Genomic DNA, 56,441 nt, shown 5'->3' on the forward strand with positions numbered 1-56,441 from the left:
CCGCGCCCCTGAAGGGGCGCGGGGAACTGCGCGAGCAACCCACCACCGGCCCGCAGACGAACACCGGCCCAGGGGTGCAGCCCCCGGCCGCCCGCCAGAGGGCTTGAGGGAACGGGCGGGGTGGGGAAATCAGCCGCCCTCAGAACCCAGCGCCCGCTCCACCCCCCGCGCCACCCCCACCGCCACTTCCGCCCCCAGCGGCTCCCCCTCCCCGTCCGTCACATAGAACGCGTCCACCGCGTTCCCGCCCAGCGTCGAGACGTGCGCGCTGCGCACCCGTACCCCCGCGCGGTCCAGTTCGCGGCCGATGCGGTGCAGGAGGCCGGGGGCGTCCTGGGCGCGGACTTCGATCACCGTGGCCAGGCGGGACGCCGCCGGGGCGACCGTGACGCGCGGCGGCGGCGCGGCCGGACCGCGGCGGCGGGCCGCCTCGCGTTCGGCCAAGCGGGAGGGGAGGTCCAGGGAGCCGTCCAGGGCCCGGACCAGGTCGGCGCGGAGCCGGGCCGCCTGCGGGAGCGAGCCGTACTCCGCCGCCACCCGCCAGTCCAGCAGGAGGATCTCGTCGGCGAGGGGCGCGGGCAGCCCGATCGCCCGCAGCTCCGCCGTGCGTACCGTCAGGCGGTGCATCGCCAGCACCCCCGCCACCGCCGGCAGCACCCCCGGCTGGTCCGGGACCGCGATGAGGAGTTCGACGCCGAGCGGCTCACGGGCGCTCTCGTCGGCCGCCGTGTCCGTCTGGGCGCGCAGCGCGAGGACCGGGCCGCCCGTGCGGTGCGCCTCCATCGCGAGGCGCTCCTGCTCGGCCGTGGGAAGCGGCGGCTCGGGGTCCACCGGCTCCCCCGCCAGCACCGCCCCCACCCGCTTCACCAGGTCCGACACGAGCGAGCCGCGCCAGGACGACCAGGCCGCCGGGCCGGTGGCGAGGGCGTCGGCCTCGGTCAGGGCGTGCAGCAGTTCCAGCGTGGACGCGCTCCCGACAGCCTCCGCCACCGCCCGTACCGTCGCCGGGTCGTCCAGGTCGCGCCGGGTCGCCGTCTCGACGAGCAGCAGGTGGTGGCGTACGAGCGCGGCGACCACGGCCACGTCGTCCTTGTCGAAGCCGATCCGGGCGGCCACGTCGCGCGCGATGACCTCGCCCGCCACGCTGTGGTCGCCGGGCCAGCCCTTGCCGATGTCGTGCAGCAGCGCGGCGACCAGCAGCAGGTCGGGGCGGCCGACGCTGCGGGTGAGCGAGGAGGCCTGTACGGCCGTCTCCACCAGGTGGCGGTCGACGGTCCAGGTGTGCACGGCGTTGCGCTGCGGGCGGCAGCGCACCCGCTCCCAGTCCGGCAGCAGCCGGGTGATCAGCCCCTCGGCCTCCAGCGCCTCCCAGACGGGCACGGTCGACTCGCCCGCGCCCAGCAGCGTCACCAGCTCCTCGCGGGCCTCGGCGGGCCAGGGCACCGGCAGCGGCCGGACCGCGGCCGCCAGGCGGCGCACCGCGTGCAGCGAGATGGGCAGCCCGGAGCGGGCGGCGGCCGCGGCGGCCCGCAGCGGCAGCACCGGGTCGCGCTCGGGTTTCGCGGCGAGCGCGAGCACCACCTCGCCGTCCTGCTCGACCACCCCTTCGGCGAGCGGGGTCCGCTCGGCGGCCGCCGTCCGGCCGCCGAGCAGACTCCGCAGCCGGGGCCGCGCCGAGCGGGCCCGCAGGACCCGCCCGACCTCGCGCCAGGTGACGTCACTGGCGTACGCGATGGTCCGCGCGGCCTCGTACACCTGGCGCAGCAGCACGTCCGCGTCCAGCACACCCAGCGCTTCGGCGACGGCGTCCTGCTCCTGGAGGGCGAGGCGGTCGGTGGCCCGGCCGGTGACCAGGTGCAGCGCGTCCCGGACGTCCAGGAGCCGCCGCCGGGCCTCGCCCAGGCCCTCGCGGGGCGCGTCGGCGAGCCAGGACGCGGCGACCGCGCGCAGGGCGGTGGCGTCCCGCAGCCCGCCGCGCGCCTCCTTGAGGTCGGGTTCGAGCAGGAACTGCAACTCGCCCTGGCGCTCGGCCCGTTCGCGGCAGAGCGCGTCGAGTTCGGGCAGCCGCTTGGGGGCGAGGTTGCGCCAGTCCGCGAGGACGGCGGTGCGCAGAGAGGCCGTCAGGCTCTGCTCGCCCGCCAGATGGCGGGCGTCCAGCAGGCCGAGGTGCACCTTGAGGTCGGCGGCCGCGGTCCTGCGGGCCTCGGCGGGGGTGCGGACCGAGTGGTCGAGGGCGAGGCCCAGGTCCCACACGGGGTACCAGAGGCCGTCGGCGAGCGCGGAGACGGCGCGCGCGCTCGCGCTGCCGTCGTGCACGAGCACCAGGTCGAGGTCGCTGCGGGGCGAGAGTTCGCCGCGCCCGTAGCCGCCGACGGCCATCAGGGCGGCCCCGCGCACCCCGGCCGCCCGGGCGGCTCCGGTGAAGAGCTGGGCCAGCCAGTCGTCGGTGAGCTCGGCCAGGGCGGCACGGCGCGGCGGCCCGGACCGCGCCTCCTCCTGGAGGAGGCGCAGCCGGGCCGCCGCATAGCCGCCGGATCCGGAGTCCTCTGTCTCTGTGCTGACTTCCACACGCGTCACCGGCAGCTCCTGTCCGTACCGAATCGGGGGACCAACTCAGAGGGCGTCGGGTCCGCGTTCGCCGGTGCGGACCCGGACCGCCGTCTCCACGGGCACGCTCCACACCTTGCCGTCCCCGATCTTGCCGGTGCGGGCCGCCTTGACCACGACGTCGATCAGCTGCTCGGCGTCGTCGTCCTCGACCAGGACCTCGATGCGGATCTTGGGGACGAGGTCGACGGTGTACTCGGCGCCGCGGTAGACCTCGGTGTGGCCGCGCTGGCGCCCGTATCCGCTGGCCTCGGTGACCGTGAGGCCGTGGACCCCGAAGGCCTGGAGGGCCTCCTTGATCTCGTCGAGGCGGTGCGGCTTGACGACCGCGGTGATCAGCTTCATGCGTCCACCTTCTTGTTCTGCGCTGCCTTCTCGCTCGGGGCCGGGGCGGGCGTGCGGGTGGCGGTGCCGCCGCCCGCGCCGCTGAAGTCGTACGCCGTCTCGGCGTGCTCGACCTGGTCGATGCCCGAGACCTCGTCGTCCTCGGGGACCCGCATCCCGATCGTCTTGTCGAGCAGGAAGGCGAGGACCGCGGAGACCACCAGCGAGTAGCCGAGGACCGCGCCGACACCGATGGCCTGCTTGCCGAGCTGGTCGAGGCCGCCGCCGTAGAAGAGGCCCTTGGCGTCGGACTGTACGCCGCCGGTGGCGAAGAGGCCGACGAGCAGGGAGCCGGCGATGCCGCCGACCATGTGGACGCCGACGACGTCGAGGGAGTCGTCGAAGCCGAAGCGGTACTTGAGGCCGACGGCCATGGCGCACAGCACACCGGCGATGACGCCGACGGCGATCGCGCCGAGCGGGCTGACGCAGCCGCCGGACGGGGTGATGGCGACGAGGCCCGCGACCGCGCCGGAGGCGGCGCCGAGGGTGGTGAAGGAGCCGTGGCGCAGCTTCTCGTAGCCGAGCCAGGCGAGCATGGCGGCGGCGGTGGCGACCTGGGTGTTGACGAACATCACCGCGCCGACGCCGTCGTCGTTGCCGAGCCAGGAGCCGGCGTTGAAGCCGAACCAGCCGAACCACAGCAGCCCGGCGCCGAGCATGACCAGCGGCAGGCTGTGCGGCCGCATCGGGTCCTTCTTGAAGCCGACGCGCTTGCCGATGACGAGGATGACGCCGAGGGCCGCCGCGCCCGCGTTGATGTGGACGGCGGTGCCGCCCGCGAAGTCGATGACGCCCTTCTTGAAGAGCCAGCCGTCGGAGGCCCACACCCAGTGCGCGACCGGGAAGTAGACGACCGACACCCACAGGGTGATGAACAGGGCCCAGGCGCTGAACTTGACGCGGTCCGCGAGGGCGCCGCTTATCAGCGCCGGTGTGATCACCGCGAACATCAGCTGGAAGACCGCGAAGACGTAGATGGGGACGGTGTAGCCGGGCCAGAGCTGGACGATGCCGATGCCGCTGAGCCCGAAGTAGTCCTTGCTCCAGCCGATGAACCCGTTGGACTCACCGAAGCTGAGGCTGAAGCCGTAGAGCACCCACAGGATCGTGACGATCCCGAGGCTGATGAAGCTCATCATCAGCATGTTGAGCGTGCTCTTGACGCGGACCATGCCTCCGTAGAAGAAGGCCAGGCCGGGTGTCATGATCATCACCAGCGCTGAGCAGATCAGCATGAACCCGGTGTTGGCGCTGGACAGCTGCGGCGTGTCAGCTGCGAGCGTGATGCCTGGGGGCATCGGCGTCTCCTCGTCGTCGGTACGGCGGCCCGTGCGGGGGCGAACGAGTGGCTGCGAAAGGGTGGGCCGTTATGCGCCATGAGGTTGGCGCAGCGCCGTTTCCGTCGATGCCGCACGATGTTTCGCCGCCGTGACGAAGAGGTCGGGCGTGTTACACGGACATGAACTGCCGGATCACCGTCCGGGCGACCGCTACCATCCGCGTACACGCGGACGGGTGACCGGCCGCGACGTCCCCCGGTTGACCTGGCGGGGGAGCCGAGTCGGGGTGTACGGGGTGGGCGTCGCGGCCGGCGTCCTGTATGCCGCCGTGGCGGCTCCCCAGGCGTCAGACGGCCTCGGCGGTCTCGGGAAGTTCCCGGCCGAGGAGATCGGTGAAGTGGACGACCTCGGCCACGTCTCCGAAGTCCCGCACGGCGGTGTCGACGGTCTTGCGCAGCCGGGTGTTGACCCGCTCGGAGCGGACGGTCTTGGCGACCTTCAGGGCCTGTCCGGCCAGCGCGGTGGACTGCTCGGGCTCGCGCTTGAGGAGGTGGACGGTGGCCATGCCGATCAGGTTCAGCGCGTACGACCGCTGGTGGACCTCGTCCTTGGCGAAGAGCTCGACCGCGCGCTCCATCACGGGCTCGGCGAGCGTCGCGTACGTGGGGCTGCGGCCTGCCACGTAGGCCAGGTCGCGGAACGAGTGCGCGTTCTCCCCGTTGAGCTCGGCCTCGGAGAAGAACCGGATCCAGTCGGGCTCCGGCTCGCCGTCGAGACCGGCGTCACCGAAGGTGTCCTCGGACATCCTGACGGCCCGCTTGCACTTGCTGGGCTGGCCCATGTTCGCGTACGCGCGCGCCTCCATCGCATACAGCATCGCCTGGGTGCGGGGGGTGGCGCAGTCGCGGCTTCCGTACTGGGCGAGGTGGATGAGTTCCAGGGCGTCGTCCGGGCGGCCGAGGTGGATCATCTGGCGGCTCATCGAGGACAGGATGTACGACCCGAGGGGCTTGTCGCCGCACTCCTTGGCGGCGTGCAGGGCGAGGACGAAGTACTTCTGGGCGGTGGGCTGCAGGCCCACGTCGTAGCTCATCCACCCGGCCAGTTCCGCGAGTTCGGCCGCGACCCGGAACAGGCGGCGGGCGGTGGCCTGGGGCTGCGGCTCCTGGAGGAGGTCGGTGACCTCGTGGAGCTGGCCGACGACGGCCTTGCGCCGCAGTCCGCCGCCGCACTGGGCGTCCCACTGGCGGAACATCTCGGTGGTGGTCTCCAGGAGGTCGAGCTCCGGAGGGGAGAGCCGGGAGGGGCGCCGGGCGTTGGCGGGCGTCTCCACGTTGATGGACTCGCCGGGCGGCGCGGGCACCAGCCAGCGCTGCATGGGCTCGATCAGGGCGGGCCCGGCCGACAGCATCAGGGAGGTGCCGAGGAAGCCGCGCCGGGCCAGCATCAGGTCGCTGCGCGAGTACTCGCTGAGCAGGGAGACCGTCTGGGGAGCCGCCCAGGGCAGGTCGACGCCGGAGACCGACGGGGACTGGTGTGCGGTGCGCAGCCCGAGGTCCTCCACGGCCACAACGCTGCCGAACCGCTCGGAGAACAGCTCGGAGAGGATGCGCGGGATCGGCTCGCGCGGCATCTCGCCGTCGAGCCAGCGGCGCACCCGGGAGGTGTCCGTGCTGATGTGGTGAGCGCCGAGCTGGCGTGCCCGCCGGTTGACCTGCCGCGCGAGCTCGCCCTTCGACCAGCCGCTCCGTACGAACCACGAACTCAGCTGTTCGTTGGGGCGCTTGCCGGCGCTCGTACCGCTAGCCCCACTGCCGCCCACTGGAACGCCCCCATTCAGCTCATGCCCTGTGCGTCTTCCGTGCCACTTCCACGTCACGCGAACCCCTCTCAGAATGCCGTGAGTCGGGGCTTCCTGTCCGCAGGGCGCGACCCTCCGGACGGTACAGCTCCTTGCCGTTGGCATACCCACGAGTGCGTGCGCTTCCAGGGTCCGTGTACTGAAAGTAATCCTACGATCACGTGTCCCGCGAGGCCGATTCCAGAAACGCCACCATTCGCCACCCCTTCGAATGAACTCCCTTGGCGCTGTGCACGATTCACTTGACACAGGTCAATCAGGAGTCGATGGAACGGTGCACGCCGGGGCGCGCGGACTGGTTCGCACCACCCCTCCTTCCACCGTGAGCCGTCGGGTGAGCAGTGCGCAATCAGGGAACTCCGGATCGTAACCACCGTCGAGTCAGATCCGTTGGAGGGGGCATGGGCTTCACGATCGGCGGCAGCCGGGGGATCCGCGAAATCCGCCCCGGCTCGCGACGGCGCGGCCGCGCGACGGAGGTCACCGCGGTGGCCGAGTACACGGGCCTGTGGGGCTGGGACGTCGCCCCGGGGGCCCGGGAGCTCTCCGGCCAGTGCTCCTGCGGCGACCCGGGCTGCCCGGCGCCGGGCGCGCACCCGCTGGACTTCGCGCCCGAGGTGCCGGCCGGCGCGACCCTGGACGAGGTGGGCAAGGCGTGGGCGGAGTGCCCGGGGGCGGCGGTGCTGCTGCCGGTGGGCCGCACCTTCGACATCCTGGACGTGGCGGCGTCCGCGGGGCGGCGGGCGCTGGTGCGCCTGGAGCGGATGGGGCTGCCGATCGGCCCGGTCTCGACCACCCCGGCGGGCCGCACGCACTTCTTCGTCGCGCCGGGGGCCGCGGCCGAACTGCCGCGCCTGCTCTACCGGATGGGCTGGGACGACGCGGACCTGGACCTGGTCTGCCCCGGGCCCGGCGCGCATGTGCCCGCTCCTCCGTCGGCGGACGTCCGCTGGCTGCGCGCCCCGTCGCTGGACACCGCGACCCGCCCCCCGGAGGCCCGCTTGCTGCTGGGCACGCTGGCGTACATCTGCCATAGGGCGCCGTCGTAAGAGCAAGACGAAAGGGCCCCGCCACAGTGGCGGGGCCCTTCATGGGATGCGCATACGTCACGGGGCGCCCCAACCCCCTAAGGGGCGCGGGGAACTGCGCGACCAGCCACAAACAACCCGCAGCCGCCAAGCAACAGAGGCACCCCGGACAGTGGGCGCCCTAGGGCCTGTCGTCAAATTCCCGTCTGTCCTGCGACGCCTGGCACGCACTCTCGCCGCACCGGGCGAAAGCCCACGTACGTCCAGTACGAGGGCTCTTGCCCGGCGCGCCGAGAGCACGCACCAGACGCCGCCGGACCGCCCTTCGGGCGACGACGCGAATGTGACGACAGGCCCTAGTCCCCAATAAGCGCGTCCACGAACGCGCCCGGCTCGAACGGCGCCAGATCGTCCGCGCCCTCACCGAGCCCGATCAGCTTGACCGGGACACCGAGCTCGCGCTGGACGGCGATGACGATGCCGCCCTTGGCCGTGCCGTCGAGCTTGGTCAGGACGATGCCCGTGATCTCGACGACCTCGGCGAAGACCCGGGCCTGGACCAGGCCGTTCTGCCCCGTCGTGGCGTCGAGGACGAGCAGCACCTCGTCCAGCGGGCCGTGCTTCTCCACGACGCGCTTGACCTTGCCGAGCTCGTCCATGAGCCCGGTCTTGGTGTGCAGCCGGCCCGCCGTGTCGATGAGGACGACGTCCGCGCCCTCCGCGATGCCCTCCTTGACCGCGTCGAAGGCGATCGAGGCCGGGTCGCCGCCCTCGGGGCCGCGCACGGTGCGGGCGCCGACGCGCTCGCCCCAGGTCTGCAGCTGGTCGGCGGCGGCCGCGCGGAACGTGTCCGCCGCGCCCAGGACGACCGACTTGCCGTCGGCGACGAGGACGCGCGCGAGCTTGCCGGTGGTGGTGGTCTTGCCGGTGCCGTTGACGCCGACGACCATCACGACGCCGGGGCTCTCCAGGCCGCCCTCGGTCTTGACCGTGCGGTCGAAGTCGGGGCCGAGCAGCGCCACGAGCTCCTCGCGCAGCAGGGTGCGCAGCTCGGCGGGGGTGCGGGTGCCCAGGACGCGGACGCGCTCGCGCAGCCGCTCGACGAGCTCCTGGGTCGGGGCGACGCCCACGTCCGCGGTGAGCAGGGTGTCCTCGATCTCCTCCCAGGTGTCGTCGTCGAGGTTGTCCCGGGACAGCAGCGTGAGCAGCCCCTTGCCCAGTGAGTTCTGGGAGCGGGCGAGCCGGGCGCGCAGCCGCACGAGGCGGCCGGCCGTCGGCTCGGGCACCTCGATCTCGGGCGCGGCGGGCGCCTCGGGAAGCGCCTCCTCGACCACGGCGGGGCCCGCCGGGGCCTCGGGGAGGGCGACCTCCTCGATGGCGCGGCGTTGCTCCTCGGCGGTCTCCGCGGCGTCTTCCCCGACGTGGGGCTCGGCGGGCGGGGCAGTGATGGTCGGCGTGGACGGCGGCGCCGTGGGCGGCAGCTGCTTCTTCTTGCGGCTGCTGACCACGAGCCCGCTGATCGCGCCGACCGCGACCAGGGCGATGACTACAGCAAGGATGACGAATTCCATAACGTCCCCAGTATCAGTCATGGGCCGCCGCGGGGCCCCGGTCGTGTCTTCGCATGAAGATCAAAGGGAATTATGGGGCAATCGTCGTATTAAGTTACGATGGAGGGGGAGGGATCAACGCGCGTAGAGTCCCCTGAGATGACCCCCACCGGCTCCCCAGAGCCGAGCGAGAGGCAACCCCCACCTCATGAGCACCACTCCCCAGTCCGAAGGCGCACTGGAAACCCGTGGCCTGGAGCCCGTCCCCGACAGCGAGCGCACCGCCAGAACGCGGGAGCTCTTCCCGACCTGGGTCGCCGCCAACATCAGCGTGCTGCTGCTCACGATGGGCGCGAGCCTCGTCGTGACGTACAAGCTGAACTTCTGGCAGGCGATGGTCGTCGCGGTCGCCGCGCCGCTCGTCAGCTACGGCCTCGTGGGGCTCATATCGATCGCGGGCAAGCGCGGTGGCGCACCCGGCATGGCGCTCTCGCGCGCCGTCTTCGGCCAGCGCGGCAATCTGCTGCCCGGCGCGCTGATCTGGGTGGCGCGCTGGGGCTGGGAGACCATCAACGCGGTCACCGGCGCCTACGCGATGCTGACCGTCCTGGACATCGTCCTCGGCGTGAAGAGCAACACCTTCCTGATCATCGTGACGCTGCTACTCTTCGTGGTGACGACCTTCGCGATCTCCGGGCTCGGCATCAACGTCGTGCAGAAGTGCAACAAGTACGCGACCTATCTCTTCGGCGCGTTCTCCGTGCTCGTGCTCGTCTACCTGGCCATGAACACCGACTGGAGCGCGGTCTTCGACCGCCCGGCGGGCAAGGTCTCGCTGATGGTGGCGGGCACCGGCCTGATCGCCGCGGGCGGCGTCAGCTGGATCCCGTCCGCCCCGGACTTCACCCGTTACCTGCCGCGTACCGCCTCCTCCAAGGCCATGGTCGCGAGCTCGGTCGGCGGCGCCGGGATCGTCGTCCTGCCGATGGTCCTGATGGGCGCGGTCATGGCGGTCTCCACCCCGGACCTTGCCTCGGCCGCCGACCCGGTCTCCTTCCTCGGCGAGATCCTGCCGCTGTGGATCGCGGTGCCGTACCTGCTGATCGCCCTGGTCGGCATGGTGCTCATCAACTCGATGTCGATGTACTCGGCGGGCTTCACCGCGCAGACCCTCGGCTTCAAGATCCCGCGCCACTGGGCGGTCTCGGTCAACGCCGTCATCTCGCTGGCCTTCGGCGGCGTGCTGATGCTGGTCGCCAAGAGCTTCATGGGCTCCTTCATCGCCTTCCTCTCGCTGCTCGCCGTCGCCTTCTCGGCCTGGGTCGGCGTCTTCGGCGCGGACATGCTGCGTCGTACGGAGTACGACGCGAAGGCGCTGCTCGACACCACCCCCACCAGCGCGTACTGGTACCGGGGCGGCTTCTCCCCCGCCGCCGTCGCCGCCTGGGCGGTCGGCCTCGGCTCGGGCCTGCTGTTCACCACCTCGGACTGGTTCACCGGCCCGCTCGCCTCGAACAACCCGGTCGGCGAGTACGGCCTGGGCTGGGTGGCCACCATCGTGGTCTCCGGGCTGCTGTACGTGGTCCTGCCGAAGCCCGCCGTCGTGGTCCCGGCCGAGGCGGACGAAAAGGCCGGGGAGCGCACACCCCTGGCTGTCTGACGCATCGTCAGCTACCGTCCCCCTCCACCGGATCCAGCCCGGCGGAGGGGGATTTCCCATGCCGTTCACGGTCGTACGCATGAACCTGGTGGCCCCGCACGAGCCGCCCGAGGCCCTGTCGGCCCGCTACCGCGCCGCGGTGGAGATGGCCGCGTACGCCGACGCGCACGGCGTCGACACCGTGCAGACCGAGGAGCACCACGGCACCGGCAACGGCTGGCTGCCCTCCCCGTTCGCCTTCGCGGGCGCGGTCTTCGGCGCCACCAGCCGTATAGCGGTCACGGTCTCGGCGATCATCGGCCCGCTCTACGACCCGCTGCGCCTCGCCGAGGACATCGCCGTCCTGGACCTGCTCAGCGGCGGGCGGCTGGTGACGGTCGCGGGGATCGGCTACCGGCCCGAGGAGTACGAGCAGGCGGGCGTCGAGTGGGGCCGGCGCGGCAAGCTCCAGGACCTGCTCCTGGAGACACTGCTCAAGGCCTGGACGGGCGAGCCGTTCACCCACGAGGGCCGTACGGTACGGGTCACCCCGCGCCCCTTCACCCAGCCGCACCCGATGCTGCTCGTCGGCGGCTCCTCGAAGGCGGCGGCCCGGCGGGCGGCCCGGCTGGGGCTGCCGTTCTTCCCGAGCGCGCATCTGCCGGAGCTCGAGGCGTACTACCGCGAGCAGCTGGCCGCGCACGGCACCGAGGGCTGGACGATGATGCCCGCCGAGAAGACGCCCCTGCTGCACCTGAGTGAGGACCCGGACCGGGCCTGGGCGCTGTACGGGGAGCACTTCCTGCACGAGGCGCGGATGTACGCGTCCTGGCAGTCCAAGGACATCCGCTCGGCGGTGCGGTCGGCCGCCGCCACGGTGGAGGAGCTGCGCGCGGAGGGCGTCTACCGGATCGTGACGCCCGGGGAGTGCGCGGCGCTGGGCGCCGAGAGCCTCGTCCTGCACCCGCTGTGCGGCGGGATGCCGCTGGAGGAGGGGTGGCGCAGCCTGCGCCTGTTCACGGACGACGTACTGCCCCGGCTCCATGGGTGAGCCGGGGCAGTACGCGTTCGAGGAGAGAGGGGCAGCGGGGATTAGCCCATCTCCTCCAACGCCTTGCCCTTGGTCTCCTTCACGTACTTCAGTACGAAGGGGATCGAGAGGGCGGCGAAGATCGTGTAGATCACATAGGTCGCGGACAGGTTCCAGTCGGCCAGCGACGGGAAGCTCGCGGTGATGGCCCAGTTGGCGATCCACTGCGCGGAGGCGGCGACGCCGAGGGCGGCGGCGCGGATCCGGTTCGGGAACATCTCGCCGAGGAAGACCCAGACCACCACGCCCCAGGACAGGGCGAAGAAGAGCACGAAGACGTGGGCGGCGACCAGGGCGATCCAGCCCTGGGTGGCGGGCAGCTTGCCGTCGACGAGGTCGTAACTGAAGGCCCAGGCCTCCAGCGCGAGGCCGGCGGCCATGCCGACCGAGCCGATGAGCGCCAGCGGCCTGCGGCCGATCCGGTCGACGAAGATCATCGCGATCACGGTGCCGACGATGTTGATGATCGACGTGGTGAACGAGTAGAAGAACGACTGCGAGGGGTCGACGCCGACCGACTGCCACAGCGTCGAGGAGTAGTAGAACGCGACGTTGATGCCGACGAACTGCTGGAAGACCGACAGGCCGATACCGACCCAGACGATCGGCTTGAAGAAGAACGTGCCGCCGAGCAGGTCCTTGAAGCTCGACTTGTGCTCGCTCTTCATGGCGTGCTCGATCTCGGCTACCCGGGCGTCCAGGTCGATCCCGTCGCCCTCGACCTCCTTGAGGACCTCACGGGCGCGCTCGTCGCGGCCGGCGGAGATCAGGAAGCGCGGGGACTCGGGGATCGCGAAGGAGAGCAGGCCGTACAGGACGGCGGGGATGACCATCACGCCGAGCATGACCTGCCAGGCCTCCAGGCCCATCAGCTGCCCGCGCTGCTCGCCGCCCGCGGCGTTGAGGATGCCCCAGTTGACCAGCTGCGAGATCGCGATGCCGATGACGATGGCGGCCTGCTGGAAGGAGCCGAGCCGGCCGCGGTACGCGGCGGGGGCGACCTCGGCGATGTAGGCCGGGCCGATGACCGACGCCATGCCGATGGCGAAGCCGCCGATGATGCGCCAGAAGGCCAGGTCCCACAGGGCGAAGGGGAGCGCGGAGCCGACGGCGCTGATGGTGAAGAGCACGGACGCGATCTGCATACAGCGGATGCGGCCGATGCGGTCCGCGATGCGGCCCGCGGTGGCGGCGCCGATGGCGCAGCCGATCAGTGCGACCGCGATGACCTGGGCGAGCGCCGCCGAGCCGATGTCGTAGCGGTCCCTGATGGCTTCGACGGCGCCGTTGATCACGGCGCTGTCGTAGCCGAAGAGGAAGCCGCCCATCGCGGCCGCCGCCGCGATGAAGATGACATGGCCGAGGTGCTCGGGGTGCGCCGTGCGGGCTCCCGAGGCCTTTGGCTGCGTGGTGCTGGACACGTGAACTCCTGGGGCCGCCCGGCAGCGTCGCCGGGCGTTGGGGGCACTTCAAGTGGCGCACAACTACGGGTCACCCACCACTTGAAGGTAAAAGCAACGTTGCAGAGACTATGCCTTCAAGTTTCGAAGTCAATAGGGGCAGACCTGTGAGTTGGGCGACCCTGGCGTGTTGCGCTTGTTCAAGTATTGAAGGTGAGCTAGCCGAGGACTAGCGAAGCCGCTGGCTGATGACCTTGGAGACGCCGTCACCCTGCATGGACACGCCGTACAGCGCGTCCGCGACCTCCATCGTCCGCTTCTGGTGCGTGATCACGATCAGCTGCGAGGACTCCTGGAGCTCCTGCATGATCCGGATCAGCCGCTGCAGATTGGTGTCGTCGAGCGCCGCCTCGACCTCGTCCATCACATAGAACGGACTCGGCCGCGCCTTGAAGATCGACACCAGCAGCGCCACGGCCGTCAGCGACCGCTCGCCGCCCGAGAGCAGCGAAAGCCGCTTCACCTTCTTGCCCGGCGGCCGCGCCTCCACGTCCACACCGGTGGCGAGCATGTTGGAGGGATCGGTCAGGATCAGCCGCCCCTCGCCGCCCGGGAAGAGCCGCGAGAAGACGCCTTCGAACTCCCTGGCCGTGTCCCGGTACGCCTCCGTGAAGACCTGCTCGACGCGCTCGTCCACCTCCTTCACCACCTGAAGAAGGTCGGCCCGGGTCTTCTTCAGGTCCTCCAGCTGCTCCGAGAGGAACTTGTGCCGCTCCTCCAGCGCCGCGAACTCCTCCAGCGCGAGCGGGTTGACCTTTCCCAACTGCTGGTACGCCCGCTCGGCTGACCTCAGTCGCTTTTCCTGATCCGCGCGGTCGAAACGGGTGGGCCGGTTGCGCGGGTGGTCCGGGTCCTCGGGCAGCTCCTCCCCCTCGGCGGCCGGGGACGGGGGAACCGGCTGGTCGGGGCCGTACTCGGCGACCAGCCCGGCCGGCTCCACCCCCAGCTCCTCCAGCGCCTTCGTCTCCAGTTGCTCGATCCGCATCCGCTTCTCGGCACCGAGTACCTCGCCCCGGTGCACCGAATCCGTCAACTTGTCGAGCTCGCCCTTGAGGTCGCGGCCGGTGGCCCGGGCACCCGCCAGGTCCTGCTCGCGCGCGGCCTTGGCGGCGTCGAGAGCGGCCCGCTCCCGCTCGGCCCGCACCACGGAGACCTCGACGTGGGCGAGCAGGGTCCGCGCGCCCGCCGCCACGGCCGCCGCCACCCGCGCCTCGTGGCGCAGCCGGGCGCGCCGCTCCTCGGCCCGGGCGCGGGCCTCGCGCTCCGCGCGGGCGCCCCGGTCGAGCGCGTCGGCCCGCCCGGCCAGGCCCTTCACCCGCTCCTCGTGGGTACGCAGCTGGAGGCGGGCCTCCATCTCGGTCTGACGGGCGTTGGCCCCGTCGGCGGCGAGCCGGTCCCGTACGGAGGTGTCCGGCTCCTCCGCCTCTTGCCCGGAGGGGCGGTTCTCCTCGGCCACGAGCAGCCGCTCGGTGAGCTCCTCTGCCTCCTCCAGCGCCTTCTCCAGGGCCTCCTGGGCGCGGGCCGCGGCCGCCGCCGTGCGCTCGGCCTCCCCGGCGGCGCCGCGCGCCTGCCCGGCGAGCCGCCCGAGCTGCTGGGCGACGGACGACTTCTCGCGGTCGGCGGCCCGGCGCCGCTCCGCCAGCTCCTCGACGCGCTCGGCGCACTCCGCCCGCCGCTCCCCCGCCGTCCGCTGAGCCTCGGCGAGCTCCTCGCAGCTCACGGCGAGCTCCGCGAGCTCGGCGGCGGCCTCGTCGACCGACGCCTGCACCTCCAGCAGGCTGGGCGCCCCGGCGGAGCCCCCCTGCGCGAAGTAGGCCCCGAGCAGATCGCCCTCGGCGGTGACCGCGGTCAGCCCCGGCTGCGCGTAGACGAGATCCTCGGCGTCCTCCAGGGTGCCCACGACCACGACCCCGCGCAGCAACTTCCGTACCGCGGGCAGCAGTTCCTCAGGCCCCCGCACCAGATCCGCCGCGGACGGCGGCCCGCCCGGCCGTACGGGATCGGGCTCCCGCGGGCCCGGCAGCCCGCCCACCAGGAGCGCGGCCCGCCCGGCGTCCTGCTTGCGCAGCAGCCGGATCGCCTCGGCGGCGGTGGCCGGGCCCGACACCGCGAGCGCGTCGGCGGCGGCGCCCAGGGCCGCGGCCACCGGGACCTCGTATCCGGGCGCGACCGTGAGCAGGGCGGCGGCGGGGCCGAGCAGGCCCTGAAGCGAGTCCTGGGCGGCGAGCAGCGCGCCCGTGCCGTCCTTGCGGCGCAGGCCGAGCGCCAGCGCGTCGTGGCGGGCGGCCACGGCGGCACGTTTCCGCTCGGCGGCCGTGACCGCCTCGCGGGCGGCGGCCAGGGCCGTCTCGGCCCCGGCGAGCTCGCGCTTGGCGCGCTCGTGCGCCTCGCCCAGCTCGTGGTCGTCCGCGTCCAGGCCGTCGACCTCGGCCTTCAGCTGTTCGTACTCCTCCTGGGCCAGCGCCGCCCGCTCGCCCGCCTCGTCGCGCGCCGCCGCCAGCCGGTCGATCTCCGCCTGCGCCGAGCCCGCCCTGCTCCGCGCCGCGTTGACCTGTCCGTGCAGCCGTGCCAGGCCCTCGCGCCGGTCCGCGATGGCCCGGGCCACATCCCTCAAACGACGCTCTTCCAGCGCGAGTTCCCGCTCCAGGTCGGCGCGGTGGGACGCGGTGTCCTCCAGGGCACGCTCGGCCGCCTCGCGGGCCGCCTCCAGCTCCGCCTCCTGTTCCCGGATCCGGGCGGCCTCGCGCTCCATGTCCTCCGGGTCGCGGCCCCGGCGCTCCTCGGACGGCTGGGTGGTGGCGCTGTTCACGCGCGCGTCCGCGAGCGAGACGGTGCCCCGCACCCGCTCGGCCAGCCGCGACAGCTCGTACCAGGTCTGCTGGGCGTTCTGGAGCCGGGGCGCGAGCCTGCGGACCTCCTCCTCCAGCTCCGCCTCGCGCGCGAGGGCGGCCTTCAGCTCGGCCTCGGCGCTGTCCTTGCGCTGCTTGAGCGCCGCCTCGTCCTCGATCTCGGCTCGCAGCGCCTCGCGCATCCGCACCAGGTCGTCGGCGAGCAGGCGCAGCCGGGCGTCGCGCAGGTCGGCCTGGATGACGGCGGCCCGGCGGGCGACGGCGGCCTGCCGGCCCAGCGGCTTGAGCTGGCGGCGCAGCTCGTCGGTGAGGTCCTGCACGCGCGCGAGGTTGGCCTGCATCGCGTCCAGCTTGCGCAGCGCCTTCTCCTTGCGCTTGCGGTGCTTGAGGACGCCGGCCGCCTCCTCGATGAAGGCCCGGCGGCCCATCGGGTCGGCGTGCAGCACCGAGTCGAGCTGGCCCTGCCCGACGATCACGTGCATCTCGCGCCCGATGCCGGAGTCGGAGAGCAGCTCCTGGATGTCGAGCAGCCGGCAGGTGTCGCCGTTGATCTGGTACTCGCTGCTGCCGCCCCGGAACATGATCCGGGTGATCGTGACCTCGGCGTACTCGATGGGCAGGGCGCCGTCGGAGTTGTCGATGGTGAGGGAGACCTCGGCGCGGCCCAGCGGCGGGCGGCCGGTCGTCCCGGCGAAGATGACGTCCTCCATCTTGCCGCCGCGCAGCGACTTGGCGCCCTGCTCGCCCATGACCCAGGACAGCGCGTCCACCACGTTGGACTTGCCGGAGCCGTTGGGGCCCACCACACAGGTGATGCCGGGCTCGAACTTCAGTGTCGTCGCGGAAGCAAAGGATTTGAACCCGCGCAGGGTGAGGGCCTTGAGGTGCACGCCGTCGGACTTTACTCTCCGCGCCGGGCCCGGCCCCGGGAAGGCGCAGCCCCGGCGGTTTCACCTCTGGCCACGCAGGGCACACCGGATGAGAAAGAACGCGCGGGGCGGAGGGGCCGTGCGAGCCGGGCAAGAAAGAAGGGACGCCAAGGCGTCCCTTGCATATCTATCTCGGGAGAGTGGATCTCACCTACGGGCCTTCGCAGTGCTCCCGATCAGGTGAGCGCAGGCTCCGCCTGGGGTACGTCGATGTCGATGCCTTCGAGCAGCGAGTCTCCGCGGTGCGAAGCAACGGCAGCGGACAGCGCGTCCTTCTCGGACTGGATCCGTACGAGCTCGGACTCGAGGTCCTGGACACGCTGCTGGAGCCGTCGCATCTCGGCGAGGAGTCGCGGGTCGGAACCGCCGACGTAACCGAGAAGCGCCTTTGCCATGATGGATGGTCCTCCACAATGAGTGACCGACCGAAGCGGTGTGGGTCGTGAGGGAATCGCACCCGCGGTGTTTGGATTCGACTGCGGTTCTTCATGCCAAACAGCTAAGGTGCGCGGGGCTTCCAGCGTCTCACCAAAAAGTTTGACGGTCAACACGATCACGCCCCGTATCGGCGGGCAATCCGGGGGCCGTCCGGCCGGGACGCACCCGGCGAGGCCTCTCCTCGGAGCCCTGGGGGCGTGGAGATCATCCTTCTAACGGCAGCCTTGCACGCCGGAGAGCGATTGGCAACAACGAAGTCGTACGAGGTCAGGGGCCCCGGACCCGGACCGACCGACTGGTACGCGACGTCCGGGCTCCCGCACGGGCGGGCGGGCCGTCCTAGCGGATCGCGAAGCCGTCGTAGCCGCCGCGCGGCACGTCCCAGATCTCGGTGACCCCGGCGACCCTGCCGGGTGTGTCGCCGTCCCTCAGCCACTCCAGCAGACGGTGGCATTTATCACGCGGCCCCTCGGCCACCACCTGCACCCTGCCGTCGTCGAGGTTGAGCGCGAACCCGACGAGGTCGCCGATCTCCAAAGCGTTTGCCCTGGTGAACCAGCGGAAGCCCACTCCCTGTACTCGGCCGCGTACCCAGGCGGTGAGCCGTGCATCTTCGTTCATGGGTGCACGCTAACCGGCCAATAGCTCACGGAGCACTTCGCCCTCACGCGTCATGGCGTACAGTCCCGACGCAATGAGCCTCACCCGTTCGGAGCAGTCTCCGTCGCCCCGCGACGGGGCCCGGGGCTCAGGGACCACAGCACTGAAGCAATGAGGGAGGCCCGCAGATGGGACGCCATCGTCGCTCCGCCGCGCCCGCCAAGAAGCGGTCCGCCGTGCCCGTGCGCACCGGACTGCTCGGCGCATCCGCCGCCGTGGCGGTGGGCGCCGTAGCCATAGCCTCCGGCCTGCTGCCGGGCGGCTCCTCCTTCGAGCTCAACGGGGGACCCACGGGCGAGCACGTCCAGGCCGGCGGCACCTCCGACCTGCGCCAGCAGGGCGGCGAGGCCGTGAAGCCGACGAGCGCGGCCCCCTCGGCGCCGATCACCTCGCCGAGCACCCACGCGCCCCTCACCTCTCCCTCGGCCACGCCTTCACAGAAGCCGTCCTCTCCCGCGCCGACGCCGACGCCGACGCGGGAGAAGCCGTCCGCCCCGGCGGCCCCGGCGGCCCCGCCGAAGACGGCCACACCGTCCGCGCACCCGTCCAAGGCGACGGTCGTGCCGCAGCAGCGGCAGATCAAGGCGCCCACCGCCGAGCAGGCGGCCGCGGCCACCGTGGTCTCGCTGGTGAACCAGCAGCGCGCGCAGGCCGGGTGCAGCCCGGTGAAGGCCGACGCCTCGCTGGCGGCGCTGGCCACCGCGTTCAGCGACGACATGGCGGCGCGCGGCTTCTTCGACCACACCGACCCGGACGGCAAGAGCCCCTGGGACCGGGCCGCGAAGGCGGGCATCGGCAACCTGGGCGGCGAGAACATCGCCCGCGGCCAGGCGGACGCCAAGGCGGTCATGGAAGCCTGGATGAACAGCCCGGGCCACCGGGCGAACATCCTGAACTGCGACTACAAGACGCTCGGCGTCGGGGTGCACCTCGGCGAGGGCGGCCCGTGGTGGACGCAGGACTTCGGCTTCTGACCCCGTACGGCACCCGTACGGCACCCCATACAGCACCCAAGACACAGCGCTAACTTCCGGTTAGCGCTGTGTCTTCGTATGGCGGTCGTCGTAGGGTGAGAGGCATGGAAGAGACCGTCACCGCCAACCCCGCCGACCCCGCCGACCTGCCGTTCGACGTCTTCTCCAAGGCGTGCCCCTCGCGCGGCACCCTGGAGCACGTCACCGGCCGCTGGGGCAGCCTCACCCTGGGCGCGCTCCACGAGGGGAGCTTCCGCTTCAACGAGCTGCGGCGGCGGGTCGACGGCGTCAGCGAGAAGATGCTCTCCCAGACGCTCCAGGCGCTGGAGCGCGACGGGCTCGTCCACCGCGAGGCCCAGCCGACCAACCCGCCGCGCGTCGACTACACCCTGACCCCGCTGGGGTACGAGGTCGCCGAGCGCCTGCTCGGTCTGATCCACCTGATGGAGGACCGGATGCCGTCGGTACTCGAAGCGCGCGAGCGCTACGACACGGGGCGCGGCGGGCGCTGACAGCGCGGGGTGCCGTCGGTACTCGAAGCACGCGAGCGCTACGACACGGGGCGCGGCGGGCGCTGACAGCGCGGGCAGAAGTAGCTGGACCTGTTCATCCAGGGGCGCCGGCGCATCGCGGTGCCGCACCGGCGGCAGGGCTCGCCCTCGCGCCCGTACGCGTCGAGCGACCGGTCGAAGTACCCCGACTCCCCGTTCACGTTGACGTAGAGGCTGTCGAAGCTGGTGCCGCCGACGGCGAGCGCCGCGTTCATCACGTCCCTTACGTGGCCGAGGAGTTCGGCGGACTTGGGGCGCGTGAGGGTCCAAGTGGGGCGCTCGTAATGCAACTTGGCGCGCCACAGCGCCTCGTCCGCGTAGATGTTGCCGACGCCGCTGATGAGCGACTGGTCGAGCAGCGCGCGCTTGACGGTCGTACGCCGCAGCCGCAGAGCGGTGAAGAAGGCGTCGTCGTCGAAGAGTTCGTCCAGCGGGTCGCGCGCGATGTGCGCGATGACGTCGGGCAGCCCGTCGGGGGTGTTGTCGTGGAGCGAGAGCCCGCCGAAGGTCCGCTGGTCGACGAAGCGCAGCTCGGTGCCCGCCTCGTCCTGGAAGCGCAGCCGGATCCGCAGGTGCTTCTCGTCGGGCGCCGCCTCCGGCTGGACCAGCAGCTGCCCGCTCATCCCGAGGTGCCCGAGCACGGACTGGTCGGTGTCCTCCAGCGGCAGCCACAGATACTTTCCGCGCCGCCGGGCCACTCCGATGCGGTGGCCCTTGAGGCGGGCCGCGAAGTCCACCGCGCCGGCCGGGTGGCGGCGCACGGCCCTGGGGTGCAGCACCTCCACGACGTCCACGGTCCGCCCGGCCACCCAGCGCTCCAGACCCCGCCGCACGACTTCGACCTCGGGCAGTTCGGGCACAGGTTCCTCCGGAGGGGCGGGTGGTTGCGGGGATGACCGCAGCGTATCCCCGGCGGTGGGGCGGCCCCGGCCCGGGCACGGAAAAACCCCTGCCCGTACGGAATCCGTACGGGCAGGGGCTCAGGAAACGGTCACGCTGCCGGGTCGGCGGCGGGGGTCGGCGTCCCGCCCTCCGGCTCGGCGGCGGGGGCCTCGGCCTCCGCCTTCGCGCGTGCGATCCGCTCGTCCGCCGACGCGCGGATCGCGCGCCATGCGGACTCTGCGGCCTGCTGCTCCGCTTCCTTCTTGCTGCGGCCGGTGCCGGTGCCGTACGAGACACCACCGACGCGGGCGGCAGCAGTGAAGGTCTTCTCGTGGTCGGGACCCGTCTCGGAGACCAGGTACTCCGGAACGCCGAGGCCTTCGGCCGCGGTGAGCTCCTGGAGACTGGTCTTCCAGTCCAGGCCGGCCCCGAGGCTCGAGGACTTCTCGATCAGGGGGTCGAAGAGCCGGTGGACGAGCTCGGAAGCCGCCTCAAGACCCTGGTCCAGATAGACCGCGCCGATCACCGCTTCCAGGGTGTCGGCGAGGATGGAAGCCTTGTCCCGGCCGCCCGTGCCCTCTTCGCCCCGGCCGAGCCGGATGAAGGAGCCGAGGTCGAGCCCGCGGCCCACCTCCGCCAGCGCACGAGAGTTGACCACCGCGGCCCGGAGCTTGGCCAGCTGGCCTTCCGGGAGATCGGGGTGGGTGCGGTACAGCGTGTCGGTGACGACAAGTCCGAGCACCGAGTCCCCGAGGAACTCGAGCCGTTCGTTGGTCGGCAGACCGCCGTTCTCGTACGCGAACGAACGATGGGTCAGCGCACGCACCAGAAGGGCGGACTCAAGGTGATACCCGAGCCGCCCTTCCAGAAGCGTGTGGGACGAGGCCGAGTTGTTGTCGCTACTGCCCGCCTTCTTGGCGCCGGCATTCGACAGATCAGACATCGGGCCTCTCACCAGCCGCTCAGACCTCGAGGACCTGGCGCTTGTTGTAGGTGCCGCAGCTCGGGCACGCGATGTGCTGCTGCTTCGGCTCCTGGCAACGCTCACACGAAACCAGGGTGGGGACCGCAGCCTTCCACTGCGACCGGCGGTGGCGCGTGTTGCTGCGCGACATCTTCCGCTTCGGAACAGCCACGGCTACTTCTCCTGCTTCTCGGCGGCGCGCTGCACGTCAGAGGCAGTGCCGCTCATGTTGTCCTTCTCGCCGTCCTGGATGGTCCCGGCGAGTCCTTGCAGTGCCGCCCAACGGATGTCGACGGCATCGTGGTGGTGGTCGGGGTCGTCCTCGAGCCTGAATCCACACGTGGAACACAGGCCGAGGCAGGTCTCCCGGCACACCGGCTGCATCGGCAGTGCGAGCACTACCGCGTCACGCAGCACCGGCTCGAGGTCGAACAGTCCGTCCTCGAGCGGGATGACGTCCTCGTCCTCGGCGTCGTCGGCCGGCTCCGCATGCTTGCTGCGGCCCCGGTCGTCGGCGTCAGGGTACGAGAACAACTCCTGGAAGTCCGCATCGAGCGCGAGCTCCAGCGGCTCCAGACACCTTACGCACTCCCCCTCGGCCGATGCACGGGCGGTGCCTGTGACAAGCACCCCTTCCATGACCGACTCCAGGCGGAGCTCGATCTCCACGGGCGCGCCCTGGGGCACTCCGATGACGCCGTCGATCCCTAGATCGGCGGGCGCCTCGACCGTGCGGGAGATCCGCTGGAGCGCACCGGGACGCCGACCCAGCTCGCGTGTGTCGAACACGAGAGGGTTGCGGTGGTCAAGGTGCGTGCTCAGGGTTCTTCCCGCTTTCGGATCGTGGAGGGTGGCCGCCAGGCGTCGCCGTGGGTGCGGCGATGCGCGGGCAGCGTTGATCGCGGACGTACGCGCGACCGAACAGCCAGGATACTGGACGGGCCGCGATTGACCCAATCCGGGCTCCGGCGGAGCCCCGGCTACCGGCCCTGCTCGTACTGCCGCAGCTGTTCCAGGTCGATCATGCTCGTGTCGAAGAGGCTGGTCTCGTCGAGCGCGGGCTGCTGCGGGTGCGCGGCCTGCTGACCGTAGTCCTGGGTGTGCTGGCCCTGGCCCTGCTGGACCTGCTGCTGGCCGTAGCCCTGCGCGTCGTAGCCGTACGGGTCCTGCTGCTGCTGGTCGTAGCCGTACTGGGCGTACTGCTGCTGGGGCTGCTGCTGGTACGCGTACGGGTCCTGCTGGGGCTGGGCCTGGGCCTGTCCGTAGCCGTACGGGTCGTAGACCTGCGCCGGGACCTGGGCCTGCTGGGGCTGGGCGGCCTGCGGCTGCGGCTGCGGTTCCGCCAGCTCGGCCAGGCCCGCGAGGTAGTCCGCGTCGCTGGTGTGGCCCCCGATGGCCCCCGCGGCGTCCTGGGCGGCCATGTGCGCGCCCAGCTCGTCGCTGGCGATCCGGCCGTGCAGGGTCTCGCGGCCCCGGCCGACCGCTTCGAGGGTCTTGGCGAGGACGGCCTCGAAGGCGCCGAGCTTGGTGTCGATGTACTCGTCCGCGCGCCGGATCAGGGTCTGCGGGTCCGAGCTGTACTCGGGGGCGTCCGCGTCGGCCTGCCCCTGCTCGTCCAGGCCGGGGCCGCGGCCGAGCAGCTTCTCGCGGCCGCGGTCGACCGAGCCGAGGGTCTTGGTGAGGACGACCTCGAAGTTGGCCAGCTTGGAGTCGACGTAGTCGTCGGCCTCCGCGCGGATCTCCTCGGCCTCGCGCTTGGCGTCGGCGAGGATGCGGTCGGCCTCGTCCTGCGACTGCCGGGCGACGGCCGTGTCGGAGATCAGCGTGCCCCGCTGGGCGTGCGCGGACTCGATGATCCGCTCGGCCTCCTGGCGAGCCTGCTCGACCAGCTGCTCGCGGCCGCCGATCAGCTCCTGGGCCTGGGCGAGGGAGCCGGGCAGGGCCTGGCGCACCTCCTCCAGGAGCGCGAGCAGCTCGGCGCGGTTGACCACGCACGAGGCCGACATGGGCATGGAGCGGGCACCGGCGACGACGTCGACGATCTCGTCCAGCTTCTTCTGCACGTCCACCGTGTGCTCGCCACTCTCTACGACTGGTTGGGAGACGGACGGGACGACTGTAAGGCCAGTCGGGGCCCGCCCGACACCAGCTGACGGGCTGTCAGCTCAGCGCTGCTCGGCGATCCGCGCGACCAGGGCGTCGTGGACGGCGGGAGGCAGCAGGTGGGAGACGTCTCCGCCCCACGCCGCGACCTCCTTGACCAGCGACGACGACAGGAAGCTGTAGGTCGGGTTGGTGGGCACGAACAGGGTCTCGACGCCAGAGAGCCCGTTGTTCATCTGGGCCATCTGAAGTTCGTAGTCGAAGTCGCTGACCGCGCGCAGGCCCTTCACGATGGCGGGGATGTCGCGCTGCTTGCAGAAGTCAACGAGGAGGCCGTGGAAGGACTCGACCTCCACGTTGCCGAAGTCGGCGGTCACCTCGCGGATCAGCTCGATCCGCTCCTCGATGGTGAACAGGCCCTTCTTCGACTGGTTGATCATCACCGCGACGTGGACCACGTCGTACAGCTTGGAGGCGCGGGCGATGATGTCGAGGTGTCCATTGGTGATGGGGTCGAACGACCCCGGACAGACGGCTCGGCGCAACTGAAGTCCCTCGCTCCCGGTCATGGTGCGTCTTCGCACGTAGAGGCGGCGCGACCGTACCAAAGCGTGCCCTCGCCGTAACGACGGGCCCGCAGTGGCTCGAACCCCTGCGGCCAGCCGAATTCCCCGCCCCTGGTGCTGCGCTCCACGGTGACCAGGCACGCGTCCGCGAGCCAGCCCTGAGTGCGGAGTGTGAGGAGGATCTCGCGAAGATCATCGTCGGTCACGGCGTACGGCGGGTCGAGAAACACCACGTCAAAGGGGGTTTCAGGGGCCGGGCCCGCAATGACCTGTTCCGCTTTTCCGTTACGTACCTCAGCGCCCGGAAGGCCCAGTACGCGCACGTTGTCGCGGACGGTCCGCACGGCTCGGGCATCCGCCTCCACGAGCAGCGCGTGCGAGGCGCCCCGGGAGAGCGCCTCCAGGCCGACCGCACCCGACCCGGCGTACAGATCCGCGACCCGGATCCCCTCCAGCGAGCCGAGCAGCGCCTCCCAGGTGGAGAAGAGGCCCTCGCGCGCGCGGTCGGAGGTGGGGCGGGTGCCGTTGCCCGGCGGTACGGCCAGGCGGCGTCCGCCGGCCCGGCCGGCGATCACGCGGGTCATCTGAGTCCTTGTCGGTGTCCGTACGTCACTGGTGTCCCCCAAGTTTCTCAGAAGCGGGCCCGGACGCCGCATCCGCGCCGGAGAGCGGCCCGTCAGCCCTTGTCCAGGTACTGCTCACGGTCCTTGTCGAGCAGCGCGTCCAGCGCCGTCCGCAGCGCGGGCAGCCGCTCCAGATCCGGGTCCTGGCTCACCACCGCCACCGCCTCCTCGCGGGCCGCCACGATCACCTCCTCGTCCTCGATGACCGCGAGCATCCGCAGCGAGGAGCGCACACCCGACTGGGCCTGGCCCAGCACATCGCCCTCGCGGCGCTGCTCCAGGTCGATCCGGGAGAGCTCGAAGCCGTCCAGGGTGGCGGCCACCGCGTTCAGCCGGGCCCTGGCCGCGCTCGCCTCCGGCATCTCGGTGACCAGCAGGCACAGGCCCGGGGCCGAGCCACGGCCGACGCGGCCGCGCAGCTGGTGCAGCTGCGAGACGCCGAACCGGTCCGCGTCCATGATCACCATCGCCGTGGCGTTCGGCACGTTCACCCCGACCTCGATGACCGTGGTCGCGACCAGTGCGTCCACCTCGCCGGCCGCGAACCGGCGCATCACGTCGTCCTTGTCGTCCGGCTGCATCCTGCCGTGCAGCACCTCGACGCGCAGGCCCTGGAGCGGGCCCGCGCGGAGCTGCTCCGCGATGTCCAGGACGGCGAGCGGCGGCCGCTTCTCCGCCTCGTCCTCCTTGGATTTCTTCTTGGCCGCCTTCTTCTCCTCCGCCTCGTCCGCGGAGTCACCGATGCGCGGACACACCACGTACGCCTGGTGGCCCTTGGTGGCCTCCTCGCGGACCCGCTCCCAGGCGCGGGCCAGGAAGTGCGGCTTGTCCTGGGCCGGGACGACATGGCTGGCGATGGGCGAGCGCCCGGCCGGGAGCTGGTCCAGGACCGAGGTCTCCAGGTCGCCGAAGACGGTCATCGCGACCGTGCGCGGAATCGGCGTGGCCGTCATCACCAGGAGATGGGGCGGCTGCTTCCCCTTGCCGCGCAGGGCGTCGCGCTGCTCCACGCCGAACCGGTGCTGCTCGTCGACCACGACCAGGCCCAGATCGTGGAATTGCACCTTGTCCTCGATCAGCGCGTGTGTGCCGATCACGATCCCCGCCTCGCCGGTCACCAGGTCCAGCAGCGCCTGGCGGCGGGCGGGCGCGCCCATCGACCCGGTGAGCAGCACGACCTTGGTACCGAGGTCGGAGCCGCCCAGCATGCCGCCCTCGGCGAGCTCGCCCATCATCTCGGTGATGGACCGGTGGTGCTGCTGGGCCAGGACCTCGGTGGGGGCGAGCATGGCGGCCTGGCCGCCGGAGTCGACCACGGCGAGCATGGCGCGCAGGGCGACCATGGTCTTGCCCGATCCCACCTCGCCCTGGAGCAGCCGGTGCATCGGGTGTTCGGTCGCCAGGTCGTCGAAGATCTCCTTGGAGACCGTGCGCTGGCCGTCGGTGAGGGTGAAGGGCAGCTTGGCGTCGAAGGCGTCGAGCAGGCCGCCGGGGGCGGGCCTGCGGGCCACGGCGGGCAGTTGCGCATCCGCGTGCCGGCGCCGGGCCAGGGCGACCTGGAGGACGAACGCCTCGTCCCACTTCAGCCGCTGGCGGGCCTGCTCCACGTCGTCCTTGGTGTGCGGGCGGTGCACCTTGAGCAGCGCCTCGGGCAGCGGGACGAAGCCCCGGCCCTCCCGCAGGGAGGGCGGCAGCGGGTCGACGGCCTCCTGGGCGCTGGGCAGCACCGCGTCGACGGCTTTGGCGATCTTCCAGGACTCCAGACCCTTGCAGGCGGGGTAGATCGGGATGAGCGCGCCCGCCCAGGAGTCCACCACCTCGGCGGAGTCGTCGCCGTCGGCGCTCAGCTTCGCGTACGTGGGGTGGGCGAGCTGGAGGCGGCGGTTGAACATCGACACCTTGCCCGCGAACATCGCGCGGCTGCCGGGCAGCAGCTCCTTGTGCGGCTTGTGGATGCCCCGGCCGAAGAAGACCAGCTGGAGGCGGCCGCTGCCGTCCGTGATGGTGATCTCCAGCCGCTGGCCGCGGCCGCCGTTGAACGTGTGCACGCGCGCGTCGGCGACCTGGGCGACGACCGTGACGTCCTCGTCCAGGGGCAGCTCGGCCAGCTTCGTCAGCTGGCCGCGCTCCTCGTACCGCCGCGGGTAGTGGTGGAGGAGGTCGCCGACCGTGTGCAGGTCGAGCTGCTCGGCCATGACCTTCGCGGTGGGGCCGCCGAGCAGCTTCTTGAGGGGTTCATCGAGCGCAGGCACGCGATCCATTGCACACCACACCACTGACATCCCGCAGGATCCCCCGGCCCCCTGTGGACAACTCACCGCGTACGGCGGCCACTCGGCGGGCCCGAACCACCCGCTACTCGACGCCGATCAGCAGCGGGGCGCTCTGGTTGCCGCCGTCGTAGACGACGGTGTCGACCGCCAGGTGGGCCTCGCGCACATGGGCCTCGATGCCGGGCGCCAGGTCCGCCGGGGTGCCGGCGGCCAGCACCAGGGTGACCAGCTCGCCGCCCGCCGCCAGCATCCGGTCCAGGACCGCCTTGGCGGTACGGGCCAGGTCCTGCCCGATCACGGCCACGTCGCCGTCGATGAGGCCCAGCACGTCCCCGGCCTGGCAGATGCCGGCCGTGGTCCACGACTGCCGCTCGGCGACGGCCAGTTCCGCGTACCGGGTGGCGCCGGCCGCCGCGGTCATCGCGACCACGTCCTCGTCGAAGCGGCGGTCGGCGGCGTGCACCGCCAGCGCGGCCAGGCCCTGGACGGCGGAGCGGGTCGGGATGAGCGCGACCCGTACGCCCTCGGCGCGCGCCTGCGCCACGGCCACGGCGGCGGTGTGGCGCAGCTCGGCGTTGTTGGGCAGCAGCACGACCTCGCGCGCGTGGGCGCGGCGGATCGCGTCGACGAGCTCGCCGCTGGCCGGGGGCTCCCCGGGCCGGGCGAGCACGGCGGTCGCCCCGGCCTCGGCGCACAGCCCGGCCAGGCCCTCGCCGGGCACGACCGCGACGACGGCCCGCTGGACCTGTTCGCGCGGCTCGGGCTGGGCCCCGAAGTGGGTGATGCGGATCCGGTACGGGCGCCCCGCCTCCACGCCCGCCTCCACGGCCGCGCCGGCGTCGTCCACGTGTACGTGGACGTTCCACAGCCCGTCGCCGCCGACGACCACCAGCGAGTCCCCGAGCGCGTCCAGACGGCCGCGCAGCCGGGCCACGGCCTCGTCGCCCGCCTCCAGGAGGTAGATCACCTCGAAGGCGGGCCCGGCGCTCTCGGCCGGGTCGGCGGGGCGCTCGGTGGGGCAGGTGTGCGGGTCGAGCGGGGGATGCGCCTCGTGCCGTACGGCCGGGGCCTCGCCGGAGAGCGCCTGCACCAGCGCCCCCAGGACCGTCACCAGTCCCCAGCCGCCCGCGTCCACGACCCCGGCGCGGCCGAGGACCGCGAGTTGGCCGGGCGTCTCCTCCAGGGCCCGCCGGGCGCCGCCGTAGGCCGCGGTGGCGATGGCCGCCGCGTCGCCGTCCGCGTCGCCGTCCGCCCCCCGGGCCGCCTCCGCCGCGGCCGTCGCCACCGTCAGGACCGTGCCCTCGACGGGGTGCGCGACCGCCTCGTACGCCGACTCGGCGGCCCGGCGCAGGGCCCCGGACAGGTCCGTGCCGCGCTCGGCGAGGACCTCGGCCATGCCGCGCAGCAGCTGGGAGAGGATCGTGCCGGAGTTGCCGCGGGCTCCGATGAGTGCGCCGTGGGCCATGGCACGTATGACGTCGGCCGTCCGCGGCACCTCGGTGTACGCGGCGAAGACCGCCTCGACCGCCTGGTGGGCGGACTCCACGGTCAGATAGAGGTTGGTGCCGGTGTCGCCGTCCGCGACGGGGTAGACGTTGACCGCGTCGATCTCCTCGCGGTCCCGCCCGAGCCCGTCCAGGGCCAGCGAGCACCAGGTGCGCACCGCGACGGCGTCGAGAGTCTGCGGCACCTGGTGTCCTCCTTGGGCGGCCGGTGAGCTGCGGGCCAGCAGCAGGGTAGACCCGGTGCCGGGCACCGGCCCGGGGTGGGGGGCGGCGGCGGTCATGGTAGTTTCGTATCTCGGGAGCAGCCGTTGTATGCTGCTTCGGTTGCCCGGCGAGAGTCGGGCCATTCCCCCGGCAAGCCACTTCAGATCTCTGATTCCGGTGCGCCGGATTTCACTGTAAGTGCATCTGAAGTCTTTGGAGTGACCCGTGGCTGCCAACTGCGACGTCTGCGGCAAGGGGCCGGGCTTCGGCAACAACATTTCGCACTCGCACCGCCGTACGTCTCGTCGCTGGAACCCGAACATCCAGCGTGTGCGTGCCGTGGTCGGTCGGACGCCGAAGCGGCTCAACGTCTGCACCTCGTGCATCAAGGCCGGCAAGGTCTCGCGCTAACGCCGACGTTTCGTCGTAGCGCAGCCTTTCCGGTTGCCCAAAAAGCCGGTCCACCTCGGTGGACCGGCTTTTTGACGTTCGCATGCGGCCGCGGGCCGGTGGTGGCTGGTCACGCCCCCCTAGTTCGTACGGAAGCGCCAGCCGTGGTCCACCGGGCCGATCCCCGCTCCCAGCGCGAAGCCCCGCGCGATCGCGCCCGTCACGTACTCCTTCGCCTGGCTCACCGCCTCCGGGACCGTGAGGCCCTTGGCCAGGCCCGACGCCACCGCCGACGCCAGTGTGCAGCCCGTGCCGTGGGTGTGGCGGTTGTCGTGGCGCGGGGCCCGGAGCCAGTGTTCCCGCGTGCCGTCGGTGAGCAGGTCGAGCGCGTCGCCCGGGAAGTGGCCGCCCTTGATCAGGGCCCAGCGGGGGCCGAAGGCGAGGATCGCCTCGGCAGCCCGCCGCATCCCGTCCTCGTCCTCGACCTGTACGCCCGTGAGCTGCGCCACTTCGTCCAGGTTGGGCGTGGCCACCGTCGCGGCCGGGAGCAGCCGGGTCCGTACCGACTCCAGCGCCTCGGCGGCCAGCAGCGCGTCGCCGTGCTTGGAGACGCCCACGGGGTCGACGACCACCGGCGCGTCCGTGCCGGACAGGAGGTCCGCCACCGTCTCCACCAGCGCGGCCGAGGAGAGCATTCCCGTCTTCACGGCCTGGACGCCGATGTCGTCGACGACCGAGCGGTACTGCGCCCGGACCGCCTCGGCGGGCAGCTCCCAGGCGCCCTGGACGCCCAGCGAGTTCTGCGCGGTCACCGCGGTGATCACGCTCATCCCGTGGACGCCCAGGGCCAGCATCGTCTTGAGGTCGGCCTGGATGCCCGCGCCGCCGCCGGAGTCGGATCCGGCGACGGTCAGCACCCGGGGCGGCGCGGTGTTCACTCGTCGTCCCCGAAGTGGTCCCAGCCGCCCTTGGCGGTCCAGGGGGCGCCGTCGACGGTGACCTGCGGCAGCGCCGAGGGGTTGAGCACCTCCCCGATGACCTTCCAGCGGGCGGGCAGCTTCACGTCCGGCGGGAAGGTCGCGACGATCGCGTGGTCCTCTCCCCCGGTCAGCACCCACTGGAGCGGGTCGACGCCGACCGCCTGGCCGATGTCGTTCATCTGCGTCGGGATGTCGATCAGACCCGAGCGCAGGTCGATACGGACCTTGCTGGCCTCCGCGATGTGCCCGAGGTCCGCCACCAGGCCGTCGCTGACGTCCGTCATGGCGGTGGCGCCGAGCCCGGCGGCCGCGGGGCCCGCGTGGTACGGCGGCTCCGGGCGGCGGTGGGCCTCCACGAACGCGCGCGGCGAGCGGAAGCCGCGCGAGAGCACCGCGTAGCCCGCCGCCGACCAGCCCAGCCAGCCGGTCACCGCGACCACGTCGCCGGGCTGCGCGCCGCCGCGCGTCACCGGCTCGTGGTTGCGCAGGTCGCCGAGGGCGGTGATGGCGACGGTGATGGTGTCACCGCGCACGACGTCGCCGCCGACCACGGCCGCCCCCGCGACCTGGCACTCGTCGCGGATCCCGTCCATCAGCTCGACCGGCCAGGTGGCCGGGAGTTCGGCCGGGACGACCAGGCCGAGCAGCAGCGCGGTGGGCACCGCGCCCATGGCGGCGATATCGGCCAAGTTCTGCGCGGCGGCCTTGCGGCCCACGTCGTACGCGGTCGACCAGTCGCGCCGGAAGTGGCGGCCCTCCAGGAGGATGTCCGTGCTCGCCACCACCCTGCGGTCGGGTGCGGTCACGACCGCGGCGTCGTCGCCGGGGCCGATCCGTACCGCGGGGGTCGAGGTGAGCCGGGAGGTCAGCTCCCTGATGAGCCCGAACTCCCCCAACTCGCCCACAGTGCCTTTCACCGTGCCACCTCTCATCCTCGTACCCCTTGGGACCCGGCGCGCTCGCGGTCGCGAGCGGTCGCCTCGGTGGGTACCGTCAACACATACGTCAACTTCTGCCGCTCGCACGCGGATGTGCGAGCGCCCGCGCCTGCGCGGTACTCCCCCGGGCGCACGGCGACGCGATACCGTGGCGTCTCTTTCTTCCCCCCTTGGGCCTCCCCGCCGTAGGGAGGGGACATGATCCTCGTGGCCGCCCTGGAGGTTCCGTGGTACAGGCGTACATCCTCATCCAGACCGAGGTGGGCAAGGCGTCGACCGTCGCCGAGACCATCGCAAAGATTCCGGGGGTGATCCAGGCCGAGGACGTCACCGGGCCGTACGACGTGATCGTGCGCGCCCAGGCGGACACGGTCGACGAGCTGGGACGCATGGTGGTCGCCAAGGTCCAGCAGGTGGACGGGATCACCCGCACCCTGACCTGCCCGGTGGTTCATCTGTAGCCCCCGCTTACCCTTGGCCGGTGACTTCCTCTCGCCGCCGGTCCCTCCTCCTGCCCGCAGCCGCCCTCGTTCTGCTGGCCGCCGCGGGCTGCTCCTCCACGGACGCGAAGGCGACGATCACGGTTCCCAGCCCCCCGAAGGAGACCGCCGCGCTCTGCGGCGCGCTGCACAAGGCGCTGCCTCAGAGGCTCGACGGGCTCAAGCGGAATGATCCCAGCCCGGCGTCGGAGCTGACCGCCGGGTGGGGCGACGACGGGATCGTACTGCGCTGCGGGATCCCCCGGCCGGAGAAGATGAACGATCCCGAGGCGGACGGGGTGACCGTGGACGGCGTCAACTGGCTCCTGGAGCAGCAGAAGGGCGCGTTCCGCTTCACCACCACGTATCGCAAGGCGTACGTCGAGGTCACGCTCAGGACGGGGTCCGGCAAGCCGGCCGGGGACATCGGGTGGCTCACGGCGCTCGCCGGGCCGGTGAAGAAGACGGTCCCGGAGAGCTTGTAGGACGCGGTTCCCCGGGCCCCGAAGGGGCGCGGGGAACCGCGCGACCAGCCACAGACGGGGCCCGCGGACGAACAGCTACCGCAGACCCGTCGACCGACGGAGAGCCGCTTCGATCAGGCGCTCCACCAGCTCCGCGTAGTCGACGCCCGTCGCCTCCCACATCCGCGGGTACATCGAGATCGGCGTGAAGCCCGGCATCGTGTTGATCTCGTTGATCACGAACTCGCCGTTCTCCTGGAGGAAGAAGTCCGCCCGGACGAGACCCTCGCAGGACGCGGCCTCGAACGCCTCCACGGCGAGCCGGCGCACCTCGGCGGTGGCCTCGGCGCCGATCGGCGCGGGCACGATCCCGTCGGCCGAGTCGATGTACTTGGCCTCGAAGTCGTAGAACGCGTGGTCGCTGACCGGCGGGATCTCGGCCGGCACACTCGCGCGCGGCCCGTCCTCGAACTCCAGGACGCCGCACTCGATCTCGCGGCCGCGCAGCAGCGACTCGACCAGGAACTTGGGGTCGTGGCGCCGCGCCTCCTCGATGGCCTCGTCCAGGCCCTCGAAGGAGTCGACCTTGGTGATGCCGAAGGAGGAGCCCGCGCGGGCCGGCTTGATGAACAGCGGCCAGCCGTGCTCGCCCGCGAACGCGGCGATCCGCTTGCGGGCGCCCTGCTCGTCCTGCTCCCACTCGCGCGGCCGGACCACCAGGTACGGGCCGACGGGCAGCCCGAACGAGGTGAACACCCGCTTCATGTAGTCCTTGTCCTGGCCGACGGCCGAGGAGAGTACGCCCGAGCCGACGTAGGGGACGCCGGAGAGCTCCAGGAGGCCCTGGAGGGTGCCGTCCTCGCCGTACGGGCCGTGCAGCACCGGGAAGACGACGTCGACCTCGCCCAGCGCCTTGGGGACCTGGCCGGGCTCGGTGTAGACGACCTCACGGTTGCCGGGGTCGACGGGGAGCACGACGCCGCCCTCGGCGGACTCGGCGAGCTCGGCCACGCTGGGCACCTTGCGGTCGGTGATGGCCATCCGCTCCGGCTCGTCGGCGGTGAGCGCCCAGCGGCCGTCCGTCGTGATGCCGATGGGCAGCACGTCGTACTTCGTACGGTCGATGGCGCGCAGCACGGCACCGGCGGTGACGACCGAGATGCCGTGCTCGGAGCTGCGGCCGCCGAACACGACGGCCACCCGCGGCTTGCGCGGCTGCTGGGTGCTCGATTCAGGGCTCTGGGGGAGGTTCTCGCTGCTCATATCGCGATGAGCGTACCCGTTCGACTCGCGGGATTCAGCGCCGCTCGGGCTTGGCGCTGCGCGACATCAGCTCCTTGAGCGCGACCACCGGCGGCTTGCCCTCGTGGACGATCCCGACGACGGTCTCGGTGATCGGCATGTCGACACCGTGCCGACGGGCCAGATCCAGCACGGACTCGCAGGACTTGACGCCCTCGGCGGTCTGACTGGTGACCGCGATGGTCTCCTGGAGGGTCATGCCGCGGCCCAGGTTGGTGCCGAAGGTGTGGTTGCGCGAGAGCGGCGAGGAGCAGGTGGCGACGAGGTCGCCGAGGCCCGCGAGCCCGGAGAAGGTCAGCGCGTCGGCGCCCATGGCGAGGCCGAGCCGGGTGGTCTCGGCGAGGCCGCGGGTGATGAGCGAGCCCTTGGCGTTGTCGCCCAGGCCCATGCCGTCGGCGATGCCGACGGCGAGCCCGATGACGTTCTTGACGGCGCCGCCCAGCTCGCAGCCGACGACGTCGGTGTTGGTGTACGGGCGGAAGTACGGGGTGTGGCAGGCGGCCTGGAGGCGCTGGGCGACGGCTTCGTCGCGGCAGGCGACCACGGCGGCGGCGGGCCGGCGCTGGGCGATCTCCTTGGCGAGGTTGGGGCCGGTGATCACGGCGACGCGGTCGGCGGAGACCTTGGCGACCTCCTCGATCACCTCGCTCATCCGCTTGGCGGTGCCGAGTTCGACGCCCTTCATCAGGGAGACGAGCACGGTGTCGGGCGCGAGCAGCGGCGTCCAGGCGGCGAGGTTGCCGCGCAGCGTCTGCGAGGGGATGGCCAGGACGGTGAAGTCGGCGCCGTCGGCGGCCTCGGCGGGGTCGGTGGTCGCCCGTACCCCGGCGGGCAGTTCGATGCCCGGCAGGTAGTCGGGGTTGGTGCGGGTGGTGTTGATGGCCTCGACGAGTTCGGGGCGGCGGCCCCAGAGGGTCACCTCGCAGCCCGCGTCGGCGAGGACCATGGCGAACGCCGTGCCCCAGGAGCCGTTGCCGAATACTGCTGCCTTGGTGGCGGCGTGCGTCACTTGGTGCCCTCCCCGGCGGCCTTGCGGCGCTGCTGCGCGCGGACTTCGCGCGGATCGTACGGCTTCGCGGGGGCGCTCTCGCCCCGGATCTCCTCCAGCTGGCGGGTGATCGCGGCCATGATGACCTCGGTCGCCTCGCGCAGCACCTCGGGGGTGGGCTCCTTGTCGTAGAAGCGCGCGAGGTCGACCGGCGGACCGGCCTTCACCTGGAGGGTCTTGCGGGGGAAGAAGCGGACCTTCTTCTCCTTGGCGTAGGGCGGCATCGCCAAGTTGGCGCCCCACTGGGCGACCGGGATGACCGGGGCCCTGGTCTGCAGCGCGGCGCGCGCGACACCGGTCTTGGCGGTCATCGGCCACATGCCGGGGTCGCGGGTGAGGGTGCCCTCGGGATAGAACGCGACGCATTCGCCGCTCTCGATCGCGTCGACGGCGGCCCGGAAGGCGCCGAACGCGTTGGAGGACTCGCGGTAGACGGGAATCTGGCCCGTGCCGCGCAGCAGGACTCCGACGACGGGCGCCTTGAAGAGCGCGGCCTTGGCGAGGAATCGGGGCACCCGTCCGGTGTTGTACTGGAAGTGCCCGTAGGAGAACATGTCGAGATACGAGTTGTGATTGACGGCGGTGATAAATCCGCCGTCCGCCGGAATGTTCTCCATTCCGTGCCAGTCCCGCTTGAAAAGCACCACCAGTGGAGGTTTGGCGATGACCGCCGCCAGGCGGTACCAGAAGCCGATTCTGCGGCGGGACACTCGAAGCACCTTCCTCTAGGACAGACCACTGTCGACGACTGCGCGACGCGCGCAGGGAGCAAGTGTCGCCCCGGCCCTCCGGTCTGTCGAGAACACCGTACGCCCCGACCGTGGGGCCACCGCTCCTGGCCGGGTGACAATGGCCCCCGTCCTGTCCAGCGGCTATCCGTTCGACCGGGCGGACGGAGACGAGAGGGAGGGGGACGCCACGAACACCGCATCACCGGCCCGCTGGTCCCTGGTCGTGCCGCTGAAGCCGTTGGCGCTGGCGAAGAGCAGGCTCGCCGCCTCCGTCGGCGCTGCGCTGCGCCCGCGGCTCGCTCTGGCGTTCGCCCTGGATACCGTGGCGGCGGCGCTCACCTGCCCGGCGGTACGGGATGTGGCGGTCGTCACGGATGATCCGCTGGCGGGCGCGGAGCTGGCCGCACTCGGCGCCCGGATCGTCGGGGACCGCCCGGCCGCGGGCCTCAACGCCGCCCTCGCGCACGGGGCGTACGCGGTACGGGCGGCGCGTCCCGGGGCTGCGGTCGCGGCCCTGAACGCGGATCTGCCCGCGCTGCGGCCGGCGGAATTGGGCCGGGTCCTGGATGCCGCCTCCGCATTTCCGCGCGCATTTCTGACCGATGCGGCCGGAATCGGGACGACATTCCTTTCGGCCGCGCCCGGGGTGGATTTGGCCCCGGCTTTCGGCGGCCCCTCGCGCGCCGCGCATTCGGCGTCGGGGGCGGCGGAAATCCTGCTGGCCGGGGTGGACTCGGTACGCCAGGACGTGGACACCGGCGCGGACCTGCGCACCGCGCTCGCCCTGGGCCCGGGCCCGGCGACGGCGGCGCTGCGGGACGCGGTGGATGTCGTACCCGGGCACTAGGCTCTCCGGTATGCAGGCGACCGCGTACACATACGACTTCGAGACCCGCAGCGGCAGTGTGCTGCTCGACGACGGCACCCCGGTGGAATTCGGGGCCGAGGCGTTCGACGCGGGCGGGCTGCGGCTGCTGCGGGTGGGCCAGCGCGTCCGGATCGAGACCGAGGGCGAGGGCGCGGCCCTGCGCATCACCCTGGTGACGCTGCAGACCTTCTGAGGGGCCGGCCCAGCACGCCGCGGGCCGGGCTCCCCGAGGGGAGCCCGGCCCGGCGCGTGAGCCGTCCGGCGGTGCCTACTTCTTGCGGGCAGTCGTCTTCTTGGCGGTGGTGGTCTTGCGCGCGGTGACCTTCTTGGCGGGCGCCTTCTTCGCGACGGTCTTCTTCGCGGGCGCGGTCTTGGCCGTCGCCTTCTTGGCGGTGGTGGCCTTCTTCGCCGGGGCCGCCTTCTTCGCGGTCGCGGTGGTCTTCTTGGCGGTGGTGGCCTTCTTCGCCGCCGTGGTCTTCTTCACGGCCGCCGTGGTCTTCTTGGCGGTCGTCTTCTTCGCCGTGGTCTTCTTGGCGGCGGTCGCCTTCTTCGCGGCGGTGGCCTTCTTCGCCGCGGCCTTCTTGACCGTGCTCCGGGTGGAGGTGCCACCGGAAAGGCTGCCCTTGGGCGCCTTCTTCACCGCGACCTCGTCACCCTTGGGGAGCTTCTTCGAGCCGCTGACCAGGTCCTTGAAGCCCTGACCCGCACGGAAGCGCGGAACCGAGGTCTTCTTGACCCGCACGCGCTCACCCGTCTGCGGGTTGCGGGCGTAACGGGCCGGCCGGTCGACCTTCTCGAACGAACCGAAACCGGTGACCGAGACACGGTCGCCGGCGACGACGGCCCGGACGACCGCGTCCAGCACCGCGTCCACGGCGTCCGCGGCCTGCTGTCGGCCGCCGAGCTTGTCGGCAATCGCTTCTACGAGCTGCGCCTTGTTCACGTCTTCCCCTTCGGAGACATTGCCGGAACGAATCTGTTCTGGCTTTTTCGCACGTTAGGCAGATATATACCGCAAATCAAACACGAAACGGGCTAATCACCCTCCTGCCGCAACGAAGTCGGCTTCGCCGAACTCCTTGTGACTCAGTCGTCTTCGGGGAATCGGCCCTCGTCGAGGTCCTTCATCAACCGGTCCAGACGCCTTGCCGCATCGGCGAGATCGTGTTTGGCAGCCGCTGTGATGACCAGCAGCTTCCGGGACAGCGCCATCCGTACGCCCTCCGGGACTTGCAGTTCGCGCACCACTGTGTGCGCTTCTTTCAGTCGGTCCGCGACGACCCGGTAGAGCTCGAGTTGGCTGTCGCGTTCCATGCGCCGATTGTGCCATCTGGGGCGAGTTGTCGCCTCCGGCGGGGGCAACTGAGGGATTCCGGGTGGCTTCCGGCTCCCCAACGACCATCGATCGCGCAAGTCCCAATCAGGCCATCTGCTGTGCAGCCTAGGCTAGTTGACGCCACCCTGACACCCCACAACGCAACACACCCCCTGTCCCGAAAGACAGGGGGCGTGTTGGGCCGAAAGACTGCCGAAGACCCGCCGGGCAGGCGGCTTCCGGCCTTCGAAAGCCGCCGACGAAAGCCTCAGGCCAGCGAGGTGCTGGGCTTGTGGGAGGGGCGCTTCGCCTCGTACGCGGCGATGTCCGGCTCGTTCTGCAGGGTGATGCTGATGTCGTCCAGGCCGTTCAGCAGCCGCCAGCGGGCGTTCTCGTCGAGTTCGAAGTCCGCCGTGATGCCTTCGGCGCGGACCTGGCGGTCCTGGAGGTCCACCGTGATCTCGGCGTTCGGGTCGCTCTCCGTCAGCTCCCAGAGCGCGTCCACGACTTTCTGGTCGAGAACCACCGTGAGCAGCCCGTTCTTCAGCGAGTTGCCCCGGAAGATATCGGCGAACCGGGACGAGATCACGGTTTTGAAGCCGAAGTTCTGCAGCGCCCACACGGCGTGCTCGCGCGACGATCCCGTACCGAAGTCGGGGCCCGCGACCAGCACCGACGCCCCCTGGCGCTCCGGCTTGTTCAGGATGAAGGACGGGTCCTTGCGCCAGGCCTCGAAGAGTCCGTCCTCGAAGCCGTCCCTGGTGACCTTCTTCAGCCAGTGGGCCGGGATGATCTGGTCGGTGTCGACGTTGGAGCGGCGCAGCGGGACGGCCCGGCCGGTGTGCGTGGTGAATGCTTCCATGGCTGATCAGACTCCAGCGGGCGTACGGGCGTCGGTGAGGTCGGCGGGCGAGGCCAGATGGCCGAGAACCGCTGTCGCGGCCGCGACCTGCGGGGAGACCAGGTGGGTACGGCCGCCCTTGCCCTGCCTGCCCTCGAAGTTGCGGTTGGAGGTGGAGGCGGAGCGCTCACCGGGGGCCAGCTGGTCCGGGTTCATACCCAGGCACATCGAGCAGCCCGCGTGGCGCCATTCGGCGCCGGCGGCGGTGAAGACCTTGTCCAGGCCCTCCTCGACGGCCTGCAGGGCGACCCGGACCGAGCCCGGGACGACCAGCATCCGTACGCCGTCGGCGACTTTGCGGCCCTCCAGGATCGAGGCGGCCGAGCGCAGGTCCTCGATGCGGCCGTTGGTGCACGAACCTACGAAGACGGTGTCGACGTCGATGGCGCGCAGCGGCTGCCCCGCGGTCAACCCCATGTACTCCAGGGCCTTTTCGGCGGCCAGGCGCTCCGAAGCGTCTTCGTACGAAGCCGGGTCGGGGACGGAGGCCGAAAGCGGTGCGCCCTGGCCCGGGTTGGTGCCCCAGGTGACGAACGGCGAGAGCTCGGTGGCGTCGATGACCACCTCGGCGTCGAAGACCGCGTCCTCGTCCGTCTTCAGGGTCTGCCAGTACGCGACCGCCGCGTCCCAGTCCGCGCCCTCGGGGGCGTGCGCGCGGCCCTCCAGGTAGTCGAACGTGGTCTTGTCGGGGGCGATCATGCCTGCCCGGGCGCCGGCCTCGATCGACATGTTGCAGATGGTCATCCGGGCCTCCATCGAGAGCTTCTCGATGGCTGAGCCGCGGTATTCCAGCACATAGCCCTGGCCGCCGCCGGTGCCGATCCTGGCGATGATGGCCAGGATCAGGTCCTTGGCGGTGACGCCGTCGGGCAGCTCGCCGTCGACGGTGATGGCCATGGTCTTGAAGGGCGCCAGTGGCAGGGTCTGGGTGGCGAGCACATGCTCTACCTGTGAGGTGCCGATCCCGAACGCCAGGGCTCCGAAGGCGCCGTGCGTGGAGGTGTGCGAGTCACCGCAGACCACGGTGGTGCCGGGCTGGGTCAGCCCCAGCTGCGGTCCCACCACGTGGACGACGCCCTGCTCGACGTCGCCGAGCGGGTGCAGCCGTACGCCGAACTCGGCGCAGTTCTTGCGCAGCGTCTCCAGCTGGGCCCGGGAGACCGGGTCGGCGATGGGCTTGTCGATGTCGATGGTCGGGGTGTTGTGGTCCTCGGTCGCGATGGTGAGGTCGAGGCGCCGGACCGGGCGGCCGCTCTTGCGCAGACCGTCGAAGGCCTGCGGGCTGGTCACCTCGTGCAGCAGGTGCAGATCGATGAAGAGGAGGTCGGGCTCGCCCTCGGCGCGCCTGACGACATGGTCGTCCCAGACCTTCTCCGCGAGTGTCCTACCCATCGCTTTCCCTCCGGCCGGCGTCGTCGCCGGCCCAACTAGAGACCGGGTGCTCCGCCCGGGCCCCCGGGACCGGACGGTGGCTGCGGACCGTTGTGCGGACCGCCAGTACAGGTTCGCAAGTTCCGGAGAAAATTGAACTTGCGTTTCACAGAGTGAGACGCGAGTATCGTTTCATGGACAACTCTAGCGGCGTCGGCGTTCTCGACAAGGCGGCTCTCGTCCTGAGCGCCCTGGAGTCCGGTCCGGCCACCCTCGCGGGGTTGGTCGCGGCCACCGGGCTCGCACGACCCACGGCACACCGCCTTGCCGTGGCACTGGAACACCACCGGATGGTGGCGAGGGACATGCAGGGCCGGTTCATCCTCGGCCCGCGGCTCGCGGAGCTCGCGGCCGCGGCCGGCGAGGACCGCCTGCTGGCCACGGCAGGCCCCGTGCTCACGCATCTGCGCGACGTGACGGGCGAGAGCGCGCAGCTCTACCGTCGCCAGGGCGACATGCGGATCTGCGTGGCGGCGGCCGAGCGGCTGTCCGGACTGCGGGACACCGTGCCGGTCGGCTCGACCCTGACGATGAAGGCGGGCTCCTCCGCGCAGATCCTGATGGCCTGGGAGGAGCCGGAGCGGCTGCACCGGGGCCTGCAGGGCGCCCGCTTCACGGCGACGGCCCTGTCGGGCGTACGGCGCCGGGGCTGGGCCCAGTCGATCGGCGAGCGCGAGCCGGGCGTGGCCTCGGTCTCGGCGCCGGTGCGCGGCCCGTCCAACCGCGTGGTGGCGGCCGTCTCGGTCTCCGGACCCATCGAGCGCCTGACCCGCCACCCCGGCCGGATGCACGCCCAGGCGGTCATCGACGCCGCCGCCCGCCTCTCCGAGGCCCTGCGCCGCAACGGCTAGCCCCGCCCCACGTCCGCCTCCGGCCCACCGCTTCAACGCCGCAGCGGTGGGCCGGAGGCGTGTCCGGGGCCGCTGAGCGACCGTGCGGGAGCAGGTGCCGGGACCGCGCCGCCAAGGGCCGGCGGAGCGCTACGCCTTCAGGCGGTCCGCCGCGCGCTCGCCCCGGCGGCCGACCGGCACCACGCCCGTCGCCTTGCCCAGGCCGAACTCCGGCATCCCGGCGTAGATCGACTCGTACGAGCCCGCCGGGACCACATACGTCTCGTGCCAGATCCCCACGGCCCCCTTGGCCCCGCGCGCCCGGCGGTTGAAGGCCGCCCAGGCCGGGCGGTGCTCCTTGTCCTGCGCCGACGCGTACGCCAGGAGCTTCTCCTTGGACTCCCAGTACTGCACCACCGCCAGTGTGCGCGGCCCGGCCAGGACGGGCTGGAAGCCGAGCAGCCCGCTCCCCTCCTCCTTGACGAGCTCCTTCAGCATCCGGGGCATCGCGGACGTGACCGGCAGCCAACTGCGCAGCGAGCGGAAGCGGTTGATGCGCATCCCGATGAGGAAGACGACCACGTCCCCCTCGGCGCCGGCGGTCATGCGTCCCTCGATCAGCTTGGCGCTCATGGTGATCCCCCAGTGACACGTTGGTTGGGCGTGCATTGGATAGTTCCGCTATCCGATGGTTAGATAGTGGCACTCTCCAAAGAAAGGCGCAAGAGGAATGAGACTGGCGGAGCTGAGCGAGCGCAGCGGGGTCGCGGCGGCGACGATCAAGTACTACCTGCGCGAGGGGCTGCTGCCGCCGGGCGACCGGGTCACGGCCACCCAGGCCGACTACGGCACGGCGCACCTGCAGCGGCTCAAGCTCGTGCGCGCCCTGATCCAGGTGGGCCGGGTGCCGGTGGCCGCCGCCAAGGAGGTGCTCGCGGCCCTGGAGGACGACTCCCTGGACCAGCACTCCCGCCTGGGCGTGGCCGTCGAGGCCCTGCCGAACGCGCCGGAGCCCAGCCCCGGCGACCCGTACACACAGGCCGCGCGCGCGTCGGTGGACGCGCTGATCGACGGGCTCGGCTGGCAGTACGGGGGCTCGGACCCGGAGGGGAGCTCGGGCGCGTATCGGACCCTGCTGACGGCGGTGACCGCGCTCGCCCGGCTCGGATACCCGTGCGGCACCGAGGAGTTGGCACCGTACGCGGCGGCCGCGACCCAAGTGGCGGTCACCGACCTGGACTTGGTGGAGCGCTACGCGACGCCCGCCGAACAGGTCGAGGCGGCCGTGGCGTTGACCGTGCTCTACGAGCCGGTGCTGCTGAGCCTGCGACGGCTCGCCCAGGCGCAGGAGTCGGCGCGGCGCTTCGTCCGCCCGTGACCGCCGCCCGGCGACGGGCCGCCCCGGGCGCGGGGAGCGGGCACACGGAAGGGGCCCGGCACACTGTGTGTGCCGGGCCCCTTCTTCACGTACCCCCGACCGGATTCGAACCGGCGCTACCGCCTTGAGAGGGCGGCGTGCTAGGCCGCTACACAACGGGGGCTAGCTGGTGCTGCTGTTACTGCGCTGGGCTACCAGGACTCGAACCTAGAATGACGGTACCAGAAACCGTAGTGTTGCCAATTACACCATAGCCCATGGTGGTTCAGACCAATATCTGGTTGAGACCAGTACCCCCGACCGGATTCGAACCGGCGCTACCGCCTTGAGAGGGCGGCGTGCTAGGCCGCTACACAACGGGGGCCCTAGCGATCCTGCATGAGAGCCAGCGGGTGCGACCCGGACTGCCTCCCTGGGAAGGATCTGTACCCCCGACCGGATTCGAACCGGCGCTACTGCCTTGAGAGGGCAGCGTGCTAGGCCGCTACACAACGGGGGCTTTGCGGATCTGGAATCCGCGGTGCAGATGAGCTCTGCGAGCTGGCCTACCAGGACTCGAACCTAGACTAACGGAACCAGAAACCGTCGTGCTGCCAATTACACCATAGGCCACCAAAGCGCAACCCCTGCTGGGAGTCTTGCTCGGCTTGCGCTTTCGGTTCCGGGCTTTTCTTCCCGCTCCCCTCGGCGCAGGAAGAACATTACCCGAAGGTGTCCGGCGCTCCAAAACGGGTATCGCGGCGCAGCAGGTCGGGGAGCTCCTCCAGGCCGGTGATCCGGATCAGTTCGGGCCGCCCGCCCACTCCGTTGCGGTCCAGCCAGATCCCCAGCAGCCCCGCCTCGACGGCGCCGCGCGCGTCGATGTCCGGCTGGTCGCCCACGTACGCGACCTCACCCGGCGCGAGCCCCAGCGCGTCGCAGGCCGCGTGGAAGGCCCCGGCGTCGGGCTTGGAGATCCCCAGCTCGACCGCGCACACCACGGCCTCGAACCGGTCCCGCACGCCCAGGACCCGCAGCTTGCGCTCCTGGTGGTGGAGGGAGGAGTTGGAGAGGACGGCGTGCCGGTAGCCCTGGGCGAGCAGGTCGAGGGCGGGCACGGTGTCGGGGAAGAGCGACCAGGCGGCTTCGTAATGGTTCAGGTGCCGCTCGAACCAGGCCTCCGCCTCGGGGTCGCTCAGCTCGGCGCCGAGGAAGGCGCGCACCCGGTCGCGCCGCTGCCCCTCCCAGTCCGTCTCCCCCGCGGCGAACCTCGCCCAGTGGTACGCGGTGAGCTTGTCCCAGACGGCGAGCGCCTGCTCGACCGACGCGTACGCGGCGGGCAGCCCCTCGACCTCCAGGTGCTCGCGCATGCCCGTGCGGCCGGCCGAGGCGTAGTCGAAGATCGTGTCGTCGATGTCCCAGAGGACGGCCCGGGTCGCCATGCCGTCGACGGTACCCCGGCGGCGCGCTCCCCGGCTGGGCGTTCGGGGGAATCCCCGGTCATGCGGCGACGGTACGACGCCGAAGGGGCGGCAGCCGGTCCGGCCACCGCCCCTTCGGGTCGTACGCGGGTGACTACCCCGCCAGTTTCGCCAGCGCCGCGTCGATGCGGGCCAGGGTCTTCTCCTTGCCCAGGATCTCCAGGGACTCGAAGAGCGGCAGGCCCACCGTGCGGCCGGTGACGGCGACGCGGACCGGGGCCTGCGCCTTGCCGAGCTTGAGGCCGTGCGCCTCGCCGGCGGCCAGGACGGCCTCCTTGAGGGACTCCGGGGAGGACCAGTCGGCCGCGTCCAGCTTCTCGCGGGCCGTGCGCAGCAGCGCGTCCGAGCCCTCCTTCATCGCCTTCGCCCAGGACGCCTCGTCCTCGACCGGCTCCTTGAGGAAGAGGAAGTCGACGTTGGCCGTGATGTCGGAGAGGACGGTCACGCGGGTCTGGGCGTGCGGCGCGATGGCCTCCCAGGCGGCGCGGTCGAAGTCCTCGGGCGCCCAGTTGGCGTGCGGGGCGGTCAGCCACGGCTCGCAGGCGGCCGTGAACGCCTTCACGTCGAGCATGCGGATGTGGTCCGCGTTGATCGACTCGGCCTTCTTCAGGTCGAAGCGGGCCGGATTGGCGTTGACGTCGCTGACGTCGAACTTCGCGACCATGCCGGAGATCGAGAAGACGTCCTGGTCGGCCGAGAAGGACCAGCCGAGGAGGGAGAGGTAGTTGAGCAGGCCCTCCGGGAGGAAGCCGCGCTCCCGGTAGACGTTCAGGGAGGCCTGCGGGTCGCGCTTGGAGAGCTTCTTGTTGCCCTCACCCATGACGTACGGCAGGTGGCCGAAGGCCGGGGTCTCCTTGGCCACGCCCAGCTCGATCAGCGCCTTGTAGAGCGCGATCTGGCGCGGGGTGGAGGAGAGCAGGTCCTCGCCGCGCAGGACGTGGGTGATCTCCATCAGCGCGTCGTCGACCGGGTTGACCAGCGTGTACAGCGGGGCGCCGTTGGCACGGACGATGCCGTAGTCCGGCACGTTGTCCGGGGTGAAGGTCAGCTCGCCGCGGACCAGGTCCGTGAAGGTGATCGGCTCGTCGGGCATCTTGAAGCGGACGATCGACTCGCGGCCCTCGGCGCGGTACCGCTCGATGCGCTCGGCGCTCAGGTTGCGGCAGGTGCCGTCGTAGCCCGACGGCTTGCCGGCCAGACGGGCGGCGTCACGACGGGCTTCCAGCTCCACGGCCGTGCAGAAGCAGTGGTACGCGTAGCCGCCCGCGAGCAGCTTCTCGGCCACGTCCTTGTAGATGTCCATCCGCTGGGACTGGCGGTAGGGGGCGTGCGGGCCGCCCACCTCGGGGCCCTCGTCCCAGTCGAGGCCCAGCCAGCGCAGCGAGTCGAGCAGCTGGTTGTACGACTCCTCGGAGTCGCGCGCCGCGTCGGTGTCCTCGATGCGGAAGACCATGGTGCCCTGGTGGTGCCGCGCGAACGCCCAGTTGAACAGGGCGGTGCGGACCAGGCCGACGTGCGGGTTGCCGGTCGGGGAGGGACAGAAACGGACGCGGATGTTCGCGTCCAGGGGGTTAGCCACGCTTGATCACCTTGTTGGTGAGAGTGCCGATGCCTTCGATGGTGACGGCGACCTCGTCGCCGACGTTGAGGGGGCCGACCCCGGCGGGGGTGCCGGTGAGGATGACGTCGCCCGGGAGCAGCGTCATCGCCTCGGTGATGTGGACGACCAGGTCCTCGATGGAGCGGATCATGTCGCTCGTGCGGCCCAGCTGGCGCTGTTCGCCGTTGACCGTCGCCTGGATCGTGAGATCCGTCGGGTCGAGGTCGGTCTCCACCCAGGGGCCGAGCGGGCACGAGGTGTCGAAGCCCTTGGCCCGGGCCCACTGCTTCTCGCGCTGCTGGGCGTCGCGCGCGGTGACGTCGTTGGCGCAGGTGTAGCCGAAGATGACGTCCTTGACGCGCTCGCGCGGGACCTCGCGGCACATCCGGCCGATCACCACGGCCAGCTCGGCCTCGTGGTGCAGCTCGTTGGAGAAGGAGGGGTACTCGATCGCGTCGCCGGAGCCGATCACCGAGGTGGTGGGCTTGAAGAAGGCGACCGGCACCTCGGGGACCTCGTTGCCGAGCTCCTTCGCGTGCTCCGCGTAGTTGCGGCCGATGGCCACGACCTTGTTGGGCAGCACCGGCGGCAACAGCCGGACCTTGCTCAGCGGGACCTTGGTTCCGGAGAGCTCGAAGTCGGCGTACGGAATGCCCTTGATGATGTCGAGGACCGGCCCCTGCGGGGTGTCCTCGACCGCGCCGAAGGCGACATTGCCGTCGATGGAGAATCTGGCGATGCGCACGGGATGCTGTCGCCCCTCACTTGGTCGCTGGCTGGAGACTGACGCTCCAGGCTAACGCGGGTGAGGGGGACGACCTGCGTTTTGTCCTCCGCGTACCGCTGTCGCGTTACCGCCGCGCGGTGGCGCTCGCGGGTGTTACGGCGCGGTGGCGGCGACCGGGGCGTCCATCAGGACGGTGCGGCGCGGGTTGGCCGTCTGGGCCGGCAGGTCGAGGGAGTGCTCGGGCAGGAGCTCCGTCTGCATCTCCTCGGCGTCCGCGAGGTGCGCCAGGGTGGTGCGGCGCGGGTTGGCTATGGTGCGGATCATCATCGTCGTCTTCATCTGCCGTTCGGACCCTGTCGGTTGCGGGGCGCGCGGCGGCGCCGGTTGTCGGATTGCCCATCCCTGTAAAGCGTCAGGCTAAACATTCGAATTCCCGGCAAACGGCTGTAGAGGCGACGATCATCATGTGAGTTTGCTCACGAGTTGGTAAACAATTCGGGCATTACGGCCCATCAACTCCGGCTCCCGAAACGGACATTGCACCACTGAACCTTCCATTCCGCTCTTGATCATGGCGACTGGGTAGCTCCTCCCACGTAAGCGACTCGTGGGTAAAAGTCCGATTCATCCGTGCATACCTTCTACGGCTTGTGACCCGGTCATCACAATGTGTCACTCAGGTCACAGCCCGGTACACGGGCCTTGTTGGAGATCCGGCACTGTGCTGGAATTCCACGCACCGCCGCGGGTCACTGACCGGCGCGCAGGGGCGCAACGCAGCGCCGAGTGGCGGCGGGGAGGGGGAGTCCAACAAGCGCCGGTCACTCACGACCAACACATGGGGCGCACACTTGCCCCACGACGCCGACACCGTCCCTTCCGTTCAGAGCGGGGGGACGCCTGGTCCAGAGGTTGCGACGCTAGTGCAGGGACGTTTCAAGAGGGATGGCAGCGCTGCGGCGGAGCAGGAGCCGCACGGCGGGACTGGCCCCACATCAGTCAGTTCCTCGCCCCAGCACGCCCAGAACCCCCGGGCCACCCAGAATCCGTCGGCTCCTTCGCCGGGCGGTGACGACAAGGGCGGCCCCTCCGGCCCGACCGGCCGCTCCGCCGCGGGCGGCGAGAAGCCCTCGGCCGCGCCCAAGCCGAAGCCGGCGGTGGACACCGGGTCGCGAATAGCCCTGCGCAACTGGCGCATCTCCACCCGACTGGTCGCGCTGCTGACCCTGCCCGTGGTCGCCGCGACCACCCTCGGCGGGCTGCGCATCAACCAGTCGATGAACGACATGAAGCAGCTCGACCACATGCAGCTGCTCACCGACATGACCAAGCAGGCCACCGAGCTGGCCGCCGCGCTCCAGGAGGAGCGCGACAAGTCGGCGGGCCCGCTGGCCACCGAGACCGGCTCGGACATGGTCCAGACGGCCCGGTCCACCACCGACCGCGTCAAGCAGTCGTTCATGACGGCCACCCAGGACGTCGACAACCCGGACAACGACGACGCCCTGGAGTCGATCCGCCGTAACGTCACGGCCATCGCGATCCAGCTCCAGGACCTCGACAACATCCGCAAGAGCGCCTACCACGGCGACGTCTCGGACTCCCAGACCGTCGAGGGCTACAGCCGCCTCATCCGCGGCCTCCTCAGCCTCTCGCAGGACATGGCGCAGGCCACCTCCAACCCGGAGATGATCAAGCGCACCCGTGCGCTGGCCGCGTTCTCCTCCGCCAAGGAGTACGCCTCCATCCAGCGCGCGATCATCGCCGCCGCGCTCCCCGCGACCAAGGACAAGACCGGCACGCTCGCCGAGTCCGACCGCCTCTACGCCAAGTCGGCGGCGGACGGCGAGCGCCAGGAACTGTCGTCGTTCTCGATCGTGTACGAGAGCAACCACGGCAACCCCGAAGAGCTGATGGCCCCGCTCGACAAGGGCAACTCGGAGATCACCGCGGCCAACGCGTACTCCCAGCGCGTCCTCAAGGGCGGCCTCGCCACGGAGACCAAGCGCTCGTACCTCGACTGGTACGACCAGGACTCCAACAAGATCAACCAGATGAAGACCATCGAGCAGACGCTGCTCGGCGAGATGGAGCAGAAGGCCCGCGAGCTGCGCGACCAGTCGCAGCGGGACGCGATCCTCAACGGTGCCCTGATCCTCATCGTCCTCGGCGTCTCGCTGGTCGGCGCGTTCGTCGTGGCCCGGTCCATGATCCGCTCGCTGCGGCGGCTCCAGGACACCGCGACCCGGGTCGCCCAGGACCGGCTGCCCGAGCTCGTCAAGCAGCTCTCCGAGTCCGACCCGCAGGACGTCGACACGTCCGTGGAGTCGGTCGGCGTGCACTCCCGGGACGAGATCGGCCAGGTGGCCGCGGCCTTCGACGACGTGCACCGCGAGGCCGTGCGTCTCGCCGCCGAGCAGGCCCTTCTGCGAGGCAACGTCAACGCGATGTTCACCAACCTCTCGCGCCGCTCGCAGGGCCTCATCCAGCGTCAGCTCTCGCTCATCTCCGAACTGGAGTCCCGCGAGGCCGACCCGGACCAGCTCTCCTCGCTCTTCAAGCTCGACCACCTCGCGACCCGTATGCGCCGGAACGGTGAGAACCTCCTCGTTCTGGCCGGTGAAGAGCCCGGTCGCCGGTGGACCCGGCCCGTCCCGCTGGTCGACGTGCTCCGCGCCGCCGCCTCCGAGGTGGAGCAGTACGAGCGCATCGAGCTGGCGGCCGTGCCCGCCACCGACGTCGCCGGCCGCGTGGTCAACGACCTCGTGCACCTGCTCGCCGAGCTGCTGGAGAACGCCACCTCGTTCTCCTCGCCGCAGACCAAGGTCCGCGTCACCGGTCACGCGCTGCCCGACGGCCGCGTCCTGGTCGAGATCCACGACACCGGCATCGGCCTCTCCCCCGAGGACCTCGCCGCGATCAACGAGCGGCTGGCGTCGCCGCCCACCGTGGACGTCTCCGTCTCGCGCCGCATGGGTCTGTTCGTGGTCGGCCGCCTGTCCCTGCGACACGGCATCCGCATCCAGCTGCGCCCCTCCGACTCCGGCGGTACGACGGCGCTCGTCATGCTGCCCGTCGACGTCGCCCAGGGCGGCAAGAAGGCCCCGGGCAAGCCCGGCGGCCCCCAGTCGCAGGCCCCCTCGGGCCCCGGCGCCGGCCGTCCCGGCGTCACCCCGGGCCCCGGTGCCCGCGCCGGTCTCGCCGGTGCGCTCGGCAGCGGCCCGGCCGGCGGCCCCGGTGGCGGCCGGCTCGGCACGGGCGCCCCGCGCGGTGCGGTGGCCGGCGGCGCCGGTCCGCGTGCCGCGCTGCCCCCGCGCGACGGCGGCGGCCAGCCCCAGCGGGGCCAGAACCAGGGCGGCTTCGGCCAGGGCGGCGGCTTCGGCGCCGGCGCCCCGGCCCAGCAGCCCCTGGCCCCGCGCCGCGGCGACCGTCCGCTGACCCCGCCGCCCGGCGCCCCGCGCGCCGAGCTGCCCGGCGGCGGCGCCCCACAGCGCCCGCAGGCCGCGAGCTGGGGCAACGAGCAGGCGGCGCAGGACGGCCCGCGCGGCCACGAGGAGATCGAGCAGCACACCGGCCAGTACCCCCGGCCGCAGCTCGACGACCGCCAGGGCCCCGGCTCCACGGCCGAGTTCGCCCGCCCCGACTTCGACGGGCCGCCGCCCGGCCAGGACACCTCGTCCACCGGCCAGTTCGTGCGCCCGGACGTCTTCGGCGCGCCGCAGGGTGCCCAGTCGCCGTCGAACACCGGCCAGTACGAGCGCCCCGGCGCGTACGGCCAGCCCACGGGCCAGAACGCTGCCCAGAACGCAGCCCAGAACAACGGCATCGGCACCGGCCAGAACACCGGCCAGTACGCCCGCCCGCCGATGGACGACCGCCAGGGACCCGGGGCCACCTCGGAGTTCGCCCGGCCTGACTTCGACGCGCCGCGCGCCCCGCAGCAGCCGCAGCCCCAGCAGTACCAGGCGCCGCAGCAGCCCCGGCAGAACCAGGGGCAGCAGCGTCCGGCCGCCGGGAACCCGCGGCAGTCGCAGCCCGAGGCACTGCCGCCGGCTCCGAACGCCGGTGACGGCCGTACGCCGCTGTACGACACCCTGGAGACCAACTGGTTCCACGGCCAGGGTGGTCAGCAGGGCGGTCAGAACGGCCAGCAGCCGGGGCAGCCCGCACCGGGCGCCCAGGGCCAGGGCAACCAGGGCCAGGCCGGCCGGGGCGGACCCCAGCAGGGTGGTCCGCGTCCGGCGCAGTCCCCGGCCGCGGCGCCCCAGAGCGCCGAGCGCCGCCCCGCCCCCGTCCAGCGCGACGCCAACGGCGCGGCCGGCAACGGCTCCTGGCGGCCCTCGCCCAACGACGAACTCGTCCGCCAGGCCGAGCGGGCCCGCAAGCCCGCCGCCGGCGGTATCACCACTTCCGGTCTGCCCAAGCGGGTCCCGCGTGCCAATCTGGTGGCGGGCACCGCACAACAGCAGCAGAACCAGGCAGGCCCCCAGGTCTCGCGTGCGCCCGACGACGTGCGCGGCCGCCTGACCAATCTCCGCCGGGGTATCCAGCAGGGGCGGCAGGCCGGCAACGGCCCGTCGACCGGCAGTTTCTCGATGGACCCCACTCACCAGCAGGAGCGATAGTTGAGTCAGATGAGCCAGGCGGCGCAGAACCTGAACTGGTTGATCACCAACTTCGTGGACAACACCCCCGGGGTGTCCCACACGGTGGTGGTCTCCGCCGACGGTCTGCTGCTTGCCATGTCCGAAGGTTTTCCGCGGGACCGGGCCGACCAGCTCGCGGCCGTGGCGTCCGGTCTCACCTCGCTGACCGCGGGTGCGTCCCGGATCTTCGAGGGCGGCACCGTCGCCCAGACCGTGGTGGAGATGGAGCGCGGCTTCCTCTTCCTGATGTCCGTCTCCGACGGCTCCTCGCTGGCCGTGCTCGCCCACCCCGAGTGCGACATCGGCCTGGTCGGTTACGAGATGGCCCTCCTGGTCGACCGCGCGGGCTCGGTCCTCACCCCGGACCTGCGAGCGGAGCTCCAGGGGAGCCTGCTCCACTGAGGCCCCCCCACCTCAGTCAGAAACCACCGTCCGGCCGCAACGCCCCCCACCGGCCACACAAGACGGCTCGAAGACACTCGCTGTCCCTGCTGTCCCGCCCGGAGGATCCATGACCCCGCCACCCGCCTCACACGATTCGTACGGCGCTCTGCACGACGCGCACTACGACAGTGAAGGCGACCAGCCGCTGGTCCGCCCGTACGCCATGACGGGCGGCCGGACCCGGCCGCGCTACCAGCTCGCCATCGAGGCGCTGGTCAGCACGACCGCGGACCCGGCGCACCTGGCGACGCTGCTCCCGGAGCACCAGCGGATCTGCCACCTGTGCCGCGAGGTCAAGTCGGTGGCGGAGGTCTCGGCGCTGCTGCAGATGCCGCTCGGCGTGGCCCGGATTCTTGTCGCCGACCTGGCGGAGGCCGGCATGGTGGCCATCCACCAGCCGGGCAATGGAGAGGCCGGCGGCACGCCGGATGTGACGCTGCTCGAAAGGGTGCTCAGTGGACTTCGCAAGCTCTAGCGGCGGTGCTGCCCGCTCTACCACCTCCGCGAAGATCGTGGTGGCGGGCGGCTTCGGCGTGGGCAAGACCACGTTCGTCGGCGCGGTCTCGGAGATCAACCCGCTGCGCACCGAGGCCGTGATGACGTCCGCGTCCGCGGGCATCGACGACCTCACCCACACCGGGGACAAGACCACCACCACGGTGGCCATGGACTTCGGCCGCATCACCCTGGACCAGGACCTGATCCTGTACCTCTTCGGTACGCCGGGCCAGGACCGCTTCTGGTTCATGTGGGACGACCTGGTCCGCGGCGCCATCGGCGCCGTCGTCCTCGTCGACACCCGCCGCCTCGCCGACTGCTTCCCGGCCGTCGACTACTTCGAGAACAGCGGCCTGCCGTTCGTCATCGCCCTCAACGGCTTCGACGGCCACCAGCCGTACACCCCGGAAGAGGTCCGCGAGGCCCTGCAGATCGGCCCGGACACCCCGATCATCACCACCGACGCCCGCCACCGCGGCGATGCGAAGAGCGCGCTGATCACGCTGGTCGAGCACGCACTGATGGCACGACTCAAGTAGGCAGGGGCATACGGCAGTTGTCGTAGACGAACGGGGGCGGACTGTGTCCTTTGACACGATCCGCCCCTGTGTTCATAACGTTTCGACAGAGAATTCCCTCGTCACGGACACCCGCCGCGTTCACCTGGTCTCACTGTGCTCACATTAGCCCCGCCATTTGGCGGGGCTCGCTCTTTATGCCCGTTTTATCTGAGGCGTGCGCCACTCGGAATCCCGGATTCCAGCTGTTTGGAACGGACCCCCCTGGCGTGCTGGAATTCGACGAACTCCCGAGTAGTACGGCTCAGAACATTTATAGGCACACCACGAGAGGTGCCGGCGCCGAGAGGTTGTTGGTCGAGTGAGGCGAAGCACGACGAGCTCCGCGACGCAGCAGGCGCGGGGCAACTTCACCCCGCCGCAGCGCAATGCGGCGACGCCGGACGAGCGGCCGTCCCCCGCCGGGGGCAAGGGCGCGGGTCAGGCCGCCGCCCCCGACTCCGGCAGTCGGAGCAAGTTCTCGCCGCGCAACTGGCGGGTGGCCACCCGTCTGAACGCCATCCTCCTCATCCCCGTCCTCGTCGGCCTCGTCATGGGCGGCTTCGAGGTCAAGGGCTCCATATCCACCTGGCGCGACGCGCGTGACGCCGAGAAGACGGCGCAGATCGTGCGCGCCGCCTCGGAGTACGGCCAGGCCCTGCTCAACGAGCGTGACCTCACCGCTCAGCCCCTGCTGCAGAACAAGCGCGACGCCGACGTCATCAACAAGGCGTACGCCACCTCAGACGCGGCCCGCGCCAAGTTCGACGCCGAGGTTCAGGGCATGCCGGACACGGCGAGCCTCAAGCGCCGTCTGGCCAAGGTCCGCGAGGCCGAGAAGAACCTCGACGCCCTGCGCAAGACCGCGTTCGCCAAGGGTGTCGAGGCCAAGAACCCGGTGCTGACCGAAGAGGGCTACACCCAGGTCCCCCACTACCTGAGCACGTTCTCCAACGAGCTCGGCCTCGGCACCGGCAACATCACCAGCTACGGCCGCATGGTCTACGCGGTCGACCTCGCCAAGGCCGCGGAGTCACTGCAGCGTTCCATTGGTCTGCACCTCATCATCCGTCCGAGCGAGGACCCCAAGACCTTCCAGATGCAGGTCAAGGCGTTCAACTCGTACAACTACCTGGAGTTCATCGCCCTCGGCGAGTTCGACGCGGGTGGTACGGACGCGGACAGCGCCCATCTGAAGCAGGTCATGGAGGCCAAGGCCGCCCAGGCCGCCAAGGACCTCCCCGCGACGCGCCAGCAGGCCGACGACGGCCCGCGCATCGGTGCCGCCCCGGCCCGCGACGGCTCGCCCTTCAACAGCATGGCCGCCGCGATCGGCGAGGGACAGAGCGCCAAGCAGCTCAAGGCCCAGGGCATCACGCCCGACACCTGGATGGCCGCCTCCACCGCCAAGTTCGACGGCTACACCGAGATCGAGCAGGACCTGGTCACCAAGGCCGTGACCGAGGCCGGCCAGATCGCGGACGACGCCAAGACCTCCGCGTACCTCAACGGCGCGATCGTCGTGGTCTCGCTGCTCGCCGCCTTCATCCTGGCCGGCATGGTGGCCCGCCAGATGAGCCGCTCGATGCGCCGGCTGCGCTCCGCCGCCTTCGAGGTGGCCGAAACGCGACTGCCGATGCTCGTCGACCAGCTCTCGCGCACCGAGCCCGGCCGGGTCGACACCCGGGTCGAGCCCATCCCGATCACCTCCACGGACGAGATCGGCGAGGTCGCCCGCGCCTTCGACCAGGTCCACCGCGAGGCCGTTCGGCTCGCCGCCGAGCAGGCGCTCCTGCGAGGGAACGTCAACGCGATCTTCACCAACCTGTCGCGCCGCAACCAGTCCCTGATCGAGGGCCAGCTGACTCTCATCACCGACCTGGAGAACAACGAGGCCGACCCGGACCAGCTGGAGAGCCTCTTCAAGCTGGACCACCTCGCGACCCGTATGCGCCGCAACGGCGAGAACCTCCTGGTCCTCGCCGGCGAGGAGCCGGGCCGCCGCTGGAACCAGCCGGTCCCGCTGGTCGACGTGTTGCGCGCCGCCTCCTCCGAGGTGGAGTCGTACGAGCGCATCGAGCTGACCGGTGTGCCGGAGAGCGAGATCCACGGCCAGGCCGTGACCGACCTCGTGCACCTGCTCGCCGAGCTCCTGGAGAACGCCACCACGTTCTCCTCCCCGCAGACCAAGGTCCGTGTCACCGCCACCCGTCTCCCCGACGGCCGCGTCATGATCGAGATCCACGACAAGGGCATCGGCCTCACCGCCGAGGACTTCGCGGACATCAACCACAAGCTGGCGAACCCGCCGACCGTGGACGCCGCCGTCTCGCAGCGCATGGGCCTCTTCGTGGTCGGCCGGCTCTCCGACCGGCACGGCATCCGCGTCCAGCTGCGCCCCTCCGGCGAGCAGGCGGGCACCACCTCGCTGGTCATGCTCCCGGACGCGATCACCCACGGTGGCGGTGGCGAGCCGCTGCCCGGCGACGACTTCACCGTCTCGCAGATCATCCCGGAGCAGCAGAGCTTCGAGGCCCCGGCGGCCCCGGCCATGCGCACCGCCGCCGAGCTCGGCTTCGACGACTCCCGTTACGAGACGGGCGAGCAGGGCGACTCCCTCCAGCTCGACCCGGTCAACCGCTCGCTGATGCGCGAGGAGCGCCGTGCAGCCCTGGAGGCCCAGGCGCAGGGCGGCGACCGCCCGCTCTACCGCGACGAGGTCGACGGTGTGCAGCAGGGCGCCGCGTACGACGAGCAGTACGCCCAGCAGTCCTACGACGGCGGGTACGAGGAGTCGTACGACGGCCGGCAGGCCGCGTACGGCGACCAGTTCGAGGGGCAGCAGCAGTACGCGCAGGACTACCCCGACGCGTACCCGCAGGAGTCCTACGGACAGCAGCAGAACGGCTACCAGGACCAGGGCTATGCGGAGGCCGCCTACCAGGCGCCCGCGGCCGACGGTCCGCGGTACGACGGCGGTTACGGCGACGCGCCCCACCAGGGCGAGTGGCAGCAGAACGCCGCGTACCAGGATTCGTACGCGTCCGACTACCCGCAGGCGAACGAGGAAGCGGAATCCGCTCCGGACGTTCCCGCGGGCGGTCGCGAGCGCGTAGGCTTCGACCGTCCGGGCCCCACCCCGGCCTCCTCCCACGAGCTGACCGGCGCCGGTCTGCCCAGGCGCGGCAGCGGCCAGCAGAACTGGCAGCCCGCCGCCCAGGAGCCGCAGCAGAAGTCCGAACCGCAGCGGCCCGAGCAGCAGCGGCAGCCCGTCAAGGGCACCGGCCCCGCGACCGTGAACGGAACCGGAAACGGAACCGTGAACGGTACCGCTGCCGGAGCCGCCGACGGCGCCGCTTCTGGCACCGACGAGCCCACCGGCGACTGGCGTTCGACCAATGACGAGCGCTGGACGCGGGCCGAGAAGCTGCGTGAGCCGAAGGCCGGCGGGGTCACACCCTCGGGGCTTCCCCGGCGGGTGCCCAAGGCCAATCTGGTCGAGGGCGCGGCGGAGCAGACCCCGCAGGGCGGCCCACAGGTCTCCCGCGCTCCCGAGGACGTCCGCGGCAGGTTGAGCAACTTGCGCCGCGGTGTCCAGCAGGGCCGCAGCGCGGGGTCGGACACAAGTAACACCTACAACCAGGAGCGTTAGTGTGAGCCCGATGAGCCAGGCGGCGCAGAATCTGAACTGGTTGATCACCAACTTCGTGGACAACACCCCCGGGGTGTCCCACACGGTGGTGGTCTCCGCCGACGGACTCCTGCTGGCGATGTCCGAAGGCTTCCCCCGGGACCGGGCCGATCAGCTGGCGGCTGTTGCCTCCGGACTGACGTCCCTGACCGCGGGAGCCTCCCGGATCTTCGAGGGCGGTGCCGTCAACCAGACGGTCGTGGAGATGGAGCGCGGCTTCCTCTTCATCATGTCCATCTCGGACGGGTCCTCGCTGGCCGTACTCGCCCACCCCGAGGCCGACATCGGTCTCGTGGGCTATGAGATGGCCCTTCTTGTCGACCGCGCGGGCACCGTCCTCACCCCGGACCTGCGCGCGGAACTCCAGGGCAGTCTCCTTAATTAGTTGTGAACTTCCCGTTCTCAACTACCAGACAGGCAGTGCGTTTCTCGCCACCGCGCCATAAGGTGCGGTGGCGCGGTCCCACAGGAACGGGCGACCGGCAGTCGGAGGAGGAAACGTGACAACACCCCCAGGCGGACACCCATACAACGGTGGCCAGCAGTCTCCGGGTGAGCACGGGCAGAACCGGTTCAACTTTCCCTCCGCCCCCAGCAGAAGCGGTCAGGGCCAGCACGCGTACCAGCAGCCCCAGCGCCAGCCGGGCCCGTACGACCAGCCGCCGCAGCCCCGCATCGAGCCGGTGCAGCCGCGGCAGACCCCCAAGTCTTCCCCGGCGGGCGGCACGCACAATCCCCTTGTGCGTCCGTACGCCATGACCGGCGGCCGCACCCGGCCGCGCTACCAGCTCGCCATCGAGGCGCTGGTGCACACCACGGCGGAACCCGCCCGGCTGCAAGGGCAGTTGCCCGAGCATCAGCGGATCTGCCATCTGTGCCGTGAGATCAAGTCGGTCGCCGAGATCTCGGCACTCCTCTCCATTCCCCTCGGCGTTGCCCGAATCCTCGTCGCCGACCTGGCGGAGGCCGGACTTGTCGCCATCCACCAGCCCGGCGGCGACGAGTCCGCCGGCGGCCAGCCAGATGTGACACTGCTCGAAAGGGTGCTCAGTGGACTTCGCAAGCTCTAGCGGCGGTGCTGCCCGCTCCACTACTTCCGCGAAGATCGTGGTGGCGGGCGGCTTCGGCGTGGGCAAGACCACGTTCGTCGGCGCGGTCTCGGAGATCAACCCCCTGCGTACCGAGGCCGTCATGACGTCCGCATCCGCGGGCATCGACGACCTCACGCACACGGGCGACAAGACGACCACCACGGTCGCGATGGACTTCGGCCGCATCACGCTCGACCAGGACCTGATCCTGTACCTGTTCGGCACGCCCGGCCAGGACCGCTTCTGGTT

General features: G+C 71.3%; 52 protein-coding genes and 5 tRNA genes (1 of these 57 running past the window's edge). 20 read left to right on the top strand and 37 right to left on the bottom strand.

What is annotated here, in order from left to right:
- Nucleotides 1-129: 129 nt before the first annotated feature.
- The 4 genes from AB0G17_RS13805 to AB0G17_RS13820 form a co-directional block, all read right to left on the bottom strand.
- A complete protein-coding gene (locus AB0G17_RS13805) occupies nt 130-2,577 on the bottom strand; it encodes a [protein-PII] uridylyltransferase (protein ID WP_361380642.1) in 2,448 nt (815 codons plus the stop codon).
- Between the two features lie 36 nt (nt 2,578-2,613).
- Complete coding sequence (locus AB0G17_RS13810; protein ID WP_004924863.1) at nt 2,614-2,952, bottom strand: P-II family nitrogen regulator; 339 nt, start codon at nt 2,950-2,952, stop codon at nt 2,614-2,616.
- Nucleotides 2,949-4,292 (bottom strand): ammonium transporter, encoded by a 1,344-nt coding sequence (locus AB0G17_RS13815; protein ID WP_361380645.1) that lies wholly within the window; start codon nt 4,290-4,292, stop codon nt 2,949-2,951. Before AB0G17_RS13815 ends, AB0G17_RS13810 begins: the two co-directional genes overlap by 4 nt.
- A 328-nt stretch (nt 4,293-4,620) precedes the next feature.
- The gene (locus AB0G17_RS13820) at nt 4,621-6,096 is read right to left on the bottom strand and encodes a hypothetical protein (protein WP_361380648.1); all 1,476 of its coding nucleotides are present in this window, start codon (nt 6,094-6,096) and stop codon (nt 4,621-4,623) included.
- 440 nt (nt 6,097-6,536) lie between these two features.
- On the opposite strand from AB0G17_RS13820, the gene AB0G17_RS13825 reads away from it, so the two are divergent.
- Nucleotides 6,537-7,184, top strand: a complete 648-nt coding sequence (locus tag AB0G17_RS13825; protein WP_361380651.1) for a bifunctional DNA primase/polymerase — start codon at nt 6,537-6,539, stop codon at nt 7,182-7,184.
- A gap of 335 nt (nt 7,185-7,519) precedes the next feature.
- Here AB0G17_RS13825 and ftsY read toward each other — a convergent pair whose 3' ends face one another.
- Complete coding sequence (gene ftsY / locus AB0G17_RS13830) at nt 7,520-8,734, bottom strand: signal recognition particle-docking protein FtsY (protein WP_361380654.1); 1,215 nt, start codon at nt 8,732-8,734, stop codon at nt 7,520-7,522.
- A gap of 187 nt (nt 8,735-8,921) precedes the next feature.
- On the opposite strand from ftsY, the gene AB0G17_RS13835 reads away from it, so the two are divergent.
- Together AB0G17_RS13835 and AB0G17_RS13840 are read left to right on the top strand one after the other, a co-directional pair.
- Entirely contained in the window at nt 8,922-10,373 is a 1,452-nt protein-coding gene (locus AB0G17_RS13835) for a cytosine permease (protein WP_361380657.1), read from the top strand.
- Nucleotides 10,374-10,431: 58 nt separating this feature from the next.
- Nucleotides 10,432-11,403, top strand: a complete 972-nt coding sequence (locus AB0G17_RS13840) for an LLM class flavin-dependent oxidoreductase (protein WP_361380660.1) — start codon at nt 10,432-10,434, stop codon at nt 11,401-11,403.
- Between the two features lie 41 nt (nt 11,404-11,444).
- Here AB0G17_RS13840 and AB0G17_RS13845 read toward each other — a convergent pair whose 3' ends face one another.
- From AB0G17_RS13845 to AB0G17_RS13860, 4 genes are all read right to left on the bottom strand, one after another.
- Nucleotides 11,445-12,863 (bottom strand): sugar porter family MFS transporter, encoded by a 1,419-nt coding sequence (locus AB0G17_RS13845; protein ID WP_361380663.1) that lies wholly within the window; start codon nt 12,861-12,863, stop codon nt 11,445-11,447.
- 208 nt (nt 12,864-13,071) lie between these two features.
- A complete protein-coding gene (gene smc, locus AB0G17_RS13850; protein ID WP_361380666.1) occupies nt 13,072-16,641 on the bottom strand; it encodes a chromosome segregation protein SMC in 3,570 nt (1,189 codons plus the stop codon).
- Nucleotides 16,642-16,856: 215 nt separating this feature from the next.
- A complete protein-coding gene (locus AB0G17_RS13855) occupies nt 16,857-17,075 on the bottom strand; it encodes a hypothetical protein (RefSeq protein ID WP_067164723.1) in 219 nt (72 codons plus the stop codon).
- A gap of 382 nt (nt 17,076-17,457) precedes the next feature.
- Complete coding sequence (locus AB0G17_RS13860) at nt 17,458-17,739, bottom strand: acylphosphatase (protein ID WP_361380670.1); 282 nt, start codon at nt 17,737-17,739, stop codon at nt 17,458-17,460.
- Nucleotides 17,740-17,906: 167 nt separating this feature from the next.
- On the opposite strand from AB0G17_RS13860, the gene AB0G17_RS13865 reads away from it, so the two are divergent.
- Both AB0G17_RS13865 and AB0G17_RS13870 read left to right on the top strand, forming a co-directional pair.
- Nucleotides 17,907-18,752 (top strand): CAP domain-containing protein, encoded by an 846-nt coding sequence (locus AB0G17_RS13865; protein ID WP_361380673.1) that lies wholly within the window; start codon nt 17,907-17,909, stop codon nt 18,750-18,752.
- 104 nt (nt 18,753-18,856) lie between these two features.
- Nucleotides 18,857-19,264 (top strand): helix-turn-helix domain-containing protein, encoded by a 408-nt coding sequence (locus tag AB0G17_RS13870; RefSeq protein WP_361380676.1) that lies wholly within the window; start codon nt 18,857-18,859, stop codon nt 19,262-19,264.
- Between the two features lie 38 nt (nt 19,265-19,302).
- On the opposite strand, the gene mutM is transcribed toward AB0G17_RS13870, so the two are convergent.
- The 9 genes from mutM to AB0G17_RS13915 all read right to left on the bottom strand — a co-directional run bounded on the left by mutM (nt 19,303) and on the right by AB0G17_RS13915 (nt 28,404).
- Complete coding sequence (gene mutM, locus AB0G17_RS13875) at nt 19,303-20,163, bottom strand: bifunctional DNA-formamidopyrimidine glycosylase/DNA-(apurinic or apyrimidinic site) lyase (protein WP_361380679.1); 861 nt, start codon at nt 20,161-20,163, stop codon at nt 19,303-19,305.
- Nucleotides 20,164-20,294: 131 nt separating this feature from the next.
- The gene (rnc, locus tag AB0G17_RS13880) at nt 20,295-21,128 is read right to left on the bottom strand and encodes a ribonuclease III (RefSeq protein WP_361380682.1); all 834 of its coding nucleotides are present in this window, start codon (nt 21,126-21,128) and stop codon (nt 20,295-20,297) included.
- A gap of 19 nt (nt 21,129-21,147) precedes the next feature.
- Nucleotides 21,148-21,321 carry a 50S ribosomal protein L32 gene (gene rpmF / locus AB0G17_RS13885; RefSeq protein ID WP_026165248.1) on the bottom strand — a complete coding sequence of 58 codons (174 nt, stop codon included), beginning with the start codon at nt 21,319-21,321 and terminating at the stop codon, nt 21,148-21,150.
- Between the two features lie 2 nt (nt 21,322-21,323).
- Nucleotides 21,324-21,971, bottom strand: a complete 648-nt coding sequence (locus AB0G17_RS13890; RefSeq protein WP_361381170.1) for a YceD family protein — start codon at nt 21,969-21,971, stop codon at nt 21,324-21,326.
- Between the two features lie 158 nt (nt 21,972-22,129).
- Entirely contained in the window at nt 22,130-23,218 is a 1,089-nt protein-coding gene (locus AB0G17_RS13895) for a cell division initiation protein (RefSeq protein ID WP_361380685.1), read from the bottom strand.
- Between the two features lie 96 nt (nt 23,219-23,314).
- Nucleotides 23,315-23,797 carry a pantetheine-phosphate adenylyltransferase gene (coaD, locus tag AB0G17_RS13900; RefSeq protein ID WP_361381173.1) on the bottom strand — a complete coding sequence of 161 codons (483 nt, stop codon included), beginning with the start codon at nt 23,795-23,797 and terminating at the stop codon, nt 23,315-23,317.
- 20 nt (nt 23,798-23,817) lie between these two features.
- Nucleotides 23,818-24,402, bottom strand: coding sequence for a 16S rRNA (guanine(966)-N(2))-methyltransferase RsmD (rsmD, locus tag AB0G17_RS13905; RefSeq protein ID WP_361380688.1), 585 nt, complete (start codon nt 24,400-24,402; stop codon nt 23,818-23,820).
- A 92-nt stretch (nt 24,403-24,494) separates the two neighbouring features.
- Nucleotides 24,495-26,702 carry an ATP-dependent DNA helicase RecG gene (gene recG, locus AB0G17_RS13910; RefSeq protein ID WP_361380691.1) on the bottom strand — a complete coding sequence of 736 codons (2,208 nt, stop codon included), beginning with the start codon at nt 26,700-26,702 and terminating at the stop codon, nt 24,495-24,497.
- Nucleotides 26,703-26,796: 94 nt separating this feature from the next.
- Complete coding sequence (locus tag AB0G17_RS13915) at nt 26,797-28,404, bottom strand: DAK2 domain-containing protein (RefSeq protein ID WP_361381176.1); 1,608 nt, start codon at nt 28,402-28,404, stop codon at nt 26,797-26,799.
- Nucleotides 28,405-28,648: 244 nt separating this feature from the next.
- Here AB0G17_RS13915 and rpmB point away from each other — a divergent pair, with 244 nt between their 5' ends.
- Entirely contained in the window at nt 28,649-28,834 is a 186-nt protein-coding gene (rpmB, locus tag AB0G17_RS13920) for a 50S ribosomal protein L28 (RefSeq protein ID WP_003957616.1), read from the top strand.
- Between the two features lie 119 nt (nt 28,835-28,953).
- Here the strand turns inward: rpmB and thiD are convergent, their stop codons facing one another.
- Nucleotides 28,954-29,751 carry a bifunctional hydroxymethylpyrimidine kinase/phosphomethylpyrimidine kinase gene (gene thiD, locus AB0G17_RS13925; protein ID WP_361380694.1) on the bottom strand — a complete coding sequence of 266 codons (798 nt, stop codon included), beginning with the start codon at nt 29,749-29,751 and terminating at the stop codon, nt 28,954-28,956.
- Nucleotides 29,748-30,710 (bottom strand): thiamine-phosphate kinase, encoded by a 963-nt coding sequence (locus AB0G17_RS13930; protein ID WP_361380697.1) that lies wholly within the window; start codon nt 30,708-30,710, stop codon nt 29,748-29,750. Before AB0G17_RS13930 ends, thiD begins: the two co-directional genes overlap by 4 nt.
- Before the next feature lie 248 nt (nt 30,711-30,958).
- Here AB0G17_RS13930 and AB0G17_RS13935 point away from each other — a divergent pair, with 248 nt between their 5' ends.
- Nucleotides 30,959-31,192: an Lrp/AsnC ligand binding domain-containing protein gene (locus AB0G17_RS13935; protein WP_064070330.1), complete on the top strand. Its 234-nt coding sequence runs from the start codon at nt 30,959-30,961 to the stop codon at nt 31,190-31,192.
- A gap of 20 nt (nt 31,193-31,212) precedes the next feature.
- Entirely contained in the window at nt 31,213-31,695 is a 483-nt protein-coding gene (locus tag AB0G17_RS13940) for a DUF3515 domain-containing protein (protein WP_361380701.1), read from the top strand.
- A gap of 75 nt (nt 31,696-31,770) precedes the next feature.
- On the opposite strand, the gene AB0G17_RS13945 is transcribed toward AB0G17_RS13940, so the two are convergent.
- From AB0G17_RS13945 to AB0G17_RS13955, 3 genes are read right to left on the bottom strand one after another with little or no spacing between them, the layout of a single operon-like run.
- On the bottom strand, nt 31,771-32,937 hold the full coding sequence (locus AB0G17_RS13945; protein ID WP_361380704.1) for a D-alanine--D-alanine ligase family protein: 1,167 nt from the start codon (nt 32,935-32,937) through the stop codon (nt 31,771-31,773).
- 34 nt (nt 32,938-32,971) lie between these two features.
- A complete protein-coding gene (locus AB0G17_RS13950) occupies nt 32,972-33,985 on the bottom strand; it encodes an NAD(P)H-dependent glycerol-3-phosphate dehydrogenase (RefSeq protein ID WP_361380706.1) in 1,014 nt (337 codons plus the stop codon).
- Entirely contained in the window at nt 33,982-34,734 is a 753-nt protein-coding gene (locus tag AB0G17_RS13955) for a lysophospholipid acyltransferase family protein (RefSeq protein WP_361380709.1), read from the bottom strand. The genes AB0G17_RS13950 and AB0G17_RS13955 overlap by 4 nt, the downstream gene beginning before the upstream one ends.
- A gap of 139 nt (nt 34,735-34,873) precedes the next feature.
- On the opposite strand from AB0G17_RS13955, the gene cofC reads away from it, so the two are divergent.
- On the top strand, nt 34,874-35,602 hold the full coding sequence (cofC, locus tag AB0G17_RS13960) for a 2-phospho-L-lactate guanylyltransferase (protein WP_361381179.1): 729 nt from the start codon (nt 34,874-34,876) through the stop codon (nt 35,600-35,602).
- A gap of 10 nt (nt 35,603-35,612) precedes the next feature.
- Nucleotides 35,613-35,816 (top strand): hypothetical protein, encoded by a 204-nt coding sequence (locus AB0G17_RS13965; protein WP_361380712.1) that lies wholly within the window; start codon nt 35,613-35,615, stop codon nt 35,814-35,816.
- 75 nt (nt 35,817-35,891) lie between these two features.
- On the opposite strand, the gene AB0G17_RS13970 is transcribed toward AB0G17_RS13965, so the two are convergent.
- From AB0G17_RS13970 to leuC, 4 genes are all read right to left on the bottom strand, one after another.
- Nucleotides 35,892-36,566: an HU family DNA-binding protein gene (locus AB0G17_RS13970; RefSeq protein ID WP_361380715.1), complete on the bottom strand. Its 675-nt coding sequence runs from the start codon at nt 36,564-36,566 to the stop codon at nt 35,892-35,894.
- Nucleotides 36,567-36,709: 143 nt separating this feature from the next.
- Nucleotides 36,710-36,937, bottom strand: coding sequence for a hypothetical protein (locus AB0G17_RS13975; protein ID WP_361380719.1), 228 nt, complete (start codon nt 36,935-36,937; stop codon nt 36,710-36,712).
- A 269-nt stretch (nt 36,938-37,206) separates the two neighbouring features.
- Nucleotides 37,207-37,800 carry a 3-isopropylmalate dehydratase small subunit gene (leuD, locus tag AB0G17_RS13980; protein WP_361380722.1) on the bottom strand — a complete coding sequence of 198 codons (594 nt, stop codon included), beginning with the start codon at nt 37,798-37,800 and terminating at the stop codon, nt 37,207-37,209.
- Nucleotides 37,801-37,806: 6 nt separating this feature from the next.
- Nucleotides 37,807-39,231: a 3-isopropylmalate dehydratase large subunit gene (leuC, locus tag AB0G17_RS13985; RefSeq protein ID WP_361380725.1), complete on the bottom strand. Its 1,425-nt coding sequence runs from the start codon at nt 39,229-39,231 to the stop codon at nt 37,807-37,809.
- A 173-nt stretch (nt 39,232-39,404) separates the two neighbouring features.
- On the opposite strand from leuC, the gene ndgR reads away from it, so the two are divergent.
- Nucleotides 39,405-40,121, top strand: coding sequence for an IclR family transcriptional regulator NdgR (gene ndgR / locus AB0G17_RS13990; protein ID WP_005311436.1), 717 nt, complete (start codon nt 39,405-39,407; stop codon nt 40,119-40,121).
- A gap of 129 nt (nt 40,122-40,250) precedes the next feature.
- Here the strand turns inward: ndgR and AB0G17_RS13995 are convergent, their stop codons facing one another.
- Nucleotides 40,251-40,733 carry a DUF4188 domain-containing protein gene (locus AB0G17_RS13995; RefSeq protein WP_361380729.1) on the bottom strand — a complete coding sequence of 161 codons (483 nt, stop codon included), beginning with the start codon at nt 40,731-40,733 and terminating at the stop codon, nt 40,251-40,253.
- 97 nt (nt 40,734-40,830) lie between these two features.
- On the opposite strand from AB0G17_RS13995, the gene AB0G17_RS14000 reads away from it, so the two are divergent.
- A complete protein-coding gene (locus tag AB0G17_RS14000; RefSeq protein WP_361380732.1) occupies nt 40,831-41,478 on the top strand; it encodes a MerR family transcriptional regulator in 648 nt (215 codons plus the stop codon).
- A gap of 90 nt (nt 41,479-41,568) precedes the next feature.
- On the opposite strand, the gene AB0G17_RS14005 is transcribed toward AB0G17_RS14000, so the two are convergent.
- The 9 genes from AB0G17_RS14005 to AB0G17_RS14045 form a co-directional block, all read right to left on the bottom strand.
- A tRNA-Glu gene (locus AB0G17_RS14005) sits at nt 41,569-41,641 on the bottom strand.
- 23 nt (nt 41,642-41,664) lie between these two features.
- A tRNA-Gln gene (locus tag AB0G17_RS14010) sits at nt 41,665-41,736 on the bottom strand.
- A gap of 33 nt (nt 41,737-41,769) precedes the next feature.
- Nucleotides 41,770-41,842 (bottom strand) — tRNA-Glu (locus AB0G17_RS14015).
- A 62-nt stretch (nt 41,843-41,904) separates the two neighbouring features.
- Nucleotides 41,905-41,977: transfer RNA gene (locus AB0G17_RS14020), tRNA-Glu, on the bottom strand.
- 41 nt (nt 41,978-42,018) lie between these two features.
- Nucleotides 42,019-42,090, bottom strand: a tRNA-Gln gene (locus tag AB0G17_RS14025).
- A gap of 89 nt (nt 42,091-42,179) precedes the next feature.
- Nucleotides 42,180-42,899 carry an HAD family hydrolase gene (locus tag AB0G17_RS14030; protein ID WP_361380735.1) on the bottom strand — a complete coding sequence of 240 codons (720 nt, stop codon included), beginning with the start codon at nt 42,897-42,899 and terminating at the stop codon, nt 42,180-42,182.
- Nucleotides 42,900-43,032: 133 nt separating this feature from the next.
- Nucleotides 43,033-44,517, bottom strand: a complete 1,485-nt coding sequence (gene gltX, locus AB0G17_RS14035; protein WP_361380738.1) for a glutamate--tRNA ligase — start codon at nt 44,515-44,517, stop codon at nt 43,033-43,035.
- Complete coding sequence (locus tag AB0G17_RS14040) at nt 44,510-45,283, bottom strand: fumarylacetoacetate hydrolase family protein (RefSeq protein WP_283141362.1); 774 nt, start codon at nt 45,281-45,283, stop codon at nt 44,510-44,512. The genes gltX and AB0G17_RS14040 overlap by 8 nt, the downstream gene beginning before the upstream one ends.
- Before the next feature lie 135 nt (nt 45,284-45,418).
- A complete protein-coding gene (locus tag AB0G17_RS14045) occupies nt 45,419-45,604 on the bottom strand; it encodes a hypothetical protein (RefSeq protein ID WP_361380742.1) in 186 nt (61 codons plus the stop codon).
- A 584-nt stretch (nt 45,605-46,188) separates the two neighbouring features.
- Here AB0G17_RS14045 and AB0G17_RS14050 point away from each other — a divergent pair.
- The 8 genes from AB0G17_RS14050 to AB0G17_RS14085 form a co-directional block, all read left to right on the top strand.
- Nucleotides 46,189-49,890, top strand: coding sequence for a nitrate- and nitrite sensing domain-containing protein (locus tag AB0G17_RS14050; RefSeq protein ID WP_361380745.1), 3,702 nt, complete (start codon nt 46,189-46,191; stop codon nt 49,888-49,890).
- Between the two features lie 9 nt (nt 49,891-49,899).
- Nucleotides 49,900-50,313 (top strand): roadblock/LC7 domain-containing protein, encoded by a 414-nt coding sequence (locus AB0G17_RS14055; RefSeq protein WP_067164664.1) that lies wholly within the window; start codon nt 49,900-49,902, stop codon nt 50,311-50,313.
- A gap of 109 nt (nt 50,314-50,422) precedes the next feature.
- The gene (locus AB0G17_RS14060; protein WP_067164662.1) at nt 50,423-50,830 is read left to right on the top strand and encodes a DUF742 domain-containing protein; all 408 of its coding nucleotides are present in this window, start codon (nt 50,423-50,425) and stop codon (nt 50,828-50,830) included.
- Entirely contained in the window at nt 50,811-51,392 is a 582-nt protein-coding gene (locus AB0G17_RS14065; RefSeq protein WP_361380748.1) for an ATP/GTP-binding protein, read from the top strand. Before AB0G17_RS14060 ends, AB0G17_RS14065 begins: the two co-directional genes overlap by 20 nt.
- 340 nt (nt 51,393-51,732) lie before the next feature.
- The gene (locus tag AB0G17_RS14070) at nt 51,733-55,062 is read left to right on the top strand and encodes a nitrate- and nitrite sensing domain-containing protein (RefSeq protein ID WP_361380751.1); all 3,330 of its coding nucleotides are present in this window, start codon (nt 51,733-51,735) and stop codon (nt 55,060-55,062) included.
- A gap of 10 nt (nt 55,063-55,072) precedes the next feature.
- The gene (locus AB0G17_RS14075) at nt 55,073-55,486 is read left to right on the top strand and encodes a roadblock/LC7 domain-containing protein (protein WP_026057603.1); all 414 of its coding nucleotides are present in this window, start codon (nt 55,073-55,075) and stop codon (nt 55,484-55,486) included.
- A gap of 115 nt (nt 55,487-55,601) precedes the next feature.
- Entirely contained in the window at nt 55,602-56,171 is a 570-nt protein-coding gene (locus AB0G17_RS14080; RefSeq protein WP_361380754.1) for a DUF742 domain-containing protein, read from the top strand.
- A protein-coding gene (locus tag AB0G17_RS14085) for an ATP/GTP-binding protein (protein ID WP_344431943.1) crosses the window boundary here: on the top strand, nt 56,152-56,441 show its 5' portion. The gene runs 292 nt beyond the window's last position; 290 of the gene's 582 nt are visible here — the first part of the coding sequence; it begins with the start codon at nt 56,152-56,154; its stop codon lies off the right edge, out of view. The genes AB0G17_RS14080 and AB0G17_RS14085 overlap by 20 nt, the downstream gene beginning before the upstream one ends.

This window comes from Streptomyces sp. NPDC023838 (assembly GCF_040639555.1).
GTDB lineage: Bacteria > Actinomycetota > Actinomycetes > Streptomycetales > Streptomycetaceae > Streptomyces.

Bases quoted from the DNA above. Each gene is read 5' to 3' on its own strand.
- AB0G17_RS13810 (WP_004924863.1), bottom strand. From the start codon at position 2,952: ATGAAGCTGATCACCGCGGTCGTCAAGCCGCACCGCCTCGACGAGATC.
- AB0G17_RS13815 (WP_361380645.1), bottom strand. From the start codon at position 4,292: ATGCCCCCAGGCATCACGCTCGCAGCTGACACGCCGCAGCTGTCCAGC.
- AB0G17_RS13825 (WP_361380651.1), top strand. From the start codon at position 6,537: ATGGGCTTCACGATCGGCGGCAGCCGGGGGATCCGCGAAATCCGCCCC.
- ftsY (WP_361380654.1), bottom strand. From the start codon at position 8,734: ATGGAATTCGTCATCCTTGCTGTAGTCATCGCCCTGGTCGCGGTCGGC.
- AB0G17_RS13835 (WP_361380657.1), top strand. From the start codon at position 8,922: ATGAGCACCACTCCCCAGTCCGAAGGCGCACTGGAAACCCGTGGCCTG.
- AB0G17_RS13840 (WP_361380660.1), top strand. From the start codon at position 10,432: ATGCCGTTCACGGTCGTACGCATGAACCTGGTGGCCCCGCACGAGCCG.
- AB0G17_RS13855 (WP_067164723.1), bottom strand. From the start codon at position 17,075: ATGGCAAAGGCGCTTCTCGGTTACGTCGGCGGTTCCGACCCGCGACTC.
- AB0G17_RS13860 (WP_361380670.1), bottom strand. From the start codon at position 17,739: ATGAACGAAGATGCACGGCTCACCGCCTGGGTACGCGGCCGAGTACAG.
- AB0G17_RS13865 (WP_361380673.1), top strand. From the start codon at position 17,907: ATGGGACGCCATCGTCGCTCCGCCGCGCCCGCCAAGAAGCGGTCCGCC.
- AB0G17_RS13870 (WP_361380676.1), top strand. From the start codon at position 18,857: ATGGAAGAGACCGTCACCGCCAACCCCGCCGACCCCGCCGACCTGCCG.
- rnc (WP_361380682.1), bottom strand. From the start codon at position 21,128: ATGTCTGATCTGTCGAATGCCGGCGCCAAGAAGGCGGGCAGTAGCGAC.
- rsmD (WP_361380688.1), bottom strand. From the start codon at position 24,402: ATGACCCGCGTGATCGCCGGCCGGGCCGGCGGACGCCGCCTGGCCGTA.
- recG (WP_361380691.1), bottom strand. From the start codon at position 26,702: ATGGATCGCGTGCCTGCGCTCGATGAACCCCTCAAGAAGCTGCTCGGC.
- AB0G17_RS13945 (WP_361380704.1), bottom strand. From the start codon at position 32,937: ATGAGCAGCGAGAACCTCCCCCAGAGCCCTGAATCGAGCACCCAGCAG.
- cofC (WP_361381179.1), top strand. From the start codon at position 34,874: ATGGCCCCCGTCCTGTCCAGCGGCTATCCGTTCGACCGGGCGGACGGA.
- AB0G17_RS13965 (WP_361380712.1), top strand. From the start codon at position 35,613: ATGCAGGCGACCGCGTACACATACGACTTCGAGACCCGCAGCGGCAGT.
- AB0G17_RS13975 (WP_361380719.1), bottom strand. From the start codon at position 36,937: ATGGAACGCGACAGCCAACTCGAGCTCTACCGGGTCGTCGCGGACCGA.
- leuD (WP_361380722.1), bottom strand. From the start codon at position 37,800: ATGGAAGCATTCACCACGCACACCGGCCGGGCCGTCCCGCTGCGCCGC.
- leuC (WP_361380725.1), bottom strand. From the start codon at position 39,231: ATGGGTAGGACACTCGCGGAGAAGGTCTGGGACGACCATGTCGTCAGG.
- ndgR (WP_005311436.1), top strand. From the start codon at position 39,405: ATGGACAACTCTAGCGGCGTCGGCGTTCTCGACAAGGCGGCTCTCGTC.
- AB0G17_RS13995 (WP_361380729.1), bottom strand. From the start codon at position 40,733: ATGAGCGCCAAGCTGATCGAGGGACGCATGACCGCCGGCGCCGAGGGG.
- AB0G17_RS14000 (WP_361380732.1), top strand. From the start codon at position 40,831: ATGAGACTGGCGGAGCTGAGCGAGCGCAGCGGGGTCGCGGCGGCGACG.
- AB0G17_RS14030 (WP_361380735.1), bottom strand. From the start codon at position 42,899: ATGGCGACCCGGGCCGTCCTCTGGGACATCGACGACACGATCTTCGAC.
- AB0G17_RS14045 (WP_361380742.1), bottom strand. From the start codon at position 45,604: ATGAAGACGACGATGATGATCCGCACCATAGCCAACCCGCGCCGCACC.
- AB0G17_RS14055 (WP_067164664.1), top strand. From the start codon at position 49,900: ATGAGCCAGGCGGCGCAGAACCTGAACTGGTTGATCACCAACTTCGTG.
- AB0G17_RS14060 (WP_067164662.1), top strand. From the start codon at position 50,423: ATGACCCCGCCACCCGCCTCACACGATTCGTACGGCGCTCTGCACGAC.
- AB0G17_RS14075 (WP_026057603.1), top strand. From the start codon at position 55,073: ATGAGCCAGGCGGCGCAGAATCTGAACTGGTTGATCACCAACTTCGTG.